The sequence below is a fragment of the Streptomyces noursei genome (assembly GCF_016917755.1).
Classification (GTDB): Bacteria; Actinomycetota; Actinomycetes; order Streptomycetales; family Streptomycetaceae; genus Streptomyces; species Streptomyces yunnanensis.
The window spans coordinates 9,079,773-9,136,136 of the sequence record NZ_CP070326.1 but is presented as its reverse complement, the minus strand read 5'-3'; the positions used below and the strand labels follow the sequence as shown (position 1 = coordinate 9,136,136).

General features: G+C 73.6%; 51 protein-coding genes (2 of these 51 running past the window's edge). 25 read left to right on the top strand and 26 right to left on the bottom strand.

From position 1 onward, the window contains the following. Together JNO44_RS39765 and JNO44_RS39760 are read left to right on the top strand one after the other, a co-directional pair. On the top strand, positions 1–313 hold the end of the coding sequence (locus tag JNO44_RS39765; RefSeq protein WP_205368836.1) for a winged helix-turn-helix transcriptional regulator. It extends 332 nt beyond the left edge of the window; 313 of the gene's 645 nt are visible here — the last part of the coding sequence; its start codon lies off the left edge, out of view; its stop codon occupies positions 311–313. Positions 314–1,095: 782 nt separating this feature from the next. Continuing rightward, complete coding sequence (locus JNO44_RS39760) at positions 1,096–2,169, top strand: glycosyl hydrolase family 18 protein (protein ID WP_205368835.1); 1,074 nt, start codon at positions 1,096–1,098, stop codon at positions 2,167–2,169. Here the strand turns inward: JNO44_RS39760 and JNO44_RS39755 are convergent. Next, complete coding sequence (locus tag JNO44_RS39755; RefSeq protein WP_205368834.1) at positions 2,107–3,003, bottom strand: helix-turn-helix transcriptional regulator; 897 nt, start codon at positions 3,001–3,003, stop codon at positions 2,107–2,109. The genes JNO44_RS39760 and JNO44_RS39755 overlap by 63 nt on opposite strands. 211 nt (positions 3,004–3,214) lie before the next feature. On the opposite strand from JNO44_RS39755, the gene JNO44_RS39750 reads away from it, so the two are divergent. Genes JNO44_RS39750 through JNO44_RS39740 form a run of 3 tightly spaced genes read left to right on the top strand, consistent with a single transcriptional unit; the run spans position 3,215 to position 6,626 of the window. Next, positions 3,215–4,213, top strand: a complete 999-nt coding sequence (locus JNO44_RS39750) for an NADPH:quinone oxidoreductase family protein (RefSeq protein ID WP_205368833.1) — start codon at positions 3,215–3,217, stop codon at positions 4,211–4,213. Beyond that, positions 4,210–5,484, top strand: coding sequence for an acyl-CoA dehydrogenase family protein (locus JNO44_RS39745; RefSeq protein ID WP_205368832.1), 1,275 nt, complete (start codon positions 4,210–4,212; stop codon positions 5,482–5,484). The genes JNO44_RS39750 and JNO44_RS39745 overlap by 4 nt, the downstream gene beginning before the upstream one ends. After that, positions 5,481–6,626, top strand: coding sequence for an acyl-CoA dehydrogenase family protein (locus JNO44_RS39740; RefSeq protein WP_205368831.1), 1,146 nt, complete (start codon positions 5,481–5,483; stop codon positions 6,624–6,626). The genes JNO44_RS39745 and JNO44_RS39740 overlap by 4 nt, the downstream gene beginning before the upstream one ends. A 35-nt stretch (positions 6,627–6,661) precedes the next feature. Here JNO44_RS39740 and JNO44_RS39735 read toward each other — a convergent pair whose 3' ends face one another. Then, the gene (locus JNO44_RS39735) at positions 6,662–7,414 is read right to left on the bottom strand and encodes a hypothetical protein (protein ID WP_205368830.1); all 753 of its coding nucleotides are present in this window, start codon (positions 7,412–7,414) and stop codon (positions 6,662–6,664) included. Between the two features lie 280 nt (positions 7,415–7,694). On the opposite strand from JNO44_RS39735, the gene JNO44_RS39730 reads away from it, so the two are divergent. Then, the gene (locus JNO44_RS39730) at positions 7,695–9,047 is read left to right on the top strand and encodes a hypothetical protein (RefSeq protein ID WP_205368829.1); all 1,353 of its coding nucleotides are present in this window, start codon (positions 7,695–7,697) and stop codon (positions 9,045–9,047) included. Between the two features lie 37 nt (positions 9,048–9,084). Here JNO44_RS39730 and JNO44_RS39725 read toward each other — a convergent pair whose 3' ends face one another. After that, the gene (locus JNO44_RS39725) at positions 9,085–9,615 is read right to left on the bottom strand and encodes a cell wall hydrolase (protein ID WP_205368828.1); all 531 of its coding nucleotides are present in this window, start codon (positions 9,613–9,615) and stop codon (positions 9,085–9,087) included. A gap of 188 nt (positions 9,616–9,803) precedes the next feature. On the opposite strand from JNO44_RS39725, the gene JNO44_RS39720 reads away from it, so the two are divergent. The 7 genes from JNO44_RS39720 to JNO44_RS39690 all read left to right on the top strand — a co-directional run bounded on the left by JNO44_RS39720 (position 9,804) and on the right by JNO44_RS39690 (position 16,891). After that, entirely contained in the window at positions 9,804–11,033 is a 1,230-nt protein-coding gene (locus tag JNO44_RS39720; RefSeq protein WP_205368827.1) for a S1 family peptidase, read from the top strand. A 137-nt stretch (positions 11,034–11,170) separates the two neighbouring features. After that, positions 11,171–12,766, top strand: a complete 1,596-nt coding sequence (locus JNO44_RS39715) for an ABC transporter substrate-binding protein (RefSeq protein WP_205368826.1) — start codon at positions 11,171–11,173, stop codon at positions 12,764–12,766. Positions 12,767–12,804: 38 nt separating this feature from the next. Beyond that, positions 12,805–13,761: an ABC transporter permease gene (locus JNO44_RS39710; RefSeq protein WP_420882773.1), complete on the top strand. Its 957-nt coding sequence runs from the start codon at positions 12,805–12,807 to the stop codon at positions 13,759–13,761. Then, positions 13,754–14,623 carry an ABC transporter permease gene (locus JNO44_RS39705; protein ID WP_205368825.1) on the top strand — a complete coding sequence of 290 codons (870 nt, stop codon included), beginning with the start codon at positions 13,754–13,756 and terminating at the stop codon, positions 14,621–14,623. The genes JNO44_RS39710 and JNO44_RS39705 overlap by 8 nt, the downstream gene beginning before the upstream one ends. After that, a complete protein-coding gene (locus JNO44_RS39700) occupies positions 14,620–15,702 on the top strand; it encodes an ABC transporter ATP-binding protein (protein WP_420882724.1) in 1,083 nt (360 codons plus the stop codon). The genes JNO44_RS39705 and JNO44_RS39700 overlap by 4 nt, the downstream gene beginning before the upstream one ends. Further along, positions 15,686–16,366 (top strand): ABC transporter ATP-binding protein, encoded by a 681-nt coding sequence (locus JNO44_RS39695; protein ID WP_205368824.1) that lies wholly within the window; start codon positions 15,686–15,688, stop codon positions 16,364–16,366. Before JNO44_RS39700 ends, JNO44_RS39695 begins: the two co-directional genes overlap by 17 nt. Positions 16,367–16,429: 63 nt before the next feature. Then, positions 16,430–16,891, top strand: a complete 462-nt coding sequence (locus JNO44_RS39690) for an acyl-CoA thioesterase (protein WP_205368823.1) — start codon at positions 16,430–16,432, stop codon at positions 16,889–16,891. Positions 16,892–17,095: 204 nt separating this feature from the next. Here the strand turns inward: JNO44_RS39690 and JNO44_RS39685 are convergent, their stop codons facing one another. Continuing rightward, entirely contained in the window at positions 17,096–17,893 is a 798-nt protein-coding gene (locus JNO44_RS39685; RefSeq protein WP_039630630.1) for a DeoR/GlpR family DNA-binding transcription regulator, read from the bottom strand. Positions 17,894–18,183: 290 nt separating this feature from the next. On the opposite strand from JNO44_RS39685, the gene JNO44_RS39680 reads away from it, so the two are divergent. The 5 genes from JNO44_RS39680 to JNO44_RS39660 are packed head-to-tail and all read left to right on the top strand — an operon-like array spanning position 18,184 to position 24,305. Next, positions 18,184–19,491, top strand: a complete 1,308-nt coding sequence (locus JNO44_RS39680) for an MFS transporter (protein ID WP_205368822.1) — start codon at positions 18,184–18,186, stop codon at positions 19,489–19,491. 13 nt (positions 19,492–19,504) lie between these two features. Continuing rightward, entirely contained in the window at positions 19,505–21,088 is a 1,584-nt protein-coding gene (locus JNO44_RS39675) for an FGGY-family carbohydrate kinase (protein WP_205368821.1), read from the top strand. Then, positions 21,081–22,610: an FGGY-family carbohydrate kinase gene (locus JNO44_RS39670; RefSeq protein ID WP_205368820.1), complete on the top strand. Its 1,530-nt coding sequence runs from the start codon at positions 21,081–21,083 to the stop codon at positions 22,608–22,610. The genes JNO44_RS39675 and JNO44_RS39670 overlap by 8 nt, the downstream gene beginning before the upstream one ends. Beyond that, positions 22,607–23,233: a histidine phosphatase family protein gene (locus tag JNO44_RS39665; RefSeq protein ID WP_039630625.1), complete on the top strand. Its 627-nt coding sequence runs from the start codon at positions 22,607–22,609 to the stop codon at positions 23,231–23,233. The genes JNO44_RS39670 and JNO44_RS39665 overlap by 4 nt, the downstream gene beginning before the upstream one ends. A 46-nt stretch (positions 23,234–23,279) precedes the next feature. Then, complete coding sequence (locus JNO44_RS39660) at positions 23,280–24,305, top strand: 2-hydroxyacid dehydrogenase (protein ID WP_205368819.1); 1,026 nt, start codon at positions 23,280–23,282, stop codon at positions 24,303–24,305. Positions 24,306–24,374: 69 nt separating this feature from the next. Here the strand turns inward: JNO44_RS39660 and lysX are convergent, their stop codons facing one another. Both lysX and JNO44_RS39650 read right to left on the bottom strand, forming a co-directional pair. Then, positions 24,375–27,689, bottom strand: coding sequence for a bifunctional lysylphosphatidylglycerol synthetase/lysine--tRNA ligase LysX (gene lysX, locus JNO44_RS39655; protein ID WP_205368818.1), 3,315 nt, complete (start codon positions 27,687–27,689; stop codon positions 24,375–24,377). 160 nt (positions 27,690–27,849) lie between these two features. Next, positions 27,850–28,671, bottom strand: coding sequence for an Ig-like domain-containing protein (locus JNO44_RS39650; RefSeq protein ID WP_205368817.1), 822 nt, complete (start codon positions 28,669–28,671; stop codon positions 27,850–27,852). Positions 28,672–29,010: 339 nt separating this feature from the next. Here JNO44_RS39650 and JNO44_RS39645 point away from each other — a divergent pair, with 339 nt between their 5' ends. Next, entirely contained in the window at positions 29,011–29,205 is a 195-nt protein-coding gene (locus tag JNO44_RS39645; RefSeq protein WP_073448852.1) for a hypothetical protein, read from the top strand. 396 nt (positions 29,206–29,601) lie between these two features. Here the strand turns inward: JNO44_RS39645 and JNO44_RS39640 are convergent, their stop codons facing one another. From JNO44_RS39640 to JNO44_RS39615, 6 genes are all read right to left on the bottom strand, one after another. After that, the gene (locus JNO44_RS39640; protein ID WP_240168038.1) at positions 29,602–30,822 is read right to left on the bottom strand and encodes a phosphodiester glycosidase family protein; all 1,221 of its coding nucleotides are present in this window, start codon (positions 30,820–30,822) and stop codon (positions 29,602–29,604) included. Positions 30,823–31,042: 220 nt separating this feature from the next. Beyond that, positions 31,043–31,777 carry an N-acetylmuramoyl-L-alanine amidase gene (locus tag JNO44_RS39635; protein ID WP_205368815.1) on the bottom strand — a complete coding sequence of 245 codons (735 nt, stop codon included), beginning with the start codon at positions 31,775–31,777 and terminating at the stop codon, positions 31,043–31,045. 277 nt (positions 31,778–32,054) lie between these two features. Then, a complete protein-coding gene (locus tag JNO44_RS39630; protein ID WP_205368814.1) occupies positions 32,055–33,470 on the bottom strand; it encodes a family 2B encapsulin nanocompartment shell protein in 1,416 nt (471 codons plus the stop codon). 143 nt (positions 33,471–33,613) lie between these two features. Next, positions 33,614–35,026 (bottom strand): family 2B encapsulin nanocompartment shell protein, encoded by a 1,413-nt coding sequence (locus JNO44_RS39625; protein WP_205368813.1) that lies wholly within the window; start codon positions 35,024–35,026, stop codon positions 33,614–33,616. 210 nt (positions 35,027–35,236) lie between these two features. Next, the gene (gene xylB, locus JNO44_RS39620) at positions 35,237–36,667 is read right to left on the bottom strand and encodes a xylulokinase (RefSeq protein WP_205368812.1); all 1,431 of its coding nucleotides are present in this window, start codon (positions 36,665–36,667) and stop codon (positions 35,237–35,239) included. Between the two features lie 153 nt (positions 36,668–36,820). After that, on the bottom strand, positions 36,821–37,789 hold the full coding sequence (locus JNO44_RS39615) for an acetylxylan esterase (protein WP_205368811.1): 969 nt from the start codon (positions 37,787–37,789) through the stop codon (positions 36,821–36,823). Positions 37,790–37,978: 189 nt separating this feature from the next. Between JNO44_RS39615 and JNO44_RS39610 the strand changes: the two genes are divergently transcribed. Then, positions 37,979–38,827: a hypothetical protein gene (locus tag JNO44_RS39610; RefSeq protein WP_205368810.1), complete on the top strand. Its 849-nt coding sequence runs from the start codon at positions 37,979–37,981 to the stop codon at positions 38,825–38,827. A gap of 40 nt (positions 38,828–38,867) precedes the next feature. Here JNO44_RS39610 and JNO44_RS39605 read toward each other — a convergent pair whose 3' ends face one another. From JNO44_RS39605 to JNO44_RS39575, 7 genes are all read right to left on the bottom strand, one after another. Beyond that, a complete protein-coding gene (locus tag JNO44_RS39605; RefSeq protein WP_205368809.1) occupies positions 38,868–39,713 on the bottom strand; it encodes an amino acid ABC transporter ATP-binding protein in 846 nt (281 codons plus the stop codon). Positions 39,714–39,771: 58 nt separating this feature from the next. Then, positions 39,772–40,563, bottom strand: coding sequence for an amino acid ABC transporter permease (locus JNO44_RS39600; protein WP_205368808.1), 792 nt, complete (start codon positions 40,561–40,563; stop codon positions 39,772–39,774). Further along, on the bottom strand, positions 40,563–41,342 hold the full coding sequence (locus tag JNO44_RS39595; RefSeq protein ID WP_240167874.1) for a transporter substrate-binding domain-containing protein: 780 nt from the start codon (positions 41,340–41,342) through the stop codon (positions 40,563–40,565). Before JNO44_RS39595 ends, JNO44_RS39600 begins: the two co-directional genes overlap by 1 nt. Before the next feature lie 308 nt (positions 41,343–41,650). Further along, positions 41,651–42,577: a homocysteine S-methyltransferase gene (gene mmuM / locus JNO44_RS39590; protein WP_205368806.1), complete on the bottom strand. Its 927-nt coding sequence runs from the start codon at positions 42,575–42,577 to the stop codon at positions 41,651–41,653. 26 nt (positions 42,578–42,603) lie between these two features. Next, positions 42,604–43,476, bottom strand: coding sequence for a YceI family protein (locus JNO44_RS39585; protein WP_205368805.1), 873 nt, complete (start codon positions 43,474–43,476; stop codon positions 42,604–42,606). Between the two features lie 175 nt (positions 43,477–43,651). Further along, complete coding sequence (locus tag JNO44_RS39580; RefSeq protein ID WP_420882723.1) at positions 43,652–45,076, bottom strand: SWF or SNF family helicase; 1,425 nt, start codon at positions 45,074–45,076, stop codon at positions 43,652–43,654. Beyond that, positions 45,073–48,168 (bottom strand): DEAD/DEAH box helicase, encoded by a 3,096-nt coding sequence (locus JNO44_RS39575; protein ID WP_205368804.1) that lies wholly within the window; start codon positions 48,166–48,168, stop codon positions 45,073–45,075. The genes JNO44_RS39580 and JNO44_RS39575 overlap by 4 nt, the downstream gene beginning before the upstream one ends. Before the next feature lie 148 nt (positions 48,169–48,316). Between JNO44_RS39575 and JNO44_RS39570 the strand changes: the two genes are divergently transcribed. After that, positions 48,317–48,499 carry a hypothetical protein gene (locus JNO44_RS39570; protein WP_039630600.1) on the top strand — a complete coding sequence of 61 codons (183 nt, stop codon included), beginning with the start codon at positions 48,317–48,319 and terminating at the stop codon, positions 48,497–48,499. A gap of 53 nt (positions 48,500–48,552) precedes the next feature. Here JNO44_RS39570 and JNO44_RS39565 read toward each other — a convergent pair whose 3' ends face one another. Both JNO44_RS39565 and JNO44_RS39560 read right to left on the bottom strand, forming a co-directional pair. Further along, entirely contained in the window at positions 48,553–49,350 is a 798-nt protein-coding gene (locus tag JNO44_RS39565) for a hypothetical protein (RefSeq protein WP_205368803.1), read from the bottom strand. A gap of 136 nt (positions 49,351–49,486) precedes the next feature. Beyond that, entirely contained in the window at positions 49,487–49,807 is a 321-nt protein-coding gene (locus tag JNO44_RS39560) for a hypothetical protein (RefSeq protein WP_240167873.1), read from the bottom strand. A 93-nt stretch (positions 49,808–49,900) separates the two neighbouring features. On the opposite strand from JNO44_RS39560, the gene JNO44_RS39555 reads away from it, so the two are divergent. After that, positions 49,901–50,818, top strand: coding sequence for an oxygenase MpaB family protein (locus JNO44_RS39555; protein WP_205368802.1), 918 nt, complete (start codon positions 49,901–49,903; stop codon positions 50,816–50,818). A gap of 52 nt (positions 50,819–50,870) precedes the next feature. On the opposite strand, the gene JNO44_RS39550 is transcribed toward JNO44_RS39555, so the two are convergent. Both JNO44_RS39550 and JNO44_RS39545 read right to left on the bottom strand, forming a co-directional pair. Continuing rightward, positions 50,871–51,491: a class I SAM-dependent methyltransferase gene (locus JNO44_RS39550; protein ID WP_205368801.1), complete on the bottom strand. Its 621-nt coding sequence runs from the start codon at positions 51,489–51,491 to the stop codon at positions 50,871–50,873. Then, positions 51,488–52,984, bottom strand: coding sequence for a purine-cytosine permease family protein (locus JNO44_RS39545; RefSeq protein ID WP_205368800.1), 1,497 nt, complete (start codon positions 52,982–52,984; stop codon positions 51,488–51,490). Before JNO44_RS39545 ends, JNO44_RS39550 begins: the two co-directional genes overlap by 4 nt. 259 nt (positions 52,985–53,243) lie before the next feature. On the opposite strand from JNO44_RS39545, the gene JNO44_RS39540 reads away from it, so the two are divergent. Then, positions 53,244–53,858 carry a GTP-binding protein gene (locus JNO44_RS39540; protein WP_205368799.1) on the top strand — a complete coding sequence of 205 codons (615 nt, stop codon included), beginning with the start codon at positions 53,244–53,246 and terminating at the stop codon, positions 53,856–53,858. Between the two features lie 45 nt (positions 53,859–53,903). On the opposite strand, the gene JNO44_RS39535 is transcribed toward JNO44_RS39540, so the two are convergent. Further along, positions 53,904–54,332: a PPOX class F420-dependent oxidoreductase gene (locus JNO44_RS39535; RefSeq protein ID WP_205368798.1), complete on the bottom strand. Its 429-nt coding sequence runs from the start codon at positions 54,330–54,332 to the stop codon at positions 53,904–53,906. 166 nt (positions 54,333–54,498) lie between these two features. On the opposite strand from JNO44_RS39535, the gene JNO44_RS39530 reads away from it, so the two are divergent. Together JNO44_RS39530 and JNO44_RS39525 are read left to right on the top strand one after the other, a co-directional pair. Beyond that, positions 54,499–54,906: a roadblock/LC7 domain-containing protein gene (locus JNO44_RS39530; RefSeq protein WP_039630588.1), complete on the top strand. Its 408-nt coding sequence runs from the start codon at positions 54,499–54,501 to the stop codon at positions 54,904–54,906. 83 nt (positions 54,907–54,989) lie between these two features. Beyond that, positions 54,990–55,892: a DUF6397 family protein gene (locus JNO44_RS39525; protein ID WP_240167872.1), complete on the top strand. Its 903-nt coding sequence runs from the start codon at positions 54,990–54,992 to the stop codon at positions 55,890–55,892. A gap of 72 nt (positions 55,893–55,964) precedes the next feature. Here the strand turns inward: JNO44_RS39525 and JNO44_RS39520 are convergent, their stop codons facing one another. Then, positions 55,965–56,210 carry a hypothetical protein gene (locus JNO44_RS39520; RefSeq protein ID WP_205368797.1) on the bottom strand — a complete coding sequence of 82 codons (246 nt, stop codon included), beginning with the start codon at positions 56,208–56,210 and terminating at the stop codon, positions 55,965–55,967. Positions 56,211–56,254: 44 nt separating this feature from the next. After that, positions 56,255–56,364, bottom strand: partial view of an acyl-CoA thioesterase gene (locus JNO44_RS39515; protein WP_205368796.1) — the 3' end only. It continues 760 nt past the right edge of the window; 110 of the gene's 870 nt are visible here — the last part of the coding sequence; its start codon lies beyond the right edge, outside the window; its stop codon occupies positions 56,255–56,257.

Here is a 56,364-nt window from a genome sequence, read left to right as displayed (position 1 = left end):
CGCGGTCCGCGCCCACTGGTCCGCGGTCCCGCTGATGGCCCGGCTCGCCCGGCACTACCCCGGCGACACGGTCCGCGTCATCGACATCGCCCTGGACGAGGGCGCCTTCCACATCGTCCTCGACCCGGACGGCCCGGCCGCCGCCCGCTACGCCGACGGCCCCGCCACCCACCCCGACACCGTCCTGCGCATGGACGCCGCCACCTGCGTCGCCCTGGCCCAGGACCGCCTCACCCTCGCCGAGGCCCTCGCGGCCGGCCGGATCGAGGAGACCCGTCCCGGCGAACGCACCCCGGCCCCGACCACGACCTGAACGACGACCGACCGCCCTCGCGGCCGGCGACCGCCCCGCGTCGCCGGCCGCCGTCCTTGCCGCGGCCCCCCGCCCGTGTCACCGTCCGTCCGGTGAACACCCACCGGACACCGCCACCCGCGCCCTCCGGAACGGGCCGCTGGCACACCCACGACGTCACCCTCCACCCGGACCGGGTCGTCAAACGCTTCCGCGCCGCCGAAGGGCCCGGCCCCTATGAGCGCGAACGGCGCGCGCTGACCCTGCTCGGCAGCAACGCCCCGGGCGGCGCCCCGGCCCTGCTGAGCGCCCGCGCCCCGGCGCACGCCGGCGAACCGCCCACCCTGGTGATGTCCCGGCTGCCCGGCACCCCCTTGCGTGGAAACCCCCCTGATCGAACGGCAGTTGGCCGCCTGGGCGCAGACCGTCCGCACCCTCCACGCCGCGCTCCCGCCCGACGAGCTGGCCCGGCTCCCCCTGCGCCACGGCCACCAACGGGACACCGTCGCGCGGGTGCGCGCCTGGTACGCGACGCCGCCGCAACGGGGACTCGCCCCGACCGTCCGGGCGGCGATCCGGGCCGGCCGAAGCCACCCGCCTCCGGGACTGCCGCACCCTGCTCGCCCTGGTCTGGCTCTTCCTGCTCGCGCACGACGACCCGGCGCACCCGCGGAACCCGCCCGGCACCGCGGAACGGCAGGCCCGGCGGCTGTGCCGGCGGCTCGACGGCACGGGGTAGCCGCCATCCCGCCGTTCGGCCGCGTCGAGGAGTGCCGGGGGCCGGATCGGGCGAGGCTCGGGACATGACGTGGACGTGGCGGGTGCGGAAGCGGGCCGGCGGAGTGCTGTTGCTGGCCCTGGTGTTGGTGGCGGGGGCGGTGCTGCCGTCCGGGGCGGCTCCCGCGCCCCGGACACGGGAGCGCGGGATGTCGGCGTGGCTGCCGTTCTGGGGTGACGTCGAGGGGGCCTACCGGGACGCGCTGGCGCACGCCGGGCAGCTGCACACGGTCAGCCCCTTCTGGTACGAGGCGACGTCCGAGCGCGCGGTCACCGGCCGGCCCGGCGCGGTCCGCCCGGACATGGTGGCGGGGCTGCACCGGGCCGGCATCGCGGTGGTGCCCACGGTGACCGAGACGCCGGACGCCACGGCGATGGAGGCACTGCTGCACGACCCGGCGCGGCGCCGGACCCATGTCGACGCGCTGGTGGCGACGGTGGCGCGCCAGGGGTACGACGGCATCGACCTGGACTACGAGACGATGGCTGTGACCGGCGACGCGGCGGCTCGGGCGCGGGTGCGCAGTGGCTACGTCACGCTCGTCGGCGAGCTCTGCGCCCGGCTGCACGGCAGCGGCAAGGCGTGCGTGGTGACGGTGATGCCACGGACCCGCGGCGCTGGCGCGGCCTTCGATTACCGGAAGCTGGGCGCGCTCGCCGACACCGTGCGGTACATGGGCTACGACCTGCACTGGTCCATGGGGGAGCCGGGACCGCTGTCCTCGAAGGAGTGGTACGCGGAGATCCTGCGCCAGGCCACCGCCGAGGTGCCCCGGGACCGGATCGAGCTGGCGTTCCCCGGATACGGCTGGGACTGGGTGCCGGGCAGCGGCCGGCGCGCCACGCACGTGACCTGGCACGAGGCCGAGGCGCTGCGGAAGCGGGTGGGCGCCCCGTACACCTTCGACGAGGTCTCCGGCACCCCGCACTTCCGCTACGCGCGTGGCGGCGAGCGGCACGAGGTCTGGTACCAGGACGCGCGGGGCGTCCGGGCGCAGCTGCCGCTGCTGGCGGAGTACGGGGTGCGGGGCCGGGGCCTATGGGCGCTGGGGTTCGAGGACCCGGACGTCTGGGCCGCGTTCCGCGGCGAGCAGTCGTAGCGCGGCCTCGGAGGGCGAGCCCGCGGGGGCGGAGAACATCAGGACGCCCTGGCCGGAGCCGTCGGGGGTCTGCATCATCTCGAAGTCCAGGGCCAGTTCGCCCACCAGCGGATGGCGGAAGTGCTTGGTGCCGAAGGTGCAGTTGTTGACCACGTGGCGCGACCACAGACCGCTGAACTCGGTGCTCTTCATGGACAACTCGCCGATCAGCTCGGCCAGTTGCTGGTCGTCGGGGCGCTGCCCGGCGGCCACCCGCAGGGAGGCGACCGCGCGCCGGGTCTCCTCCTCACGTTGGGGGTAGAGCTCGCGGGTGTGCGGGTCGAGGAAGAGCAGCCGCTGGGTGTTGGGCCGGTCCGGCGGACGGGACGGGCTGTCGAAGTCCAGATGGCCGGCGATCAGGGCGTGCCCGAGGCGGTTCCACGCCAGCACCTCGAAGCGCGGCCCGAGGGCGAGGGCCGGCACGCCCTCCACGGCGGCGAGCAGCTGCCGCACGCCGGGGCGGGCGGTGTCGGGGCGGACCGCCGGGCGGCGCCGGTTCGGCGTCGGGCGGGCGAGCTGCCGCAGATGGGCGCGCTCGTCGGGGGTCAGCCGCAGCGCCCGGGCCAGGGCGTCCAGCACGCCCTCCGAGGCGTTGTGGCTCTGGCCCTGTTCGAGGCGGGTGTAGTAGGCGACGCTGACGCCGGCGAGCTGGGCGAGCTCCTCGCGCCGCAGCCCGGGGACCCGGCGGCGCGCCCCGTAGGAGACCAGGCCGACGTCCTCCGGCTGCAGCCGGGCGCGGCGGGTGCGCAGGAAGTCCCCCAGCGCGGAGGGGCCGGTGGCGGCGGATGCGTCCATGCCCGCCAGTGTGCGTCACGCGGTGGCCGGGCCGCCTGTCCCTGTCAGGGGCAGGCTGCCGGCCGGGGCCCGCCCGGGCCCGCCGGATCACCCGCGACGGGGCCGGCCGGAACTGTTCCCTGGACGTTACCGACTGCTTAGTATGCCCGTGGCGAGGGCCGGATCCGGCCCTCGCATCGGCCGTACGACTTCAGGTCTGTGGAGGCATCACGTGAAGGCATGGCGCGTGCACGCGAACGGGGAGCCGCGAGCGGTGATGCGGCTGGAGGAGGTACCGGACCCGCAGCCCGGCCCCGGCCAGCTGCTGCTGCGGGTGCGGGCCGCCAACGTCAACTTCCCCGACGCGCTGCTGTGCCGGGGCCAGTACCAGGTCCGGCCGCCGCTCCCGTTCACCCCCGGCGTGGAGATCTGCGGCGAGGTGCTGGCGGTGGGCGACGGCGCGACCGGCGAGGTCGGCGCGCGGGTGCTGGCCCAGCCGGCACTGCCCGGCGGCGGCTTCGCGGAGCTCGCCGTCGCCGACGCCGCGGCGGTCCGGCCGGCCCCCGAGGCACTGGACGACGCCGAGGCCGCCGCACTGCACATCGGCTACCAGACCGGCTGGTTCGGACTGCACCGCCGGGCCCGGCTCCAGGCGGGCGAGACGCTGCTGGTGCACGCCGCGGCCGGCGGCGTCGGCAGCGCCGCGGTCCAGCTCGGCCGGGCCGCCGGCGCCCGGGTCATCGGCGTCGTGGGCGGCCCCGAAAAGGCCCGCACCGCCGGCGAGTTGGGCTGCGACCTGGTCCTCGACCGGCGATCCGACGACCTCGTCGCGGCGGTGAAGGAGGCCACCGGCGGACGGGGCGCGGACGTGGTCTACGACCCGGTGGGCGGCGACGCGTACGCCAAGTCCACCAAGTGCATCGCCTTCGAGGGCCGGATCCTCGTCGTCGGCTTCGCCAGCGGCGCCATCCCCACCCCGGCCCTCAACCACGCCCTGGTCAAGAACTACGCGATCCTGGGCCTGCACTGGGGCCTGTACAACACCAAGGACCCGGCCGCCGTCGACGCCTGCCACGAGGAGCTGACCGAGCTCGCCGCCCAGGGGGCGATCAAGCCCCTGATCGGCGACCGGGTCCCCTTGGCGGGGGCCGCCGACGCCGTCCAACGGGTCGCCGACGGGGACTCCGTCGGCCGCCTCGTGGTGGTTCCCGGAACGGAGGAGAACCGATGACCGACGCCGCCGACCTGCGCCGGCGCACCGCCGAACTGCTCGCCACCCACCCGCCCACCCGTCGCCCAGCACCGCCCTTGGCCGAGGGCCCTGCGGGCCCGCATCTTTGGTCCGACACCGACCGGCTGGACTTCCTGCGCGCCCGCTTCGACGCCGGGCTCGCCTGGGTGCACTTCCCCGAGGGCCTGGGCGGCCTGGACGCCCCGCGCTCCCTTCAGGCCGTCGTGGACGCCGAACTCGCCGCCGCCGGCGCCCCGGACAACGACCCCGGCCGGATCGGCATCGGCCTGGGCATGGCCGCCCCGACGATCCTCCGCTACGGCACCGAGGAGCAGAAACAGCGCTTCCTGCGGCCCCTGTGGACCGGCGAGGAGGTGTGGTGCCAACTGTTCAGCGAGCCCGGCGCCGGCTCCGACCTGGCCGCGCTGGCCACCCGCGCCGTCCGGGACGACAACGGCAACTGGGTGGTGGACGGGCAGAAGGTCTGGACCTCCAGCGCCCATCTGGCGCGCTGGGCGATCCTGGTCGCCCGCACCGACCCCGCCGTGCCCAAGCACCAGGGGCTGACGTACTTCGTCTGCGACATGACCGACCCCGGCGTCGAGGTGCGCCCGCTGCGCCAGATCACCGGCGAGGCGGAGTTCAACGAGGTCTTCCTCAGCGGCGTGCGGATCCCCGACGCCCAGCGCCTCGGCGCCGTCGGCGACGGCTGGCAGGTCGCCCGCACCACCCTGATGAACGAACGGGTCGCCATCGGCGGCGCCCGCAGCGCCCGCGAGGGTGGGATGATCGGCGTGGCCGCGGCGGCTTGGCGCGACCGCCCCGAGCTGCGCACCCACGACCTGCACCGGCGGCTGCTGACCCTCTGGGTGGAGGCCGAGGTCGCCCGCCTCACCGGCGAACGGCTGCGCCAGCAACTCTCCCGCACGCTCAACTCCGTTCGAGCGGGAGGCACCCCCACGGGCCAGCCCGGCCCCGAGGGCAGCGGCATGAAACTGGCCTTCGCCCGGCTCGCCCAGCAGATCAGCGGCTGGGAGGTGGAGTTCCTCGGCGAGGACGGACTCACCTACGACGACTGGACGTTGCGCCGCCCCGAGGGCGTCGACTTCACCGGCCGTGAGGCCGGCTACCGCTATCTGCGTGCCAAGGGGAACTCCATCGAGGGAGGCACCTCCGAAGTGCTGCTCAACATCGTCGCCGAGCGCGTCCTGGGCCTGCCGCCCGAGCCGCGCACCGACAAGGACGTCGCGTGGAAGGACCTCCCCCGATGACCCCCACGACCCCCGCCGCCGAACCCGACCTCCTCTACTCCGAGGACGAGGACGCCCTGCGCGCCGCCGTACGGGCCCTGCTCGCCGACCGCTGCGGTCCGGCCACCGTGCTCGCCGCCCTGGAGACCGGCCGGCCCTACGACCCGGAGCTGTGGCGGTCCCTGACCTCCGAGATCGGCGCCGCCGGACTGCTGGTCCCCGAGAAGTTCGGCGGACAGGGCGCGGGCCCCCGGGAGGCCGCCGTCGTCCTGGAGGAACTGGGCCGCGCGGTGGCGCCGGTGCCCTATCTGACCAGCGCGGTCCTCGCGGTCACCGCGCTGCTGGGCTGCGACACCGACCGGACCGAGGTCGCCGGCCCGCTGGCCGACCTCGCCGAGGGCCGCACCGTCGGGGCGCTCGCCGTCCCGCTGCCGACCGCGCCCGGCGGGACCGGCCCGGCCACCGTACGGGCGGACGCCGACGGCGCGCTCACCGGGCGGGTCACCTCGGTCGCGGACGCCGCCGGCGCCGGACTGCTGCTCGTCCCGGCCGAGGGCCCGGACGGCCCGGCGCTCTACGCGGTGGACACCGCGGCGGACGGCGTGTGCACCGAGCCGGTCACCCCGCTCGACCTGACCCGGCCGCTGGCCCACGTGGTCTTCGAGGGCGCCCCCGGCCGCCCGCTGGCCCGCGGGGAGCGGGCCCGTGCCGCCGTGGAGCGCGCGCTGCGCACCGGCGCCGGACTGCTCGCCTCGGAGCAGCTCGGTCTCGCCGAGTGGTGCCTGACCGAAACCGTGCGGTACACCGGCGAGCGCACCCAGTTCGGCCGCCCGATCGGCTCGTTCCAGGCGCTCAAGCACCGGATGGCCGCGCTGTGGTTGGACGTCGCCTCGGCCCGGGCCGCGGCCCGCAACGCCGCCGACGCGCTGGCCGGCGACGGCCCGGACGCGCCGGTGGCGGTCGCGGTGGCCCAGGCGTACTGCGCGCCGGTGGCGGTGCGCGCCGCGGAGGAGTGCATCCAGCTGCACGCCGGCATCGGGATGACCTGGGAGCACCCCGCCCACCTCTACCTCAAGCGCGCCAAGACCGACGAACTCGCCCTCGGCACGCCGGGGCGCCACCGGGACGCGCTGGCCACCCTGGTGGACCTGGCCGCGCCCTAGGCCAGGTCCGCGAAGTCCCGCCTGCTGTCGTCCCGTCAGTTCGTGACGGCGAACGGTCGGCTGAAGGCGTGCGCCGTGCCGTTGCCGGTGGTCACCTCCAGGGCGTAGGCCGGGCCGGGCGGCACCTCGGGCAGGGTCACCAGGACCTCGCCGGCCCGGCCGGCACCGGCCCGTGGGGAGACCAGCGCCAGCCGCTGTATCCGACCGGGGCCGGCCGCCGCGTTCAACCAGACGTCCACCTCGGTGCCGGTGGTGTTGGTCCAGGCGACCGGGAAGCTGCCGTTGACCCGCAGGCTCGTCTGGTCGGCGGGCGCGGTGACCTGGATCCGCCCGGCCGGGGGCCGCCCGGTGCCGGGCGCCGCCGCGTCCGGCGGGGAATCGGCGGGGCGGGCCCGTGCCGGGCCCGGCACGGCGGCCGCGGCGTCGGCGTCCGGGGCCTGCTGGTCATCCGGAGCCTGCCGGTTCTCCGGAACCCCCGGGTCCGCTGGATCCTCCGGGCCCGCCGGATCGTCCGAGCCGGCGCGATCCACCGGCCCGTCGCGATCCACCGGCCCCTCCCGGTCCTCCGAGACGGCGGGGTCCTCGGGGACGTCCGGCCCGCGGTGGGTGACGGCGGCGCGGCCGGTGGTCGCGGTGCGCGCGGCGACCGCGGGGGAGACGGTGGGGGCGGTGGGGCGGGCGGAGCCCACATGGTGCGCGGGGGCCAGTTCGAGGACCAGCGTGCAGCCGACCGCGGTGGCGGCGACCGCGATGGCGAGGGAGTTGGCCGCCTCGGCGACCTTGCCCATCGCGTCCTCCTTTCCTCGGGGAGGGACGAGTCGTTCCTCGGGTCCTTGCGCCGGCGCTGCCGCGGGGCGCGCCCGGGCGTCGTCGGGGAGGGACGAGCCGGAACATCCCCGGCGACCTTGATCATCAAAGGCCCGCGCCCGGCGACCACCTGCTTGGACAGCTCCGGCGCGACAGCTCGGCGGCGCGGCGGGATACTGCCCGCCGCACCCCGACGGTGAGTAAAAAATCCGTAAACCGGCGAGGGTGTCTTGAAAGTGCCGTTCAGGTAGCGTCGGAGCCATGAAGACCGCAACCCGCCGTGTGCTGATCGGACCGGTGCTCCTGCTGCTGGCGGCCCTCCTCGCGATGGTCACCGTGGCCGCGCCCGGCGCGCATGCCGCGGGTGGGCTGGACGAGGCGGCCGCCGCCCTGCGGAAGGGGCCGGTCTACGTCGACCCCCGGGCCACAGGCCAGTTTTCGGCCAGCGAGGCGGACGCCCTCGCCAAGAAGATCAAGGACTCCGGCAAGCCGGTCTTCGTCGCCGTCCTGCCCCGGACCTCCGACTACCAGCCGTCCACCCTGCTCCGGGACCTGCGGACCAAGGTCGGCATCAGCGGGGTCTACGCCGTCGAGTTCGGCGACGGCTTCAACGCCGGCGCCGACCCCCGGGTGATGTCGCGCACCGCGGTCCAGAATCTCGTCGGCGCCGTCAAGCGCTCGCAGTACCCGACCGTCTCCGCGCGCCTCAACAGCTTCGTCGACACCGCGGCCACCGAGGCCCACGGCCACGCCCCGGCCTCCTGGGGCGGCACCGGCAGCGGCGGGATCGACACCGGCACCGTGGTCGGCCTCGGCGCGCTGATCGTCATCGGGGGCGGCGGCGCGTACGCCATCGCCCGCCGCAACCGCCGCAAGCGGGCCGAGGAGGAGCGCGCCGCCCTCGAAGACCTGCGGATCGTGGTCGACGAGGACATCACCGCCTTCGGCGAGGAATTGGACCGACTGGACTTCAACCCCGCCGAGCCCGGCGCCGACGACGCGATGCGCGCCGACTACTCCCGCGCCCTGGACGCCTACGAGGACGCCAAGTCGGCGATGGCCGCGGCCGAGCACCCCGGCGACGTCCAGGCGGTGACCAAGGAACTGGAGGAGGGCCGCTTCGCGCTCGCCGCGCTCGCCGCGCGCCGTGAGGGCCGGCCGCTGCCCGAGCGCCGGCTGCCCTGCTTCTTCGACCCCCGGCACGGTCCCTCGGTCACCGACGCGACCTGGGCCCCGCCCGGTGGCGCCGAGCGCACCGTCCCGGTCTGCGCCGCCGACAAGAGCCGCCTGGACGACGGCCGGGAGCCGCTGGCCCGCACGGTCCGCACCCCACAGGGCGACCGCCCGTACTGGGACGCGGGTCCCGCCTACGCCCCCTGGGCCGGCGGCTACTTCGGCGGCGGGCTGCTCCCCGGCCTGCTCATCGGCACCACCCTCGGCCACCTCATGATGACCGGCCCCGCCTACGGCGCCGACCTCGGCGGCCACCAGGGGGCGGAGGGCGGCGAGGTCACCGGCGCCGACTTCGACCCCGGCGACTTCGGCGGCGGCTTCGGCGGCGGTGGGGACTTCGGGGGTGGCGGCGACGGCGGCTTCGGCGGCGGCGACTTCTGACCGGCCCGGTTCCGACCGGTCCGGCCGGTCCGGTCCGCTACCCCTCCCGGAAGCCGTCCGGCACCACCCGCTTCGCGCCCAGGAAGCGGGCGTACCGCGCCCGGGCCGCGAAGTCGGCGTAGCCCCACACCGCCGGTCGGCCCACCTCCCGGCACAGGTGCAGCACCTGATCCGGTCCCACGTGGACGCCGACGTGCGCACCGTATCCCTCCGGCCGCCCGGCGAGCGGACCGGCGTCGAAGAGCACCAGGTCCAGCGGCCCCGGCGGAGCGGCCCGCCGGGTCGCCGCGCGGTCCGCCCACAGCTCGGCCGAGCGCAGCGGCGGCACCCGCAGTCCGAAGTGGGCCAGCACGGCATAGGCGTAGCGCTGGCAGTTGGCGCCGCCGGCGAGGTCCGGGGGTGCTGCCGTACCCGCCGCAGGTCCGGCCGGGTGTGACGGGCATTCAGGTGTCCCGGCTCCCGGATGGCGGGCGGCCGAGTAGGCGACGTTGCGCAGCGCCCCGGGCAGCGCGTCGAACGCAACGGGGCCGCGGACGTTGGGGACTTGGGGACCGGCGGCGGAGCTCATCGGTCCATGATGCCGTCGCTCTCCCCGTGCCGGCCGGCGCGGCGTCGAGGAGGCTCGTTGCGGCACTGTCGTCACCCTCTCGCCCGCCCTCGCGGCGGACGGCGGGGCGTGGCGGCGGGGCCCGGGGCTGATCCCAGCACCCGCCCAAGTCCGGGCCGACGTGTACTCGACACCACGAGGAGACCCCGATGCAACGGCGCATTCCCAAGGCCGCCCTGTGGGGCGCGGCCGCGACCGCCCTGGTGGCGGCCGTCACCCCGAACGGCCCGGCGCGGGCCCTGCCGCAGTCCGACCCCAGCCCGCAGCCCGCGCAACGCAGCATGCTCGACGCGATGCGCCGGGACCTCGGGCTGTCCCCGTCCCAGGCCCGGACCCGGCTCGCGCAGGAGGCCGAGGCGCAGCACACCGCCCTCGCGGTGCGCCGGGCGCTGGCCGCGTCGCCCGCCGGGATGTGGTTCGACAAGGCACTCGGCCGGCTCGTCGTCGCCGTGACCGGACCCGCCGACGCCCAACGGGTGCGGTCCCTGGGGGCGGTGCCCAAGAGCGTCCGGCACAGCCGGGCGACGCTCCAGGGCGTGGTGCGGCAGATCGCCGACCGGGCCGGCCGGGGCATCCCGGGCGTCACCGGCTGGGGCATCGACGAGCGCGCCAACGGGGTGGTGGTGCGGGTCGACCGCGCGACGCGCACCACCCGCACCGCCGGCTTCGAGAGCACCGCGCGGCAGATCGCCGTCCGCTCGCGGGTCCCGGTCACCGTCGAGCGCAGCGACCAGGCGCCGCGCCAGCAGAGCGGCGGCACGGTCATCGGCGGCGACCGCTGGATGCCGGGCACCGACGGCATCTGCTCCATCGGTTTCTCGGTGACCGGACCTCACCACTTCCAGGGCTTCGTGACCGCCGGTCACTGCACGCTGAAGGCCAACCAGCCCGCGTACGGCAAGGACGGCAGCCGCATCGGCACCTCCAACCACGGCGGGAAGCACAGCGTCAACGGCTACGCGGGCGACTTCGGCCTGGTGACGGTGGACCAGCCGGGCTGGAAGGTGAGCCCCGAGGTGCGGGGGCAGGGCGGCAGCCCGGTCACCGTCACCGGCTCCCAGGAGGGCATCGTCGGGATGTCGATCTGCCACTCCGGCCAGACCAGCGGCTGGCACTGCGGCGAGATCACCCGCACCGACCAGACCGTGGACTACGGCAGCACCGTCATCTCCGGGCTGTCCTTCACCAACGCCTGCTCGGCGGCCGGGGATTCGGGCGGTTCCTACGTCAGCCAGCCCGGTGCCCCGAGGGCGGTGGGCGTGCACTCCGGCGGCGGCGCCGCGACCTGCGACGTCGGCGGGGACACCGTCACCATCTTCCAGCCGATCGACGGGCCGCTGCGCAAGTGGGACCTGAAGCTGGTGACCGGCACCCCGTGACCTCCGGCCCGTGTGCGCTTAGCGCACCAGGGCCACCTCGGACCGGTTCATGACCACACCTTTACGTACTGTTTAATGGCAACCGCACAAATGCGAGCGGTTCGCAACAACAGTCGATCTTCAAGAGGGGTGTGGGCATGACGTCCCGGTCCATACGGCGAGTGGCCGCCACGGCGCTGGCGGCCACGATGGCGCTCACCGCGGCGGCCTGCGCCGCCCCGAACGAGGGCCGGGGCAGCACCAAGCCCACCGACACCGCCGTCGTCGGCATCGCCTACGAACCCGAGACGCTCAGCCCGCTCCTTGGCTACGGCAAGGACGGCAACTCCAAGATCTTCGACGGGCTGCTCACCCACGACGCCGAGATGCGCCTCAAGCCCGCACTGGCCGCCGCGCTCCCCGACGTCACCGACGGCGGCAGGACCTACACCTTCACCCTCCGCCCGGGCGTGAAGTTCAGCGACGGCACGCCCTTCACCGCCGACGACGTGGTCTTCACCTACGCCACCATCCTCGACGAGAAGACCAACAACGCCTCCAAGGCCGAGCTGGACGCCCTCGACACCGTGGAGAAGAAGGACGACCGGACCGTCGTCTTCCACCTGAAGTACCCCTACGCGCCGTTCGCCGAGCGCACCGTCCTGCCCATCGCCCCCCGACACCTCGCCGGCAAGCAGGACGTCAACACCGGCCCCTTCACCACCCACCCGGTCGGCACCGGCCCCTACGTCCTCACCACGTGGTCCAAGGGCGAGAAGCTCACCTTCACCGCCAACCCCCACTACTGGGGCGGCGCGCCGAAGGTCAAGCACCTCACCATGGCGATCATCAAGGACGACGACATCCGCGCCACCCGGCTGCGCTCCGGCGACCTCGACGGCGCCATCCTGCCGCCCGAACTCGCCGCCACCTTCAAGTCCGACACCGGCCGCCGCACCCTCGCCGCCAAGACCTTCGACTACCGCAACGTCACCCTGCCCAGCGCCAACCCGGTCACCGGCGACCGCGCCGTGCGCCGGGCACTGGACCTCGCCGTCGACCGCCAGGCCATGGTCAAGGGCATCCTCAGCGGCGCCGGCAAGCCCGCCTACGGACCAGTGCCCACCGACAGCCCCTGGTTCGCCAAGGGCACCGAGCGCCCGCACGACCTGGGCAAGGCCCAGCAGATCCTCGACGAGGCCGGCTGGAAGAAGGGCCCCGACGGCGTCCGCGCCAAGGACGGACAACGCGCCTCCTTCACCCTCTGGTACCTCTCCGGCGACAAGCTCCGCCAGGAGCACGCACTCGCCTTCGCCTCCGACGCCAAGAAGGCCGGCATCGAGGCCAAGGTCGAGTCCGGCACCTGGGAGGCCATCGAGCCCAATATGAAGCAGGACGCCGTCCTCGCCGGCGGCGGCAGCCCCGCCGACCCCGATTTCGACCAGTACCTGCTGCTGCACTCCTCGCTCGCCGGCGACGGCTTCAACAACATGTCCCGGTACGCCAACAAGACCGTCGACGACCAACTCGTCGCCGCCCGCCGCACCGACGACCACCGGACCCGCAAGACCGCCTACGACACCATCCAGCGCCAACTGGCCGAGGACCCCGCCTACATCTTCCTCACCCACGTCGACCACCTCTACGTCGTCGACGACCGCTGGAAGGACCTCACCACCCAGGTCGAACCGCACGACCACGGACTGGCCTCCGGCCCCTGGTGGAACGCAGAGGACTGGCAGCCCGCGAAGTGACCGCCCTGTCCACGCTGCCCTGGGGGCCGATGGCGCGGATGACGGCACGGCGGGCCCTGACCGCCGTGCCGGTCCTGCTCGCCGTCACCCTCGGGGTGTTCGCGATCGCCGCCGCCTCGCCCTTCGACCCGGTGCGCGCCTACGCCGGCACCGCCGGACTCACCGCCTCCCAGGAGAACCTCGACCAGCTCCGGCACAACCTCGGCGTCGACCGGCCCCTGCTGACCCGCTGGTGGGACTGGCTCACCAGCGCCCTCACCGGCGACCTCGGCGACTCCGCGAGCCTGCGCGCCCCGGTCTGCCAGGTCATCGGCGAACGCCTCGGCTGGTCGGTACTGCTGTGCGCACTGGCCTTCGCCCTCGCCGTGACCCTCGGCACCCTCCTCGGCGTGCTGGCCGCCAGGCGCCGCGGCGGCGCCCTCGACCGCGCCGTCACCTCCACCGCCTACGTCCTGGAAGCCGCCCCGCCGTACTGGCTCGGACTGCTCGCCGTCTGGCTGGGCGCCCTCAAACTCGGGATGCTGCCGGCCGGCGGCCTCACCGACACCGGCACCGACCTCGTCACCGCCGGCCAGATCGCCCGCCACCTCGCCCTGCCGGCACTGGTGCTCGCCGCCTCCCAACTGCCGTGGTTCGTCCTCTACGTCCGTCAGGGCGTCGGCGACGCGCTGACGGAGGACCCCGTGCGCGGCGCCCGGGCCCGCGGCCTGCGGGAACGCACCGTACTGCTCCACCACGCGCTGCGCTCCGGTCTGCTGCCCGTCCTGACCCTGATCGGCTCCCGGGTACCCGAACTCATCACCGGCGCCCTGCTGGTGGAGACCGTCTTCAGCTGGCCGGGCATCGCCGCCGCCACCGTCCAGGCCGCCACCAGCGTGGACTTCCCGCTGCTGGCCGCGCTCACGGTGCTGGCCACCGCCGCCGTCCTCGCCGGCAACCTGCTGTCCGACCTGCTCTACGGGCTGGCCGACCCGAGGGTGGGATTCGATGGCTAGCACCACCACCGGCGCGCGCGGCCGGCGCGGCGGCGCTCCGCGACGCGCCCTCCGACTCCGCGCCGGCGCCGCGATCCTGGCCGTCGTCGTCCTCGCCGTCGTCCTCGTCCCCCTGCTGTTCCCCCTGGACCGGCAGGCCGTGGACCTGGCCGCCAAACTCCAACCACCGTCCGCCGCCCACCCGTTCGGCACCGACGAGGTCGGCCGCGATCTGCTGCTCCGCTGCGTCTACGGACTGCGCGTCTCGCTGCTGGTCGGAGTGGTCGCAGCCCTGGTCGCCACGGTCCTCGGCACCGCCGTCGGCGCCCTCGCCGGGGCACTCGGCGGCTGGGCCGACCGCACCGTGATGCGCCTGGTCGACCTCTTCTCCTCCGTGCCGCACCTGCTGCTCGGCATCTTCATCGTCGCCATGTTCCGGCCCGGCGTCTGGCCGGTGATCATCTCGGTGGCGCTGACACACTGGCTGTCCACCGCCCGGATCGTCCGCGCCGAAGTGCTCTCGCTGCGCTCCCGGCCCTACCTCGACGCCGCGCTCACCGGCGGCGCCTCCCGCTGGCGGGTGACCCTCCGCCACCTCCTGCCGGGCGTCCTGCCGCAGGCCGGACTCGCCGCCGTCCTGATGGTCCCGCACGCCATCTGGCACGAGTCCGCGCTGTCCTTCCTCGGCCTGGGGCTGCCCGCCCACGAGGCGAGCCTGGGCATCATGGCCAACGCCGCCCGCAGCTCCCTGCTGGCCGGCGACTGGTGGCCCACCCTCTTCCCCGGACTGTTCATCATCGTCCCCACCCTCGCCGTCGCGGGCCTGGCCGGCGCCTGGCGGGAGCGGCTCAACCCGCGCCGCCGATCGGAGCTGACGCTGTGACCGCCCACCGGACCCCCGACCCGCGCCCGGCCCCGAACCCCGCCCCGACCACCGGCACGCCCCCCGAGGGGACCGACGAGGAGCCCGGAGCCGCCACCGCCCCGCCCCGCCTCGCCGTGCGCGGACTGACCGTCCGCTTCCGGATGCCCGGCGGCCGGTCCGTCGCCGCGGTCACCGACGCCGACTTCGACCTGGCGCCCGGCGAGTGCCTGGTCCTCGTCGGCGAGAGCGGCTGCGGCAAGTCCGTCCTGGCCTCCGCACTGCTCGGCCTGCTGCCCGGCAACGCCGAGGCCACCGGCACCGCACTGCTGACCGACGCCCACGGCGCTACCGAACTGCTCGCCGCCCCCGAGACCGAACTGGCCCGGTCGGTACGCGGCCGACGGATCGGACTGATCCCGCAGAGCCCCGCCGCCCACCTCACCCCCGTCCGCACCGTGCGCTCCCAACTGGAGGAAACCGTACGGGAGTTGACCGGGGTGCGGCGCGGCGCAGGGCTGCGGGCGGCCGCGGAGCGCGCCGCCGCACGCGCCGCCTTCCCGGCCGGCCACCTCGACCGCCACCCGCACCAGCTCTCCGGCGGCCTCGCCCAGCGCGCCGCCACCGCCCTCGCCCTGGCCGGCGACGCCCCCCTGCTCCTCGCCGACGAACCCACCACCGGCCTCGACCGCGACCTGGTGGACCGCACCGTCGACGAACTCCGCCGACACGCCGAGGCCGGCCGCGCACTGCTGATGATCACCCACGACCTGGCGGCGGCCGAACGGATCGCGGACCGGGTCGCCGTGATGTACGCCGGACGGATCGTCGAACTCGCCGACGCCCGGCGGTTCTTCGGCACCCCGGGACCCCGCCACCCCTACGCCCGCGGCCTGCTGGACGCGCTGCCCGGCCGGGCCTTCACCCCCATCCCCGGCATGCCGCCCGAACTCGGCGACCTGCCGGCCGGCTGCGCCTTCGCCGCCCGCTGCGACCGCGCCACCATGACCTGCGCGACGCTCCCCGCGCCACGCGACGGCGTCGCCTGCCACCACCCGGTGCCGCCGGAGAGGGAGCCCGACCGTGCTCGAACTGCGTGACATCACCGCCGGATACGACCGCGGCGCCCCCGTCGTCCGCGGCGTGTCGCTGACCCTCGCCCCCGGCGAAGCGGTCGGCCTGCTCGGCCCCAGCGGCTGCGGCAAATCCACCCTGGCCCGGGTCGCCGCCCTGCTGCACCGGCCGGACGCCGGCACCGTCGTCCTGGACGGCACCCCCGCCCGGGGCTGGCGCCACCGCGCCCCGCGCGAGCAGCGCACCGCCTTCGGCGTCCTCTTCCAACAGCCCCGGCTCTCCGCCGACCCCCGCCTGCGGCTCGCCGACGCGATCGCCGAGCCGCTGCGCGCCACCGGCCGCAAGGACCAGATCCCCACCCGCCTCCGGGAGTTGGCGCCGCTCGTCGGCCTCGGCGACGACCTGCTCGCCCGCCGCCCGCACGAGGTCAGCGACGGCCAGTTGCAACGCGCCTGCCTGGCCCGCGCCCTGGTGCTCCGCCCCCGCTGGCTGATCTGCGACGAGATGACCGCGATGCTGGACGCCTCCACCACCGCCGCGCTCGTCGCCGTCGTCGAGTCCTACCGCCGGGAGAGCGGCGCCGGCGTCCTCGCCGTCGGCCACGACCGCACGCTGCTGGAGCGCTGGTGCGACCGCACCGTCGGCTGGGCGGAGCTGGGCGCCGCCACCGGAATGCCGGACGTGGCCTGAACGTTGCCCCTACGATGGTCCGGCGCGTGACGGACGGGACAGACGGGAAAGTCAGGAGCGATCGTGACCGAAGTGGCGCATGTGGCGACAGAGGGCGGCGCGGACGAGCCCTTCACCGTGCCGATCACCGTCCGCGGCTACGAGACCGACACCCAGGGCCACCTCAACCAGAGCGTCTACCTCCAGTACGCCGAGCACGCCCGCTGGTCCGTCCTCCAGGCCGGCGGCATCCCGCAGACCGCGCTGCTGGCCCGCGGCATCGGCCCGGTCACCCTCGAAACCACCATCCGCTACCTGCGGGAACTCCGCGCCGGCGACGAGGTCGCGGTCAGCTGCCGGTTCGTCTGGGGCGAGCGGAAGACCTTCGTGATCGAGCAGACCGTGCGCAAGGCCGACGGCACGGTCGCCGCCGAGATCACCGCGACCTGCGGCATCCTCGACCTCACCGAACGCCGACTCCTCAAGGACCCCCGAGCCGCCCTGCGGGAACTGGCCACCGACCCCGGGGTGCTGGGGCTGGGGTAGCCCCTGGGGGACGGGCGAACAGATCCCGTAGGGGGAGCGAACGCCCCCTGTGGGGCCACAACGGGCAGGCGGGGGCGGGGTATTCCGGGCCCGGTCCGGCACCGGCCACCCCGGGGCGCGGCGGGAGCCGGCTCCCTCAGGGGACCCGAGGGCGCCCGGGAACGCCCCGCCCAGGCGGATTCCGGAGGCGGCCGACGTCGCGGCTCAGCCCTCGCCCGCCGTCCCGCGCGTCGGCACCACCGTCACCTCCGTGCCGGCCGCCCGCACCGCCCGCACCTCCTCCGCCGACAACCCGTCGTCGGTGATCAGCAGGTCGAAGTCGGCCAGCGGCGCCAGCGCGTACAACCCGTCCTTGCGGAACTTGGTGTGGTCGGCGACCAGCACCCGGCGCGCCGCGCTCTCCATCATGGCCCGCTTGACCAGCACCGTCTCCGGCGAGGTGTGATAGCAGCGGCCCTTGGCGACCGCCGTCGTCGACAGGAACAGCACATCCGCCCGATACGCCCGCACCGCGTCCGCGGTGTGCAGCCCCATGAAGGCGTCGTACGCCGGGAAGTACGCCCCGCCCAGCGTGATCAGCGAGATGCCCGGCTCCTGGGCCAGCGTGGTGATCGCCGGCAGCGAATTGGTGAGCACCGTCAGCGGGGCGTGCTCGGGCGTCTGGTGCGCCAGCATCAGACACGTGGTGCTGTCGTCCAGCAGCACCGTCTGCCCGGGCACCAACAGCGCCGCCGCGGCCCGCGCCAGCGACCGCTTGGTCGCCGCCATCGTCGCCATCCGCTCCGCGACCGTGCCGTGGAACTGCGCCGACGGCAGCCCCGTCGCCCCGCCCCGCACCTTCCGCAACCAGCCCTGCGCCTGCAGCGCGTCCAGGTCCCGATGCGCGGTCATCAGACTGATCCCGAACTCCGCGGCCAGCTCCGAGGTCCGCACGAAACCCCGCGCGACCACCGACTCCCGGATCCGGCGCCGCCGTTCCTCCTGGGCCTCGACCCGGTCCATCGCCCCGTTCCCTCCGCTTCGTGCCACCGTCACCCGCGTGAACGCGCCGCGTGATGTTCACACGAAGGTAACGCGGCGCGCCGGGAGCACCTGCCCGCCGCATGCGGTTCCGCCCCGACGCACCACGGCCGCGCCCCACCACGATGGGAAGATTCCGGCCACCCTTGACGCCCCTTTTGCGCGAGCGATTGCATCACCGCGTCGTCCACCGGCCCCGCGGATCCCGCCACCCCCGTCCGCCGGCCCGGACCCGCCCGCATCCGTCCCGCCGCAGAAGAAGGGGAGCTTCGATGACGAACCCTCCGCTGCCCGCGCACCGCGCGCTCCTGACCCGCCTGGGCATACCGCCCACCCTCGCCTGGGGGTACCTCGGGCTGCTCCTCTTCATGATCGGCGACGGCGTCGAGTCCGGATACCTCTCGCCGTACCTCATCGACCGCGGCATCCCGGAGTCCCGGGTCGCCCTGCTCTTCACCGTCTACGGCATCGCCGCGGGCATCGCCGCCTGGCTCTCCGGCGTCCTCTCCGACCTGTGGGGACCCCGGCGCGTGATGGGAACCGGCCTGGCCGTCTGGGCCGCCTTCCAAGTGCTCTTCCTCGCCGCCGCCCTCCCGCTCACCAGCTACCCCCTGATGCTCCTCGGCTACGGCCTGCGCGGCCTGGGCTACCCGCTCTTCGCCTACGGCTTCCTCGTCTGGATCGCCGGAGTGGCCCCCCGCGCCCGACTCGGCACCGCCATGGGCTGGTTCTGGTTCGCCTTCACCGGCGGACTGCCCACGCTCGGCTCCCTGGTCGCCAGCGGCCTGATCCCGCGCATCGGCGCCTACGCCACGCTGTGGGCCGCGCTGGCCCTCGTCGCCGCCGGCGGACTGATCGCACTGCTCCTGGTCCGCGACGAGCACGGCGCCCGCCGCCCACGGACCGCGGGGGAGGGGCCGCTGGCCACCCTCGTCGGCAGCGTCACCATCCTCTGGCGCAACCCCCGGGTCGGCGCCGGCTCCCTCGTCCGGGTCGTCAACACCGCCTCGCAGTTCGGCTTCTTCGTCATCCTGCCGGTCCACTTCACCAGGACGGTGGGCTTCACCCTCACCCAATGGCTGCACCTGCTCAGCGCCATGTTCGCCACCAACATCTTCGCCAACCTGCTGTTCGGCGCCGTCGGCGACCGCATCGGCTGGCGCCGCACCATCGCCTGGTGCGGCGGCGCCGGCTGCACCCTGAGCACCCTGCTGCTGTTCTACGTCCCCACCACCGCCGGACCGAACTTCCCGCTCGCCCTCCTGGTCGCCGCGTTCTACGGAGCTACTCTGGCGGGATACGTACCGATATCAGCGTTGATGCCCTCGCTGGAACCGCGACACAAGGGACAGGCACTGGCGGCCCTCAACCTCGGCGCCGGCGCCAGCACCTTCGTCGGACCCGCCGTCGTCGCGGCCTTCGTCGGGCCGCTCGGCGTCGAAGGGGTGGTCTGGATCTTCGCGGGGATGTACGCGGTGAGCTGCGCCCTCACCCTCCTCCTGAAACTGCCGGACGGACCGGAAGCGGCAGCCACCGGCCCGGACACCGCCGCGCCGCACCCCACCCCGGCCTCGGCGTGAAAGGACCCCGCTGATGTCCGTACTGACCATCGACGCCGGCACCACCGTCATCAAGTCCGTCGTCTTAGACGACCAGGGCAACGAGATCGCCGTCTCCCGCGTCGCCACCGAAGTCCTCCGCCCCCACCCCGGCTGGGCCGAACAGGACATGGACGCCGTCTGGCAGGCCGTCGTCCGCACCGTCCGCGACGTGCTCACCGACCTCACCGACCCCGTCTGGCTGGTCTCCTTCACCGCCCAGGGCGACGGCGCCTGGCTGATCGACGACCACGGCCGCCCCACCGGCCCCGCCATCCTGTGGTCCGACGGCCGCGCCGGCGACCTGCTCACCACCTGGCAACGCGACGGCCTCCTCGAAGCCGCCTTCCGCCGCAACGGCTCACTGACCTGCGCCGGCATGCCCAACGCGCTCTTCGCCTGGCTCGCCGCCCACGACCCCGACCGGCTCGCCCGCTCCACCACCTCACTCACCGCCGCCGGCTGGCTCTTCCTCCGCCTCACCGGCGTCCGCGCCACCGACGAATCCGACGCCTCCGCACCCTTCCTCGACCACACCACCGGCGACTACGACCCCGCCATCGTCGAACTCTTCGGCCTCACCGACCACGCCCGACTGCTCCCCACCGTCCTCGGCGAGGACCAGCGGATCGCCGAACTCACCACCGACGCCGCCGCCCAACTCGGCCTGCCCGCCGGCCTGCCCGTCGTCATGGCCCCCTACGACATCGCCGCCACCGCCCGCGGCGTCGGCGTGGTCAACCCCGGCCAGGCATGCAGCATCCTCGGCACCACCCTGTGCACCGAAATCGTCCGCACCGGCATCGACACCACCGGCGAACCCTCCGGCGTCAACATCGCCTACCGCGGCCGGGAACGCGTCCTGCGCGCCTTCCCCACCCTCAACGGCGCCGAAGTCCTTGGCTGGGCCGCCCGCCTGCTGCACCTACCGGGGCCACCCGAACTCTCCCGCCTCGCCTTCGAATCCGAACCCGGCGCCCGCGGACTGATGTTCCTGCCCTACCTCTCACCGGCCGGCGAACGCGCCCCGTTCCTCGACCCCGCCGCCCGCGGCTCCTTCTGGGGCCTGTCCCTCGACCACACCCCCGCCGACCTCGCCCGCGCCGTCTTCGACGGCCTCTCCCTCGTCCTGCGCGACTGCCTGACCGCCGCCCGCACCGACATCACCGAACTGCGCCTGTGCGGCGGCGGCGCCAACAGCGACGCCTGGTGCGCACTGATCGCCGACGCCACCGGCGTGCCCACCGCCCGCTCCGGCGACACCGAAATCGGCGCCAAGGGCGCCTTCCTCACCGGCCTGGTCCGCACCGGAGCCGAAAGCAGCATGCACCGCGCCGCCGACACGTACGTCCACATGCAGCGCAGCTGGCACCCCGACCCCGAGCGCGCCGCCTTCTACGCCGCGCTCCACGACGACTTCCTCACCTGGCGCGGCCTCGCCCGCACCGCCGGCTGGCGCACCACCGCCACCTGGCGCCCCACCCCCGCCGCACCCCGCACCACCACCCCCACCCCCCGTCGCACCGACCCCACGCACCACCCCGCCGAGAACCCCGCCCCAGGAGGCATCCGTGTCTGACCCGCACGCCCCCGGACCCACCGGCCCAGGACCCGCCCCCCACGGCGACCCCGACGCCATCTGGCTCGGCCTCGACCTCGGCACCCAGAGCGCCCGCTGCCTCGCCGTCGACGGCACCGGCACCCTCCTCGCCACCGCCGCCCGCCCGCTCACCAGCAAGCGCACCGGCAACCGCCACGAACAAGACCCCCACCAGTGGTGGACCGCGCTCGCCGATGCCTGCCGCGAGGCCCTCGCCGGCCTCGACACCCACCGGATCCGCGGACTGGCCATCGACGGCACCTCCGGCACCCTCCTCCTCACCGACACCCACGGCACCCCCCGCACCCCCGCCCTCATGTACGACGACGGCCGCGCCACCGACCAGGCCGAAGCCGTCAACACCGCCGGCGCACCGACCTGGCAGGACCTCGGCTACCGCAGCATGCCGCCCTCCTGGGCCCTGCCCAAACTCCGCTGGCTCCTCGACCACGACCCCGCCCTCGCCACCGGCACCCGCCTCCTCCACCAGGTCGACCTCATCACCTGGAAACTCGCCGGCCGCCAACTCCCCAGCGACACCAGCCACGCCCTCAAAACCGGCTACCACCTCATCGACGAACGCTGGCCCCACGAGGTCATGGACACCCTCGGCATCCCCACCGACCTCCTGCCCGACGTCGTCCGCCCCGGCACCGTCCTCGGCACCGTCGGCCCCGAAGCCGCCGACGCCACCGGCATCCCCACCGGAACCACCATCGTCGCCGGCATGACCGACGGCTGCGCCGCCCAGATCGGCGCCGGCGCCCTCACCCCCGGCGCCTGGAACGCCGTCCTCGGCACCACCCTCGTCCTCAAAGGCAGCAGCGACCACCTCATCCGCGACCCCGCCGGCGTCGTCTACTGCCACCGCGGACCCGACGACACCTGGCTGCCCGGCGGCGCCTCCAGCAGCGGCGCCGGCGTCATCTCCCAGTACTTCCACGGCGAGAACCTCGACGTCCTCACCGACCAGGCCGCCGCCCTCGACCCCGACGCCGTCGCCTACCCCCTCGTCTCCACCGGCGGCGAACGCTTCCCCTTCCGCGCCCCCGAAGCCGAACCCTTCATCCTCGGCGACGTCCCCACCCGCGCCACCGAGTTCCACGCCTACCTCCTCGGCGTCGCCTGCCTCGAACGCCTCTGCTTCGACTACCTCGACCACCTCGGCGCCCCCACCGACGGCCCCCTCACCTTCACCGGCGGCGGCGCCCGCAACACCTACTGGTGCCGCCTGCGCGCCGAAGTCCTCGGCCGCACCGTCCACCTCCCCGAACACGCCGAAGGCGCCCTCGGCATGGCCGTCCTCGCCGCCACCTCGTCCGGCGCCACCCTCACCGAGGCCGCCGCCGCCATGGTCCGCCCCGGCACCGAGATCCGCCCCGCCCCCGACCGCACCACCCGCCACCTCCCCACCTACCACCGCTTCGTCACCGAACTCACCCACCGCGGCTGGCTCGACCCCGCAGTAGCCGACCACGCCCTCAGGAGGGCCGCCAAGTGACCGACTTCCTCCTCGTCCGCCACGGCGAGACCGTCTGGCACGCGGAGAACCGCTACGCCGGCCGCTCCGACGTCCCGCTCACCGACCGCGGCCGCGAACAGGCCCAGACCCTCGCCCACTGGGCCGCCACCGCCGACCTCACCGCCATCTGGACCTCCCCCCTCTCCCGCGCCCGCCTCACCGCCGCCCCCGCCGCCGACGCCTGCGGCCTCACCCCCCACATCGACGAACGGCTCTACGAACTCGACTTCGGCCAAGGCGAGGGCCTGACCCGCGACGACATGCGGCACCGCTTCCCCCGCAGCCTGGCCGCCTTCCTCGCCGACCCCGCCGAGCACCACCTACCCGGCGGCGAACACCCCCGCCACGCCGCGGAACGCGCCGCAGCCTGCCTCGCCGAACTCGCCCACGACCAGCCGCACGGCCGCATCCTGATCGTCGCCCACTCCACCCTCATCCGCGTCCTGCTCTGCCACCTCCTCGGCATCCCCCTCGCCGAATACCGCCGCACCTTCCCCCAACTCCACAACGGCGCACTCACCGAAATCCGCATCACCGGCGGTCACACCGCCCTCCTCCGCCTCAACGCCCCCGCCCTCACCGCCGCCCCCGCCCTGCCCTGACCAGCCACCACCACCCACCCACCGCACCCCAGGAGAAACACCCCCCATGACCACCACCGTCCTCGCCGCCGGCAACCACTTCATCCGCCCCGGCCTCTTCAGCGCGGCCGTACGCAAGGCCGCCGGGGACACCCCACTGGAGATACGCGAGATCCAGTTCGGCTGGCCGCACACCCCCTTCGGCCCCGTCGCCGAGGTCCACGAGGCATCCGGCACCGAGGACGACATGATCGAAGCACTCCGCGGCATCGAGATCTGCGTCACCGAACACGGCCCGCTCACCGAACGCATCCTCGCCAACTGCCCCGACCTCAAGCTCTTCTGCACCAGCCGCGGCGGCCCGGTCAACGCCAACCTCGAAGCCGCCACCCGCCACGGCGTCGCCGTCTGCAACGCCCCCGGCCGCAACGCCACCGCCACCGCCGAACACACCCTCACCCTGCTGCTGGCCGCCGCCCGCGGCGTCGGCGACACCCACACCGACCTGCGCCACGGCATCTGGCGCGGCGACTACTACGACTACGACAACTGCGGCATCGAGATCGACGGCACCACCATCGGCCTGATCGGCTTCGGCGCCATCGGCAGCCGCGTCGCCAAGGTCCTGCACGCCATGGGCGCCCACGTCCTCGTCCACGACCCCTACGTCCGCCCCCAGGCACTCGCCGGCCTCGCCGAGCAGGCCACCCTCGACGAACTCCTCACCCGCTCCCGCATCGTCTCCCTGCACGCCCGGGTCACCCCCGAGACCACCGGCATGATCGGCCGCGCCCAGATCGCCGCGATGCCCCGCGGCTCGGTCCTCGTCAACTGCGCCCGCGGCGCGCTCCTCGACTACGACGCGGTCTGCGACGCCCTGGAGACCGGACACCTCGCCGGCGCCGGCTTCGACGTCTTCCCCGAAGAACCCGTCCCGGCCGGCTCCCGCCTGCTCACCGCCCCCGGCGTCGTCCTCACCCCGCACATCGCCGGCGGCAGCCAGCAGGTCGCCCACAAGGCCGCGCACATCGTCGCCGCCGAGGTCGGCCGCTACCTCCGCGGCGAACCGCTCCACCACCAGGCCAACGCCTAGGACCATACGAAAGCGCCGGCCGGGCTGGAAGAAGATCCAGCCCGGCCGGCGCTCGGGAACCCCGCGCGATCAGCGCTTCCGCACCAGCGGGAACGGCAACGTCTCGCGGATCGACAGACCGGTCAGGAACATCACCAACCGGTCCACACCGATACCCAGACCACCGGTCGGCGGCATCGCGTACTCCAGAGCCTGGAGGAAGTCCTCGTCCAGCTCCATCGCCTCCGGGTCACCACCGGCCGCCAACAGCGACTGCGCGGTCAACCGCCGCCGCTGCTCGACCGGGTCGGTCAGCTCCGAGTAGGCGGTGCCCAGCTCGGTGCCGAACGCCACCAGGTCCCAGCGCTCCGCGACCCGCGGATCGACCCGGTGCTGACGGGTCAACGGCGAGACATCGGTCGGGAAGTCCTTGTAGAAGGTCGGCAGCGTGGTCTTCTCCTCGACCAGCCGCTCGTACATCTCCAACACGACGTCGCCCCGGCCCATCTCCGGCTTGACCGGCACCGACGCCGCCTGGCACAGCCGCCGCAGCACATCCGGATCGGTGTCCGCGTCGACCTCCTCGCCCAGCGCCTCGGAAATCGCCCCGTACACCGTCTTCACCGGCCAGATGCCCGAGATGTCGTGCTCGACCAGCCGCCCGTTCTTGTCCGCCTTCCGCGCGGTCGCGGTGCCGAACGCGGCGATCGCCGCACCCTGGATCAACTCCCGGGTCAGGTTCAGCATCACGTCGTAGTCGGCGAACGCCTGGTACGCCTCCAACATCGTGAACTCGGGGTTGTGCTTGTACGAGATGCCCTCGTTGCGGAACGTCCGCCCCATCTCGAAGACCTTCTCCATACCGCCCACGCAGAGCCGCTTGAGATACAGCTCCGGCGCGATCCGCAGATACAGGTCCAGGTCGTAGGCGTTGATGTGGGTGTGGAACGGACGCGCGTTCGCACCACCGTGGATCTGCTGCAGCATCGGCGTCTCGACCTCCAGGTAACCCCGGTCGATCAGCCCCTGCCGCAGCGCCTGCACCGCCGTGCTGCGCGCCCGCACCGTCTCCCGCGCACCCGGCGACACCACCAGGTCCACGTACCGCTGACGGACCCGGGCCTCCGGGTCGGACAGCCCACGCCGCTTGTCCGGCAGCGGACGCAGACACTTGGCGGTCAACCGCCACTGCGTCACGAACACCGTCAGCTCACCGCGGTCACTGGTACCGACCTCGCCCTCGGCCTCCACATGGTCACCGAGGTCCACATCCGCACCGAAGCGCTCCAGCAGGTCCTCGCCCGAGTCCCGGGTCACCGCGATCTGCAGATCGCCCGACCAGTCCCGCAGCACCGCGAACAGCACACCACCGTGGTCACGGGTCAGCAGCACCCGCCCGGCCACCGTCACGGTCTTGCCGGTACGCGTCCCGGCCGCCAGCTCCCGGTGCTCCTCACGGACCTGGCCCAGCGTGTGCGTCCGCTGCACGCCCACCGGATACGGGTCGGTCCCCGCCTCCCGCAGCCGCTCCAGCTTCCGGTGCCGCACCCGCACCTGCTCCGGCAGCGCGGCCAGCTCCCGCTCCCGCTGCTCCTCCGCGGTGGCCGGCTCGGCCTGCACCAGGCCCAGCTCGTCCAGCGACGGCAGACCCGCGGTACTCGCCGGAGCCAGCACCCGCGTCTTGTGCCCCTTGCCCCACAGCTTGCCCAGGCTCGGCACCGCCACGAAGCCCTCGGCGATACCCGACGCCATACCGATCCGCGCCAGCGCACCGGCGTCCGCGTAGCACAGGAACCGCGGGTACCACTCCGGCAGGTACTTCGAGTTCGAGCGGTACAGCGCCTCCAGCTGCCACCAGCGGGAGAAGAACAACAGCAGCCGGCGCCAGAACTTCAGCACCGGACCGGCACCGATCCGGGCACCCTCCTCGAAGGCGGACCGGAACACCGCGAAGTTCAGCGAGATCCGCCGCACCCCGATCGACCCGGCCTGCGCGCACAGCTGCGCGACCATGAACTCCATCACGCCGTTCGGCGCACTGCGGTCCCGTCGCATCACGTCCAGCGAGATGCCGTCCTTGCCCCACGGCACGAACGACAGCAGCGCGATCATGTTGCCGTCCGCGTCGAACGCCTCGGCCAGCAGGCAGTCGCCGTCCTGCTCGTCACCGAGCCGGTCCAGCGCCATCGAGAAGCCACGCTCGGTCTCGGTGTCCCGCCACGCGTCCGCGCGGTGGATGACCTCCTGCATCTCGGTGTCCGTCAACTCCGCGTGGCGCCGGACCCGGAACGTCGCCCCGGCCCGCTCCACACGGTTGACGGCCTGACGCGTGACCCGCATGTCCCGGCCGTCCAGATCGAACTGCGCCACATGCAGGATCGCCTCGTCACCGAGCTGCAACGCACCCAGCCCGGCCCGCGCGAACGCCTTCGCGCCGTCCTCGCTCGCGCCCATCACGGCCGGCTGCCAGCCGTACCGACCGGCGACGTCCAGCCACGCGTCGATCGCCGGACCCCACGCCTCCCGGTCACCGACCGGGTCACCACTGGCCAGACAGACGCCGGCCTCGACACGGTAGGTGACCGCCGCCTTGCCGCTCGGCGAGAAGACCACGGCCTTGTCGCGACGGGTCGCGAAGTAGCCGAGCGAGTCCTGACTGCCGTACTTCGACAGCAGCGCCCGGATCCGGTCCTCCTCGTCGCCGTGCAGCGCCGCTTCCATCCGCTGCGATCGGAACAGCGCGGCGGCGGCGTTGAGCAGCGCCAGCGCGCCCAGCAGCCCGAGCAGGGTGCCGATCCAGTGCGGCGGGTACCCCTCGACGATCCGGCCGCCGACCAGCCCACCGCACACCCGGTTGGCCGCCCACAGCAGACGGTTGCCACCGCCGCTCTCCAGCGAACCGGGCGCCAACGACACCAGGCCCCAGCCGATCAGCACCGCGACCACGAGCCCGCCGGCGAGCACCAGCGCGGCCCGCAGGAACGCGCCGCGCCGAGTGATCGCGTAGAACTCACGGTGCGAGACGAGCAGCAGCACCAGCGCCCCGGCGCACAGCACCAGGGAGAAGCTGAACTCCCAGTACCCGGCCGCCAGGAACAGCGCGTCGGCGAGGACGTTCAGCACCATGTACGCGACGACGAACCACAGGGCCACCCGTTTCCGCGCGGTCATCGCCGCGGCCAGGAGGAAGAGGAACGCGGCGTAGGCGAAGTTCGGCGTCACCGGGATGGTGAGCGTGTCCAGCCAGTAGATCGTCGAATGGAGGGTGCGCCGAAGGGGCCCGATCAGCGCCGTCAGGGCACAGAAAAGCCCCAGCAAGCTGAAGAGGATGGCGAAGCCATTGGGGACGCGGCGCCGGAAGCGCCGCCACCCCGTGAGTTGATCCTGGTCCTGCACGGTGCTCATTCCGTCACATTAGGCTCTGAAAAGGGGTCGACAGCCCGACACGAGGCGCTCGCTCCGCCTCCGGTCCACTGCCACTGCGACCGGCCGACCATCCAGTCTCCGGTCCCGCCCCTCGGTTGTCTGTCCCTCGCAGGGAGGGTTCGGTGACCGCCACAAGGGGTCACCCACCTGGACCTTGCCATAAAGCCGGCGTAGGTCCGAGTCCGGGTGTGATGTACGCGTCAGAATCGAGGTCCGACCGGACGGGCGCACTGCGCCCCACGGTGAACCGCAACCCGTAATCCTTGGTGAAGAAGCGCCCGTCACCGGAGTCCACACCGTTCAGCTCGGCCCGTACGGTGACCTTGGTGCCCGGCTTCCACTCGTGCGCCGGCCGCCAGACGATCCGGTCCTTGCCGCCGTGCGTGGGCTCCCATGACCAGGCCCCCTCGCTTCGATTGTCGGTGATCACCGACAATCGCCGCTCCACCACCCCCCGGTCCCGTATGGGGAAGGCGAACGTCAGCCGGATCGGATCGTCGACGCCGACCACCCCGCCGCGCGGCCGGGGGCTGAACGACACCCGGTTCCGCTTGGCCACCTTCCCGGTGGTCAGCGACTCCTTGGCCTCGGTGGTGGCGCCATCGTCGCTCTTGGTCCGGGCGAGCACGGAGTACTTGGTTTCCGGCGCGGCCTTGGCCCGCGACGTCCACACCGTCCCGCCCTGGCTGAACCCGCCGACCAGCTGCCGGCCCCGGGGATCGGTCACCGTCACCGCGGTCAGCACCCCGCCGTCCGCACTGACCCGCAGCTGATCGCCGGCCTGCACCGTGGGGTTCCCGCTCGCCGACCCCAGCCCCACCTTCACCGGCCGCTCCTGCGACGCCGACGCCCGGGCCGCGTCGCACGCCGCGAGCGTCCCGACACCGAGCACCGGCATCAGCGCCAAGGCGATACACAACGACCGAGACGGCCGGAACGGCCGGGCGGGGCTCAGGCTCATGGGCGGACTTTCCGTCGGTGGTGTGGAGGCGGCGGCGATGTCGGCCGCTAAGACGGTCAATCGCAACACTCCGTTGCGGGGGGTGAAGTGATCCATGCCACTTCTTTACCGGTGGCTGAAACTCCCCTCGAACGTGTCGCTCGCGTGGAGAAGTCGAGGCCCCGAGCGGCGACCCGGCCGGCGCGCTCCCGCCCCGCCGCCGCCCCTCATGCTCCCCTCGTGACCCGCAGTGATCACCTGTTTGGAGCACCCTGCCGCGAACCGGACATACCCTGAAATGCGCCAAACTGGCCACCGCTTGCCGCCCGTTCGGGCGGTGGTCGAGGAGGTGTTGTGTCCATGGCTGTCTCCATCTCGGTGATCCTCTTGCTGGTCATCCTGGTCGTGATCTTTCTGCGCAGCGGAAAGCTGAAGATCTCGCACGCCATCGTGTGTGGACTGCTCGGCTTCTACCTGGCGGGCAGCAGCCTCGCCCCCGACATCCACCACGGTCTCGCCGGCGCCGCCGAGGTCGTCAGCAGCGTCCGCCCGTGACTCCGCGACCCTGCCGCACCCCTCACCTCACCCTGGGTAGGCAATCCCAAACCCTGGGTAGACAACACGGGAATGAATAACTCTCCGTAATCGTTGCCGAACAAGGAAGAGGCACAGGCACCCGGCCCGGCCCCCGAACCCCACCAACACCCCCCAAGGCCGACCCGCACACCCCAAGCACGACACCGACGCCGCCCAAGGCCGACGCCGCCCAAGGGCCACGACGCCCCAAGACCCCGACCGGGGCCCACGCCCGCCCCGCCCAGTGCCCCGCGCCACCGCCCCAGCGCCGCGCCACCGCCCTCGGCGCCGCGGAACCGTCGCCCATCGGTCGCCCCGAGGTCGCCCCGGTCGCTCGCCGGTCGCCCGTCGCGGACCCCCGAGCTCGCTCGCGGGTCACTCGTCGGCGAAGACCCCCACGGCGTTGGCCACCGGGCGTTCCCGCTCGACCGTCGGGTGGTTGCGCACCTGCGCCTCGCCGTCCGCGTCCTGGGTGACGAACGTCGAGGAACCGCCGCCGTCCAGGTCCACGGCGTCCCGCGCGCCCAGCCCCGCCATCAGCCCGGCCAGCTCCCGTACGGTGAGGCCCGTCTGGTGCCGGCCCTGCTCCCCGTCCAGCGCCATCAGAAGCAGGGTGCGGCCACGGTCGGCGATGCCGGCGGAGGTGCGCATCGTGACCGCCACGGTGTCCAGACCGGGCGCCGGGCGTCCGGCTCGCAGCACCGGGAAGCCGCCCACCGCGCAGTGCAGCCGGCCCGGCAGCCGCCCGACGAGCCGGTGGCTGATCCGGACCCGCTCGCCGATGTGCAGCGCGCGCAGGTGTCGCGCGCCCTGCTCGCGGCCGACCAGCACCACCGATCCCGGTTCGATCGCCCCGGCGCCCGGCCGGTCGGCGGTCTCCACGACGCGTCCGCCGCGGATCGTGACCTCGGCGGCGTCGGTGTCGCAGCCCGCCGCGCGGTCGGTGTCGGTGCCGCAAACCGCGCGCTCCCGGGACACCTCGCCCCAGCGGGCGGTGTACGCGCCGATGCCGCCCTCCGGCAGGGCGTACTGGTTCAGACCGCGCAGCGGCCAGGAGCCCGTGTGGCTGCGGACGGTGCCGCGCAGCGTCAGGCGGTCCAGTCGGGCCCGGTGGTCGTAGCCGACGCCGAGCACGTCGTTGGTGGTGGCGCCCGGTGGCAGCGTCGGGCCGAACCGCTGGCCGTCCGGCACCGCGCCCTTCAGCTGTCGTCCGGACGACACCGCGGGTCCCACCGAGGAGCCGGTGACCTCCACCCCGGGGTGCTGGGCCTCGCTGATGTCGAAGAAGTCGCCGTTGACCGCGGCGAGCGCGTCGCGGTCGTCGGCGAGTTCGGACACCGGGGCCCGTGCGGCGACCGCCGACGGGTGGAGCAGGTCCACCGAGACCGCGGGGTCGGAGAGGTCGACGGTCAGCAGGTGGCCGTGGACGATGCCGCGGGGGAGGGTCTTCCTGAACTCGGTGTAGGTCACCCCGCGGGCCAGTCGCACCGGGGCCGTCCGTGTGAACCCGCCGGCGGCGGCTGCCCGGGGCGCGACCGCCGCCCCGCCACCGGCCAGGACGCCCCAGGCGACCGCGATGGTCGCCACCGTCCGGATCCTGTCAAACCGCCGTTTCACAACAGCCCCCTGACGTCGTGTCAACTGTCCCAGGTGGTGGCAGCGCTCACTATGGCCCGCGGATGGCGGGATTCCGAACATCCGCGGAACGGTGCCGTGTCGCCCGGTACGGGCGGCGGCGTGGTTGCCGGGAGGGAGTCGGGGCCCGGTCCGGCGGGGCGGCGTGTGTGACGGGACGCCGAATTTCGAGGGCGGGGCGTCACATGTCGAGCAGGTCCTCCCAGTAGGTGTCGCTCTTGTGGCCCCAGTCCCCCTTGTGTCCGCCCCAGTCCCCCTTGTGCCCCCAGTCCCCCGTGCGGTCCCAGAAGGACACCTCTTTGACCAGGTCCATGTAGTGCGCCCAGTCCCAGTACTGGCCCGGGTCGGTGTGGTCGGTGCCCGGGACCTCGACGTGCCCGATGATGTGCCTGCGGTCCTTGGGGATGCCGTAGCGGTCGCAGATGGCGGCGGTGAGCAGCGCGGAGTGGGTGTAGAGGGTTTCCGTGAACCACTTCGGATCGTCGATCCAGCCCTCGTGCTCGATGCCGATGCTGCGGGTGTTGTAGTCCCAGTTGCCGGCGTGCCAGGCGACGTTCCGTTCGCGGACGCACTGGGCGGTGTAGCCGTCCGAGGAGCGGACGACGTAGTGCGCGGCGGCCTTGTGTGCGGGGTCCTGGAAGAGCCGGAGGGTGTCCGGGAAGGTCTCCTGCGTCACATGGATCACGACGGTGTCGATCGGGTACTGCGTCGGGCGGTTCGCGGCGGTGTAGTTGGCCGGGTTGGCCGGCGTCCAGTGGACGGGCGGGTAGTCGGCGGTCCGTGTGCGCCGTGTGCGCCGTTTGCGCGGCGATGCGGCGCCGGCCCGGGTGAGGGGGGTGAGGGCGGCGGCCGCGGCGAACGCGGCGGCGCCGGTGAGCAGTCGGCGACGGGCCGGGAAGTGCTGGTCGGGTTCCATGCGAACTCCTGACAAGGACCGAGGGGTGGTCGCGTACATGTCACGCACGGCCGGTGCGTTCATCATGCGCAACAGCACGCGCCCTGCCAAGGGAATGGCCGTTGTGTCAATGGCTTGACCAAAGAAGGCCAACCATGGATCAAAAGCGCGCAACGCCCCCTGATCGGACCGCATGCGCGTCACCCGGGTGCCGTGCCGCGGCCGTATTCTGACGGAGAGTCAGGCCGTGGTGGGCGCCCCGGGTGACGGGATGTCCGATCCGATCGCTTCCGGTCGCTCAGTGTCCGATCTCGACGTCCTCCAGGATGCCCAGTGCGTCCGGCACCAGCACCGCCGCCGAGTAGTAGGCGCTGACCAGGTAATTGATGACGGCCTGATCGTTGATGCCCATGAACCGCACCGACAGGCCCGGCCGGTACTCGTCCGGGATGCCGGTCTGGTGGAGCCCGACCACGCCCTGGTTCTCCTCGCCGACCCGCATGGCGAGGATCGAGCTGGTCTGGTCCGGGTTGATCGGGATCTTGTTGCAGGGCAGCAGCGGGATGCCGCGCCAGGCGCGCACCGCCGTCCCGTCGATCTCCGCGGTCGCCGGGTAGATCCCGCGGGCGTTCCACTCCCGGCCGATGGCCGCGATGGTCCGCGGGTGCGCCAGCAGGAACTGCGTCTTGCGGCGCCGGGAGATCAGCTCGTCCAGGTCGTCGGGGGTGGGCGGGCCGCTGCGGGTGTGGATGCGCTGCTTGAGGTCGGCGTTGTGCAGCAGCCCGAACTCGCGGTTGTTGACCATCTCGTTTTCCTGGCGCTCGCGCAGCGCCTCGACCGTCAGTCGCAGCTGCTGGTCCAGCTGGTTCATCGGGTCGTTGTAGAGGTCGGCGACCCGCGAGTGGATCTTCAACACGGTCTGCGCGACGCTGAGTTCGTACTCGCGGGGCGACCGCTCGTAGTCCACGAAGGTGCCCGGCAGTGCGGGCTCGCCGACGTGTCCCGCGGCCAGCTCGATGGCAGCCTCGCCGTGCTTGTTCTGTGCCGGGACGAGCGCCGTGCGGAAGCTCTCGATGTGTTCGCGCAGCGCCGCCGAACGGCCCAGTACCTCCTCGTAATCGGCGCGGGAGAGGGTGAGGACGGTGCCTCGGGTGGCCGCGCGAAGGGTGAACTCCCATGCGGCGTCGGGGGCCAGCAGCGCCGCGTCGCCGGCCGCGTCACCGCCGGCGAGCACCGCGGTCACCGTCTCGTCGCCGTACTTGCCGGCGCCGATCCGTTCGAACTTGCCGTGGGCGATCAGGATGACCTGGTCGGTCGGCGTGTCCCGCTCGACGAGCACGTCACCGGGGGCGACCTCCCGCTGGGCGAAGCGCCCGGCCAACTCCTGGAGGGTGGGGTCGTCGGCGAAGCCGCGCAGTGGCGCCAGCTCGCGCAACTCCTGGGGAATGACCCGGACTTCGGCGCCCTCGGTGATGAACTCCACCGCGCCGTCGCCGAGGGTGTGGGTCAGGCGCCGGTTGACGCGGTACGTACCGCCGGAGACCTGCACCCAGGGCAGGATCCGCAGCAGCCACCGCGAGGAGATGCCCTGCATCTGCGGCGGGGTCTTGGTCGTGGTCGCCAGATTGCGGGCGGCCGCGGTGTCCAGGCTGGACCGGAGCTGCTCGGCGCCGTCGGTCTGCGGGCCGGACGTGGGATCCACGGATGTGGTCATGGTGGGAGGTCACCTGTTCCGATCGGTGCGTAGGAATTCGGTGCTCAGAATTCCGGGAAATGCGCGGGAAGGAAGGGAGAAGGGGGCGGCGGGAGGCGCTACCGGTCCGCGCGGTGCGGTAGTCGCCGCCGCGGGAATTCCGCTCAGTGCCCGATTTCCACGTCTTCCAGGACGCCCAGCGCATCGGGTACGAGAATTGCCGTCGAATAGTAGGCGCTGACGAGGTAGTTCACGACAGCCTTGTCGTCGATTCCCATGAAACGCACCGAAAGGCTCGGCTCGTATTCGTCGGGAATTCCGCTGCGGTGCAGTCCGACCACGCCCTGCTTGTCCTCACCGGTGCGCATCAGCAGCACCGAGCTGGTGCCCTCCTTCGTCACCGGGATCTTGTTGCAGGGGAAGATCGGCACCCCGCGCCAGGACGGCAGCGAGTGGCCCATGAAGTCCACCGCGTCCGGGTAGAGACCGCGGGCGCTGCACTCCCGGCCGATCGCGGCGATCGCCTTGGGGTGGGCCAGCAGGAAGCCCGGGTCCTTCCAGACCGTGGCGAGGAGTTCGTCCAGGTCGTCGGGGGTGGGCGGGCCGCTGCGGGTGGGGATGCGCTGCTTGAGGTCGGCGTTGTGCAGCAGCCCGAACTCGGGGTTGTTGATCATCTCGTGCTCCTGGCGCTCGCGCAGCGCCTGCACCGTGAGCTTGAGCTGTTCCTCGACCTGGTTCATCGGGTCGCTGTAGAGGTCGCCGACCCGGGTGTGGGTGCGCAGGACGGTCTGCGCGACGCTGAGTTCGTACTCCCGCGGCGATCGGTCGTAGTCGACGAAGGTGCTGGGCAGGGCGGGTTCGCCATGGTGGCCGGAGGTGAGGGCGATGGCGGATTCGCCGCTGGCGTTGGCCGGCCGGGCGGCACCGTCGGGGCCCGCCGCGAGGTGGTCGCGCAGGGCCGGGGAGCGGCCGATGACCTCCTGGGCGTCCTGGCGTGCCAGGGCCATCACCGTCACCCGGGTCACCGCCCGGTAGCTGAACTCCCATTGCCCGTCGGCGCTGTTCAGCGGGGCGTCGCCGAGGTGGTCGCCGCCGGCCAGCGCTTCCAGGACGGTCTCGTCGCCGTATTTGCCGGTGCCGATCCGGTCGACCCGGCCGTGCGCGATCAGCACCACCCGGTCGTGCGGGGCGCCGGAGCGGGCGATCATCTCGCCGGGGGCGTACTCGTGCTGAGTGAACCTTTGGGCGAGCTCGGAGAGCACCGCGGGGTCGGTGAACTCCCACAGCGTGGGCAGTTCGCGCAGTTCCTCGGGGATGATCGCGACCGAGCCGCCGTCGATGTCGAAGTCGATCCGCCCGTCGCCGACGGTGTGGGTCAGGCGCCGGTTGACGCGGTACGTGCCGCCGGAGACCTGCACCCAGGGCAGCAGCCGCAGCAGCCAGCGGGAGGTGATGCCCTGCATCTGCGGCGCGGTCTTGGTGGTCGTCGCCAGATTCCGCGCGGCGGAGGTACTCAGGCTGGAATTCTGGCTCTCTTCGGTGCTTCCGGACAGCGTCTCGCCGGCAATCGTCACCATGTCACCTATCTCGTCGAGGCTGCGGCGCGGAACACCGGGGAGAACCTGAGAAATGTCCCGGCAGCTCGCCGCCGCCTCGAAGATAGTGGCGCTGTTTTTATCCGCACAATCGCTCGATGGGGTGGCATGGAAAATAGTTTCCGTGGAAAGGGTTTAGATCTTTCGGTGTTGGGCAAAGTGTGCCGGGGCGATTCTCGACGGCGGGTGCGGTCAGCCGCCGAGCAGCGCCGCGCCGTCGGTCAGCGTGTCCGTCAGCCGCTCCCAGGCGGCGTCGTCCCGCTCCCGCGCCGGGTACTCCGCGCCCCGGGCCGTGCCCCAACGGCGCGCCACCGCCGCCGGATCCTCGCCCAGCAGCAGCCCGGCAGCCTGGGCCGCCGCTCCCAGCGCGGCCAGTTCGCCCGCCTCGGGCACCACCACCGGGCGGCCCGACAGCCGCCGCACGGTCTCCCGCCAGGCGCGGCCCCGGGCCCCGCCGCCGATCAGCAGCAGCGGGGTACCGGGCGCGGTCTCCGGACCCGACACCTGGTCCAGCGCCCGCAGCAGCGTGAACACCGCGCCGTCGTAGGCGGCTTGGAGCAGTTGGCCGGCCGTGGTGTCGTGGCGCAGGCCGTGCAGCAGGCCGGTGGCGCGCGGGAGGTTCGGCGTCCGCTCGCCGTCCAGGAAGGGCAGCAGCACGGCGTCGCCGCCCGGCTCGACGGCCTCCCGGTCGCGGCCGAGCAGCGCCGCCACCCGGTCCACGGCGAGCGTGCAGTTGAGCGTGCAGGCCAGCGGCAGCCAGTCGCCGCGGGCGTCGGCGAAGCCGGCGACGGTGCCGGTCGGGTCGGCGGGCCGGCGGGTGGTCACCGCGTAGACCGTGCCGGAGGTGCCCAGGCTCAGCACCGGCTGACCGGGACGCAGGCCCAGGCCGAGCGCCGCCGCCATGTTGTCGCCCGTCCCGGCGGCCACCAACGCGCCGTGCGGCAGGGGGAGTTCGTCGGTCCGCACGGTGCCCGCCGCCTCGCCGGGGAGCGCGACCCGCGGCAGCATCGAGGGGGCCAGTCCGACCCGGTCCAGGACCTCCGGGTCGTACGCCTCCGTGGACCCCGCCCACCAGCCGGTGCCCGAGGCGTCGCCGCGGTCGGTGACCGCCTGGCCCGTCAGTCGCTGGACGAGGTAGTCGTGCGGCAGCCGGACGGCGGCGGTGGCGGCCGCCGCGGCCGGCTCGTGGGCACACAGCCAGGCCCACTTGGCGACCGTGAACGCCGGGCCGGGCACGCTTCCGGTCCGCTCCGCCCACGCCTCGGGGCCGCCGCCCTCAGCGATCAGCCGCGCGCTCTCCCGGGCGGGCCGGACGTCGTTCCACAGCAGCGCCGGGCGGACCGGCTCCCCGGCCGCGTCCAGGGTGACCAGCCCGTGTTGCTGGCCGGCGACGGAGATCGCGGACGCCTGCCGCGCGGCGGGTCCGCACTGGGCCAGCGCCTCGCCCAGCGCCCGCCACCACTGCCGGGGGTCGCTCTCCTTGCCGGGGCCGCCGCCGACCGTGTGCGGTGCCTGGCCCCGGGCCAGCACCTCGCCGGTCTCCGCGTCCACGACCAGCGCCTTGGTGGACTGCGTGGAGCTGTCCACCCCGACGACCAGCGGTCCGGCCGACTGTGCGCCCATCGAGCACTCTCCCTCGGCGGCCGGTGGTCCAGGCCCTGCCCCGGGGCTCCCGGCCGCTCTGGACCCCGGTGCGCAGCCGCATCGTAATCCGCGTGCCGCGGGTCGCGGGTGGCCTGTGGACGACACGCGCGGGCCGTCGCCGGCCGGTGCGGATCAGCCGCCGAACAGCTCGCGCAGGAAGCGGATCTCCGCGGTCCGCTGGGCGCCCCCGCCGCTCTCGTGCGCGTTGAACCGCCACACCTCCAGCCGCTTGTCGCCCGCGTAGTGGTGGTGGGCGGCGAACCCGGTGGACGGCGGGACGATCTCGTCGCGCAGCGCGGTGCCGAAGAGCGCCGGGGCGGTGGCGCGGGCCGCGAAGTTCAGGCCGTCGAAGTGGTCGAGGGTGTGCAGCGCGGTGTCGATGTCGTCGCGCCGGCCGGCGAAGTAGCGGGCCAGTTCGCCGTACGGCCCCTGGTCGGTGACGTCCAGGGCGCGCCGGATGTGGGTCAGGAACGGCGCGTCGATCAGTGCGCCCGCCAGCCCCGGGACGAGCCCGGTCATGGCCAGCGCGAGGGCGCCGCCCTGGCTGTGGCCGGCGACCACGATCCGCTCGGCGTCCACCGCGGGGTGCCCGCGGGCCGTGTCCACCGCCCGTACGGCGTCGGTGAACAGTCGTCGGTAGTAGTAGGAGTCGGGGTCGAGCAGGCCCTGGGTCAGCTTGCCCGGTACGCCCGGGTGTGTGGCGCCCACCGGGTCGGGGGTGTCGCCGGGCCGGTCGGGGCCGCTCTGGCCGCGGGAGTCCATGACCAGTGTGGCGTAGCCGGCGGCCGGCCACAGCAGCCAGTCGTGCGGCAGCAGCCGGCCGCCGCCGTAGCCGAGGTACTGCACCACGCACGGCAGCGGTCCGGTGGCCGTCCGCGGGCGCAGGAACCAGCCGCGGATCCGGTGCCCGCCGAAACCGGCGAACTCCACGTCGTCGGTGTGCAACTGGGTCAGGCCGCTGTCTGCCGCGGTGAACCGGGGGGCGAGGTCATGGGCCCGGGCCTCGTCCACCGTGCGTCGCCAGAACGCGTCGAAGCCGGGCGGCTCGGGCAGGGGAGGGCGGTAGCGGCGCAGTTCGTCCAGGGGAAGGTCGGTGAACATGGAGCACCTCCGGGCAGTGAGGCGTACACGTCGGGCAGGTTAGGGTCTGTCCGGGCGATCAGGATCGGGAGCGTCCGTCCCGGGCCGTGGTGCGTCAACGGCGCCCACGGGGTGGATGTTTCACCCCGGAACGGTCCAGATCGGTCACCGCGTCCTTGTCTCCACACCAAAGAAGCGATCACTTCCGCCATGAGCTTTCCCCCGCCCCCGCCGTCCAACCAGCCGCCGCACCAGCCGCCCCAGGGCGACCCGGGTGGTTTCGGCCCGCCCGGAGGCGGCTACGGGGCGGGCGGGCAGCAGCCGGGGCCGGGCGGTTACGGTCCGGGCGGCTACGGGCCGTCGGTGCCGCCGGCCGGCCCGCCGCCCGCCGGCCCGTACGGCGCGCCCGCCGGTGGCTACGGGCCGCCCGGCCCCGGTGGCTGGCAGCAGCCGCCCGCGCCGCCCTCGGGCGGCGGCAACGGCACCACCATCGCGCTGATCATCGGCGCCGGTGTGCTCGTCGTGGCGCTCGTCATCGGCGGCGTCATATGGGCCAACAGCGATGGCGGCGGCGGCAATCAGGCCCGGCCGGGCGCCAGCACCTCGGCGAGCGCCAGCCCGTCGGCCTCCGACTCCGCCTCCCCGACCCCGTCCGACTCGGCGACCCCCAGCGGCCCGGAGACCTCCGCGTCCGCGCCCACCGGCCGTACCGCCCCCTTCTACACCCTCAAGACCGGCGACTGCTTCGACATCCCGCCGGGCGGGAACGGCGGCAACAACCTGTCGGCCCCCTGCACCGGGCCGCACGACGCCGAGGTCGTCTTCGTGTACACCCTCCCCGCCGGTCTGACCTCCGAGAGCGAGATCAAGGACAAGGCGTCCTCGCTGTGCTCGATCCAGCTCCCCGACAAGGCGTCCAAGCAGCCCGCCGGGACGGCCGAGGGCACCTATGTGCAGTTCCCCAACACCAAGGGCTACAAGCTGGGCATCAAGTCCGTGGTGTGCAGCCTGACCGGCAACCGCAGCAACACCAAGAAGCTCACCAAGCCGTTGGCCTGAGCCGGTCCGGAGCACCGGGCGGCCGGGACGGGCGGTGGGGTCAGGTCCGCCGCCCGGTGGTCGGCCCCGTGCCGTCCGTCCCGTCCGCCGCGTCCGTGCCGCCCGTCCCGTCCACCTCGGCTGCCGCCGGGTCCAGGACGCGCGAGAGGAACGCCCGGGTCCGCTCGTGCCGGGGTGCGCCCACCACCTGCCTCGGGGTGCCCTCCTCGACGACCAGCCCGCCGTCCATGAAGACCACCCGGTCGGCGACCTCCCGGGCGAATCCCATCTCGTGCGTGACGACCAGCATCGTCATCCCGTCCCGGGCCAGCGCCCGCATCACCGCCAGCACATCGCCGACGAGTTCCGGGTCGAGGGCCGAGGTCGGCTCGTCGAAGAGCATCAGCTCCGGGTCCATCGCCAGCGCCCGGGCGATGGCCACCCGCTGCTGCTGGCCGCCCGACAACTGCGCCGGGTAGGCGGCCTCCTTGTCGCCCAGGCCGACCCGCGCCAGCTGGTCGCGGGCGATCCGCGCGGCCGTCGGCCGGTCGCGGCGCAGCACCCGGCGCTGGGCGATGGTCAGATTCTCCAGCGCGGTCAGGTGCGGGAAGAGGTTGAAGGACTGGAACACCATCCCGATCCGGCGCCGCACCCGGTCGATGTCCACCTCCGGGTCGGTGACCTCGGTGCCGGCGACGGTGACCCGGCCGGCGGTCGGCTCCTCCAGCAGGTTCACACAGCGCAGCAGCGTCGACTTCCCGGAACCGGACGGTCCGATGACGCACACCACCTCGCCCCGCGCGACCGAGAAGTCGATCCCGCGCAGCACCTCCAGCGCGCCGAACGCCTTGCGCAGCCCGCGCACCTCGATGGCGTTCTCGCCGTTGCCGTCCCCGCCGCCGGTCATCCCGCCCCCTGCCCGCCGTGGCGCCGCTTCTTCCGTTCCCGCCCGTACACGCGCGCCGTCACCGGGCCTTCGCCGTGCGGGCCTCCAACCGCCGGACCAACTGGCCCAGCGGCAGGGTGATCACCAGGTACAGCAGCCCCGCGACCAGCACCGGGGTGAGGCTCTTGTGCTCGTTCAGCGCGTCCCGCCCGAAGTTGGCCAGCTCGAACTGGGAGAGCGACAGGCCCAGCAGGTACACCAGCGAGGAGTCCTTCGTCAGCAGGATCAGCTCGTTGGCCAGCGGCGGCAGCACGATCCGGAACGCCTGCGGCACGACGATCGAGACCATCGCCCGGCCCTGCGACATGCCCAGCGAACGCGCCGCCTCCGTCTGCCCCTTGGGCACGGCCCGGATACCGGCCCGGATCGTCTCCGCCATGTAGGCCGCGCCCACCAGCCCCAGCGACAGCATCACCGTGACGCCCTGGTCGAGGGCGACCTGGAAGGCCAGCGGCACCCCGAAGCCGAGCGCGATGAACACCAGCAGGGCGGGGATCCCGCGGAAGAACTCGATGTAGGTCACCGCCAGCCAGCGGTACGGCGGCACCGAGGAGAGCCGCATCAGGGCGAGGACCAGCCCGAGCGCGAGCCCGAAGCCGAAACCGAGCAGGGTGTAGCGCACGGTGTTGACCAGCGCGGTGGTGACGATGTCGGGGAACAGCGCCGTGGCGACGGAGACGTCGAAGAACGCCGATCCCAGCCGGCGCCAGTCGGCGGCCAGGGCGAGGGCCGCCAGCGCGGCCACCAGCACGCCGTACTGCGCGCCGCGGACCAGCCGCGCCCGGCGGCGCCTGGACAGGGGCCGGGGCATCAGCCGAACCACTTCCGGTGGATCCGGTCGTAGCTCCCGTCCTTCTCCGCCCGCGCGAGGACCTCGTTGATGCGCTTCCGCAGCGCGTCGTTGCCCTTCCGCACGCCGAAGCCGTAGTGCTCGCCGGTGTCGAACTCCGCCGCCACGTGGGTGTCCGGGTTGTGCTTCGCGTAGTCGAGGAGCACGCCGTTGTCGTTGATCCCGGCGTCGACCTGCCCGGATCCGACCGCGGTCAGCAGCAGGCCGACGTCCTCGAACTCAACCAGTTCGACGCCTTTTCCGTGTGCCTTGGCGTAGAGCGCGCCGGTGGTGGCCTTCTGGTAGCCGAGCTTCCTGCCCTTCAGGTCCTCGATCCTCTTCACCGAGGTTCCGCGCTTCACCAGGAGTGCCTGGGTGGCGTTGAAATACGGGTCGGAGAAGTCCATGACCTTCGCGCGGGCGGGGGTGATGGTCATGCCCGCGGCGGCGAGGTCGCAGGTGCGGATGGCGAAGTCCTGGCCGGTCTCGATGCCTTCGAAGGGGGTGTTGATGATCTGCTGGGTGACGTGCAGGTCCTTGGCCACCAGGTCCACCAGGTCCACGTCGAACCCGACGACCTTGCCGTCGCGCTTGACCTGGAAGGGGGCGTAGGGGAGGTGGGTGCAGGTCAGGAGCGCTCCGGGGCGGACCAGTTCCGGGCCCCGGCCCTGCTGTCCGACGGGCGTGGTGCTGGTGCATCCCGCCAGGAGGGCGGTGGCCGCGGCGGCGGCCAGAACGGGCAACGCGGAGCGAGCGGTCACAGGTCCTCCAAGAGTGCCGTGACGGTCAACCGGGCCGGAAGTGTGGCGAGTTGGCTGCATCCTGCCATCGGCCGGGACTTCTGTCGCCGGTGCGTCCGTTGCGGCCGGGTAACGGCCCTGGCCTGTCAGGGCGGCGATCGCTCAGCGCAGGGTCCAGAGCCAGCCGAGCGGGGTGAGGCCCAGGGTCCTGGCCACCGACCGGGAGGCGTGGTTGGTGACGCCGGTGCTGTAGGAGAGCACCTGGCCACTCCATGGCGCGAGGCTAGCCGGGGCGCCGACGGCCCGCCGCCCGTTTTCCCGCGGCCCGGTCAGTGGCCCAGTGCCGCTGCCAGCTCGGCGATGGCGTCCGGGCCCACCCGGCAGCAACCGCCGATCAGCCGGGCGCCGTCCGCGACCCAGCCGGCCACCCGGTCCGCGTGGAAGGTCGGGCTGCCGCGCCAGCCCCGGGCCGTGGCGTCCCAGCTCTCCCCGCTGTTGGGATAGACCACCACCGGTTTGCCGGTGACCCGGGCCGCGAGCGCCACCGCCCGGTCGGCGTCGTCCGGCGCGCAGCAGTTCACCCCGACCGCGATCACCTCGTCCGCGTCCGCCGCGCAGGCGAACGCCTCGGCCAGCGGCTGCCCGGCGCGGGTGCGGTCGCCGGCGATGCTGTACGACAGGTAGGCCGGGACGCCGAGGCCGCGGACCGCGCGCAGCAGCGCCCGCGCCTCGTCCGCGTCCGGCACCGTCTCCAGGGCGAGCACGTCGGGCCGGGCGGCGGCCAGGACCTCCAGGCGCGGCCGGTGGAACCGCACCAGGTCCTCCACGGACAGCCCGTACCGGCCGCGGTATTCGGAGCCGTCCGCGAGCATCGCGCCGTACGGGCCCGCCGACGCGGCGACGTAGAGCGGCCCGGTGACACCGGCGGCGCGCGCCCGCGCCGCAGCCTCGCGGGCCAGTTCGACGCTGCGGCGCAGCAGCCCGGCGGCTTCCTCCGGGCCGGTGCCGCGCCGGGCGAACCCCTCGAACGTGGCCTGGTAGCTGGAGGTGATGGCCACCTGGGCGCCCGCCTGGTAGTAGGCCAGGTGGGCCCGCACCACGGCTTCCGGTTCCTCGGCGAGCAGCCGGGCCGACCACAGGGCGTCGCTCAGATCGTGGCCGTCCGCTTCCAGTTGGTTGGACAGCCCGCCATCGAGGACGACCGGTCCGGCGGCGAGCGCCTCGGTGAACGGTGGCTGGGGCGACGGGCCGGCCATGGGGAACCCCCTCTTCCGTGCGGCTGTTACTCGGGCCGGACCGCCTGGATGTCCAGCTCGATCCGGATCGTAGCGCCGATCGCGGCGATGCCCCTGGCCAGCATCTTGCGCCAGTCCAGGGTGAAGTCCTCGCGGTGCAGCTCGGTGACGGCCTGGCACGCGGTGCGGGTCTCGCCCATGATGCCGGTGCCGATGCCCAGGTAGCGGGTGTCCAACTGGACGGTGCGGCTGACGCCGTGCAGATGGAGCACGCCCTGCACCGCCCACCGGCTGCCTCCCTTGTGGACGAACCGGTCGCCGGTGAACTGGAGGTGGGGGAAGCGGGCCACGTCCAGGAACTCCGCCGACCGCAGGTGGTCGTCGCGCATCCGCACGCCGGTGTCGATGCTCGCCGCGTCGATGGTCACCTCGACCCGGGAGTCCTGCATCCGCTCGCCGATCCACAGCCCGCCCTCGAAGCGGTTGAACCGGCCGTGGATCTCGGCGAGTCCGATGTGCCGGGCGGTGAACCGGATGGCGCTGTGGTCGGGGTCGAGCCGCCACTGGCCGGCTTCGGGCAGCGGCAGTGCCGGCGCCAGTTCCAGCGTGATCGGGCGGGGCGCGGTCCGCTCGCCCGCCGTCACCTGGGCCTCGCAACGGACCGGCCGGAAGCCGTCGGAGGTCACCAGGAGCCGGTAGCCGCCGGGCGGCAGGGTGACGGTCAGCCGGCCGTTGGGGTCCGTCCGGCCGGCCATCGCTTCCCGGCCGCCCGCGTCCCGCACCGAGATCTCCGCCCCGGCCATCGGCAGTCCGACGGGATCGTCGACGCACAGGTCCAGCGCGCCCGCCCCGCGGGGGAGGGTCGGCTGGCGGCTGTGCGGCGTGCGGTCGCGCAGGCGGCGGAGGAAGGCGAGCGGCATGGCAGGACGGGCCTAACGGTCGGATCGGTCGACGGGCGGACATACGCGAGCGCAGGCTGCCGAAAACTGGCGTACGGGGACGCAAGCGGGCAGGGTCGCGGAATGAATCGCACGAAATGGGTGCGGATTCGGTTCCATCCTGTCATTGGTGTCGACTCGAATTGACCATCAGGTGTCAAGGGCTGACCAAAGGTGATGTTTCTCGCACCGTGGTGCGATTCCCCTCCGTGTGCCCGTCCGGTACGTCGGCCGCGAGGGCGGCCAGCGCCGCCGCCGGATCGTCCGCGACCGGACCGGCCGGCGCCCACCGGCTGCCCTCCTTGCGGAACGGCCACCAGCGTCCGTCGCGCCCGTAGCGGAGCTGGGTGCCGCCGCCCACGACGGTCCAGCGGTTCCCGGTGGCCCGTAGCCGCGGCCGGGACGCCTCGTCCTCCCAGGCGGCCACCAGTCGGTCCCGCAACCGGGACAGCACCTCGGGCGCCGGCGTCCACTCCTCCTCCAGGACCGCCAGCCCGGCCGGACCGCCCAACCGCCAGGCCCGTACGGCCAGATCCAGGCCCCGCGCATCACGCCCCGAACCGTCCGCCAGGCGTGCCGTGACGGCCGCGCCGGGCCCGGCCGCCGCCAGCCGCACCGCGTCCTGCGCGGGCGTCAAAGCGGGCGCCGGCGGGTTGTCGGCGTACCCGGGCGACAGCGCCTCCGACAGCAGCTGCCGGGCGCGCGCCGCCGCGTCCCCGATCAGGAACTCCAGCGCGTCCGGCGCCACCCCGGGGGGCGGCGCGGCGCCACCGCCGAGCGTCGGCGCCGGACCGGGGACCGCGACCGGGGAGGGGAGCGGCGGCAGCGGCGGGAGGACGTCCCGCGCCGCGTACGCCTCGATGGCGGGGACGCCGACCGCGTCCCCGCCGTCGGGACCGGCCGGTCCGGTCGCCGCCCCGCCCCGGGAGGCGCTGCGCCGCTGGAGTTCGTCCAGGAGTTCCTCCTCGCCCCGCCCGCGCAACAGCAGCAGCACGCACGGGTCCTGGTCCAGCAGCCGCGCCACCTGGTAGCACAGCGCCGCCGAATGCGCACAGTGGTCCCATGCCTCGCAGCCGCACTCCGGCTCCAGATCGCCGATTCCCGGCAGGAGTTCGACCCCGGCCGCCGCCGCGTCCTCCACCAGGGCCGGCGGCATGTCGCGGTCCAGTAGTGCCGCGAGGTGCCCGGACCGGTCCGCGACGACGTCCAGCAGTCGGTCCCAGTCCGCCGGGGACAGCTGCTGGAGCAGCACGTCGGAGCGGTACCGGGTGTGGTCGCGGTCCTCGATGACGGCGGTGATCCGGCCCGGCCGCACGGAGACCGCGCCGACCGCCCCGGCGCGCGCGTGCCGTCGGCCCAGCTTCAGCTGTGCCCCGTCCAACGCGGTGTCCTCCAGGGCCTTGAGCCATGCCTGTCCCCACCAGGTCCGCGCGAAGCCCTGCCCGCGTGCCACCGGCAGCGCCGCGTACGTCCGCTCCGGCCCCGCCCCGTCGGCCCCGCTCCCGTACACCGCGTCCCCACCCTTCATGTCCTCGTACACCGACCCGTCCTTCCCTCTGTGCTCCTCGTATGCGTCCGTCATCGCTCGCTCCCGCGTAGGGCGACCAGGTCCGCCAGCTCGGCATCGGTGAGTTCGGTCAGCGCCGCCTCGCCGGAACCCAGGACCGCGTCCGCCAACTGCTGTTTACGGGAGAGCAGCGCGGCGATCCGGTCCTCGACCGTGCCCTCGGTGACCATCCGGTGGACCTGCACAGGCTGGGTCTGCCCGATCCGATACGCCCGGTCGGTGGCCTGCGCCTCGACCGCCGGGTTCCACCAGCGGTCGAAGTGCACGACATGTGACGCCCGGGTGAGGTTCAGGCCGGTCCCCGCCGCCTTCAAGGACAGCAGGAACACCGGCACCGCCCCGTCCTGGAAGCGCCGCACCAGCTCCTCCCGTCGGGCCACCGGTGTTCCGCCGTGCAGTAGTTGGGCCGGCACTCCGCGCGCCGCCAGGTGTTCCGCCAGCAGCCGCGCCATCTGGACGTACTGCGTGAACACCAGGACGCTCGCGCCCTCGGCGAGCAGGGTGTCGAGAAGTTCGTCGAGCAGCTCGGCCTTCCCCGACCGCCCGGCGAACCGCGCGGTCCCGGCGTCCGGTCCGCCCGGCGGCTCCTTGAGGTAGTGCCCGGGGTGGTTGCAGATCTGCTTGAGCGCGGTCAGCAACTTCACCACCAGGCCGCGGCGCGCGAGGCCGGCCGACCCGGCGATCTCGCCGAGCCCCTCGCGCACCACCGCCTCGTACAGCCCGACCTGTTCCGCGGTGAGCGCCACCGCCCGGTCGGTCTCCGTCTTGGGCGGCAGCTCCGGCGCGATCCCCGGGTCGGACTTGCGCCGGCGCAGCAGGAAGGGCCGCACCAGCCGGGCCAGCCGCTCGGCCGCCGCGACGGCCTCCGGGGAACCCGCCGCGCCGCCCTCGATCACCTGCGCGTGCCGCCTGCGGAACCGGGCCAGCGGCCCCAGCAACCCCGGCGTCGTCCAGTCCAGGATCGCCCACAGCTCCGACAGGTTGTTCTCCACCGGCGTGCCGGTCAATGCCACCCGGGCCGTGGCAGGGAGGGCGCGCAGCGCCCTGGCAGTGGCCGAGAAGGGATTCTTGACGTGCTGCGCCTCGTCGGCGACGACCAGTCCCCAGCCGACCTCCGCCAGTCTGGCGGTGTCCCGTCGCATCGTCCCGTAGGTGGTGAGGACGAACTCCCCGTCGGCCAGGTCCGCCAGGCTGCGCCGCCCCGCATGGAAACGGCGCACCGGCGTCCCCGGCGCGAACCGCTCGATCTCCCGCTGCCAGTTGCCCATGAGGGAGGTGGGGCAGATGACGAGCGTGGGTCCGGCCGACTCCGGATCGGCCTGCCGGTGCAGGTGCAGGGCGATCAACGTGATGGTCTTGCCCAGGCCCATGTCGTCGGCCAGACAGCCGCCGAGGCCGAGCGAGGTCATCCGGTGCAGCCAATCCAGGCCGCGCACCTGGTAGTCGCGCAGGGTCGCGGCGAGCCCCGGGGGCTGGCCGACCGCCGGGTCTCCGGCGCGTTCCGGGTCGGCCAGCCGGTCGCGCAACCGGGCGAGCCAGCCGGACGCCTGGACCTCCACCCGGTGCCCGTCCTCGTCCTCCGTGCTGCCGGTGAGCGCGGCACCCAGGGCGTCCAACGGGGCGACCGTGTGGTCCTTGCGGTCCCGGGCGGCGCGCACCGCCTCCGGGTCCACCAGGACCCACCGGCCGCGCAGCCGTACCAGGGGGCGGCGCGCCTCGGCGAGCCGGTCCAGCTCCGTCCGGTCGATCTCCTGGTCACCGATGGCGAACCGCCAACTGAAGGAGAGCAGCGCCTCGGCGGAGACCAGTGACGGCGTCCCGCCGGCCCCGGGCCCGTACGCGACGGCGTCCGGCCCGTCGGGCGGCCCCACCACGGCCCGCGTGGTCAGCGTCCGGGCGAACTCCTCCGGCCAGTGGACCCGGACCCCGGCGGCGGCCAGCGCACCGGAGGCCGGGCCCAGCAACTCGGCGACCTCCTCGTCCGCCAGCTCCAACGCGTCCGGCACCGCAGCGGACAGCAGCGGGGTCAGCGCCGCCCAGGCGGCGGCCGCCCGGCGCAGCGTCAGCAGGGTCTCCGCCCGTGCCTGCGGGCCGAACGCCCGCCCCGCCGGTGCCGTGCCGGTCCACACCTCGGCGGCGTCGGCGACGACCGTGGGATCGGCCGCGCTGTGGACCTGCACGACGGCGGCGAACGTGACGTCAGGACCGGCGCCGGGTGCCCGGTCCGCGTCGGGTCCGGCCGGATGCTGCGGGCCCGTTGGACGCCCGCGATCCGGCTCCGCCGCATCCGGGCGCCACGGTTCCGTGTCCGGCGCCTCCGTGAGGGCCGGGCCCGCCCCGTGCACCTCCACGCGCAGCGAGATCCGCACCCCCGCGTCGTGCCCGGCCGCGACCTCCGCGGCCCACGCGCGCTGTTCCGGGATGTGCTGCGGGGCGGGCGCGGCGAAGGCCGGTCCGCCGGCGGCCAGTTCGGCCGCGGGGGTACGGGGCAGTCCGTCGGCGACCGCGTCCAGGAAGGCGCGCACCTGGCGCTCGGGTTCCGGCAGCAGCACCGGGGCGGTCCCCGGGAGCGGGGCGGCGTGGGCGTACGGGGGCATGGCGGCGGCCAGGTCGCGCAGCTGCGTCACGTCCTCCGGGTCGAGCGGGCCGGCCCGCCAGGCATCGTGGTCGGTGGGGCTCAGACCGGGCAGCAGCCGGCCGCGGGCCGCGAGCCGGAGCGCCAGCAGGGCGGCGGTGCCCCAGAAGGCCGCCGCCGGGTGGGTGTGCCGGCCGCCGCGTATCCGGGTGAGGACGGGGAGCGCCGCGGCCACCGGCAGCACCAGGGCCGGCACGGCGCACACGGTGACGCCGCAGTCTCCACCGCTGCTGTTCTCCGCGTCGCCGTCCTCCGGCCCGTTGGGCAGGGCGACGGTCAGCTGCTCCAGTGCCGGCCGGTCCGCGCCGGCCCCACCGGGCGCGGTGTCGGCGAACGCGCCCCAGTCGGGTTCGCCGTCCGGGCGCCAGAAGGCGACGCGTCCCAGCCGGGGCGGATCGGACGGCAGAAAGACTGCCGCGCAGGGGGCGAGATCGGAGAGCAGGGCGGGTGTGACCGAGGGGAGGGAAGCCACCGGACCGGTACTCCTCAAATTTGACTACTGGAGCGTGGAGCGCCCGAGGGTACAGCACGATCCGCCCGTCGAGGGAACCTCCGGCGGCGAATCGGCGTTCAATGGAATACGACAGAGCGCGGCACGCGCCGCGGAAAGGGCGTGAAGGATGTCCACACAGGCGAAGGTCGCGATCGGCGGCGTCGCGGTGGGAGTGATCCTGCTGTGGCTGCTGCCGTTCTGGGCGGCCGTCTTGGTCATGGTCGGGATCCCGGCCGTCGCGTATCTGACGCTCGACCCCTCCCAGCGGCGCCGGCTGCGCCGGGTCGGCCACAAGCAGCTCGGCCGCTGAGCCGGCGGTGCCGGCCGGCGCGCCCCCGAGGGCGGCCCGGCCGGCCGCGGCCGTCAGAGAGGGCGGGCCGCCAGGCCGTCCAACGAGGCCAGCAGCCCGGGCAGTTCCGGTCCCCGCCCCACCGGGTGCACCTGCCCCGGCTCGTCGTCGAGCAGGACGAAGGCGATGTCGTCGGTGCGCGCCACCAAACTCCACCCGGGCCCGTCGACCCGCAGCGTACGGGCCTCGCCGGCGGCGAACGACGACCGCACCCGCCCCGGCGGCGGGGGATCGACGAGATAGCCGCGGGCCTCCGCCAGCACCCGTCGCACGCCCCGGTGCCGCTCCTCGCCGGGCGCCGCGAAGGAGACCTCATCGTCCTCCACCTGCGCCCGCCAGGACGCCCACTGCAGCGCTATCTCGTCCGCGCCCAGCCGCCGCTGGGCGGGCCCCCAGTCGCCGGCGTCCGGCGGCGCCAGCGGCGCGCGGTCGCCCTCCTGCGGCTCGGGGTCGTGCGGCTGCGGTATCCCGGGGGTGGCGACCGCCAGGGCCAGCGGCCACCCCGGAAGCGCCACGACGATGCTCTCCTCGCCCGGCGACAGGTCGTACTCCATGCCGCAGTCCCAGGCCGCGATCGCGCAGGCCACCAACGACACGTCCTCGGTGGCCACGGTCCAGCGCGCCCCCGTGCCGTCCTGGCCGAGGACCAGGCCGTAGCCCTCCGCGTACGGTTCGAGGCCGAGTCCCGCGCACACCTCGGGGTAGTCGTCGCCGAGCACGCTGGGGAACTGCGCGGGCGTCAGCAGCACCGCCGTCAGCACGAACAACTGGTCGCCCAACTGGTCGTCGTCGGCGCTCTCGGTCGTCGGCACGCCGCGCCTCCCTTCCATAACCGGTCCGCACTTCGCCGCGCACCCTAATTGGCCGGGCCCGGCCTTGTCACCAGCCGTACGCTGCGACGATGCGATCCTGTGACGTGGGCCGCGGGATCGCCGGGGCCACGGCCCGTCAGGGCAGCGGCAGCCCGAGGAGCTCATGGGCGACCTCCTGCGGCGACCGCCCGCGCTCCCGGGCCAGCGCCAGTACGGCCCGGCAGGCGAGTTCGTTGATGCCGAAGGCCAGCGCCTCGGGCGACACCCACTCCGCCGCCTGGGCCCCCCGTTCCTCGTCGCCCTCGGCACCCGCCGCCACATAGCAGGCCGCCGCCTCGAAGATGTTGTGCGGACGCCCCGTCGGCCGGCCGCCGCGGTGGAACACCGCCGGACGTCTGCCGCCGGCCCGTCTGCCGAGGTGGAGCACCCCGGCCATGTCGCGTATGAATCCGGTCATCCCGACCCCCGGCCCCTCGCCCTTACACCGTCGTAGAAGTGTGCCCGCAGCCCTTACTGTGGGAACTTCGGCCGAGGAAGGGACGGACAACAGGTGCGGCGCTACGACTGGTTGAGGGAGATCCGACGGCTCGATCCGGAGCGCGACTTCCTGCGGATCCATCGCATCACCTACGCCCACGAGTTCCCCTGGGACATCACCAGGGCGCTGGAACTGGCGCTCTACCGCACCTACGCGGTGCCGAGCATCGGGCGGCTGCTCGCCGAGACCGCCGAGCTGACGGAGCGCGCGCAGAAGCGCTACGACGACACGGCCCTCCTCCTGGACACCGTCATGGAACACGGCTTCGACAGCGGCGACGGCCGGACCGCGATCCGCCGGATCAACCAGATGCACCACAGCTACGACATCTCCGACGAGGACATGCGTTACGTCCTGTGCACCTTCGTGGTGGTGCCGATCCGTTGGATCGACCAGTACGGCTGGCGGCGGCTGAGCGAACACGAGAAGCGCGCGATGGCCGCGTACTACGGCACCCTCGGCCGCCATATGGGAATCCGCGACATCCCGCAGACCTACCAGGAGTTCGAGGTCTTCCTGGACGCCTACGAGGAGGCGCACTTCGGCTGGGACCCCGGTGCCCGTCGGGTGGCCGACGCGTCCTTGGACCTGATGGCGGGCTGGTACGGCCCGCTCGCCCCGGTGGTGCGCAGTGCGAGCATGGCCCTCCTGGACGACACGCTGCTGGACGCCTTCCGCTTCGACCGGCCCCGGCCCGCGGTGCGGACGGCGGTGCACACCGCCCTGAAGCTGCGGGCCCGGGCCGTGCGACTGCTCCCGCCGCGCCGCGCCCCGCACTACGGCCGTCAGAACCCGGAGATCAAGGGCTACCCCGACGGCTACCGGGTCGCCGAGCTGGGGACCTTCCCGTCGTCCCGCCGGCTGGGCAGCTGCCCCGTCCACCCGGTGGGCGACGACGCACGCGTCCAGGAGGACCCGGCGGCGTCCTAGCTGGTGTCCGTCCCCTACCGATCTGTCGGACCGGCCCGCGGTGTGCGGTCCGTCAGGGTGCCTCACCCTGACGGACCGCCAGCGCCAGATAGCGGGCGTCCTCGTCGACGTACCGGACGAGGTCCCAGCCGCTGCCGGCCAGGAGGGGACGCAGGTTGGGTTCGGCCCGGAGGTCGCCGGGGGTGAGCGGGTGTCCCTTGCGCGCCGCGAGGGCCGCCCGCCCTACGGGGTGGAAGAGCGCGAGCCGGCCACCGGGGCGCACCACCCTGGCCAGTTCGGCCAGCCCGGCCGCGGAGTCGGACAGATGGGAGACCAACCCGGCGGCGAACACGGCGTCCAGCGCGGCCGACGGGAGCGGAAGCCGGGTCACGTCGGCGAGCAGCAGGCCCGCACAGTCGTCGCGCCCGGCTCGCACGGCGGCCGTCAGCATCTCCGGGGTGAGGTCGGCGCCCAGCACCGTCCCGCGCGCTCCCACGGCCGCTCTGAGGGCCGGCAGGGCGCGTCCGGTGCCGCAGCCGGCGTCCAGCACCCGTTGGCCCTCCCGCAGGCCCAGTGCGGCGACGCCGGCGGCGTAGGCGGGGCCGTCGTCGGGGAACTTGGCGTCCCAACCGGCGGCGCGGGCACCGAAGAACGCGCGGACGTCGTGCGGGCGCGTGGTGGGCAGGCTGGTCATCGGTCTCCTTCGGGAGCGGTGGGGCGGTGGGCCAGTGGCGCGGTGACGGCATAGAGGATGCCCGCGACGAACAGGGCGGCCACCACCCCGAGGTTCATGGCGCCCAGCGTGCCGTGCGCGGCGCGGTCGGTGAGCAGGAACCCCACGGCCCGGGCGATGTTGGGATCGGCGGAGGTGATCAGGCCGAGCCCGACGACGGTGGCGACGGCCAGCGAGAGGACCGCCGGCCACCCTATGGCCGGCGCCGCGGACGGCTCGGAACCGGAGCGGCGGTCGCGCCACCGCTGGACCAGGAAGACGGATGTCCACGCCGCCATCGCCACCCCGACCACGGACAGGAACGCCTGGAACGTGGCGAAGAAACTGGGCGAGACGAACAGCACGTACCAGCCGCCGACGGTCATCAACGCCCCGTCCACCAGCACCGCGAGATGCCGTCGGACGGGCACTCCGAGGGCCAGCAGCGACATTCCCGAGCTGTAGATGTCCATGATCGCCCCGGACGCGAACCCCCCGATGGCGGTCAGCAGATACGGCACCAGGAACCACGTCGGCAGCGCGGCCGCGAGCGCGCCCACGGGATCGGCGGCGGCCGCCGCGGCGAGCCTCGGATCGCCGGCGTTCAGCAGCACCCCGAAGACCAGCAGCGCCACCGGGGCCAGCACCCCGCCCAGCGCCGTCCAGCCGGTGATCGCCCGGGCGCTGCTGCCACGGGGCAGGTAACGGCTGTAATCCGCCCCGCAGTTGACCCACCCCAGCCCCAGGAGGGTCATCGCGAAGACCACGCCCCCGATGGCCGTGCCGAGCCCGCCGGGACGCCCCGCAAGGAGGGCCGAAGGGTGGATCCGGTCGGCCATCAGCACCAGGTAGGCCGCGGTCATCACGGTGATGGCGGCGGTCAGGTACTTCTGCACCTTCATGATCAGCGCGTGTCCGTAGATGCCCACGACCACCACCGAGACGGCGGTCACGGCGAAGCACAGCGCCTGGGCCCCGGTGGTCGGCGTGCGCCCGTCGGCCCGGGCGAAGACCGCCGGCGAGACGCGCGCCAGGATGGCGGCGCCGCCCAGGGAGGAGAGCGCTACCAGGACGGTCTCCCAGCCGACGTTGGAGACGTAACTGAACACGGTGGGGAGCTTGTTGCCCTGCCGGCCGAAAGCGGCCCGTCCGATGGCCATGGTGGGCTCGCCGGTCCGCGCCCCGGCCACCGATACCAGGCCCACCAGGAGGAACGACAGCACATAGCCGAGCGTCCCGGTGACCACCGCCTGCCAGGCATTGAGGCCGAGCCCCGTCACGTAGATCCCGTAGGCGATGGAGAGCAGGGACAGCCCGGAGGCGGCCCACGGCCAGAACAGGGAGCGGGGCGTGCCGTGCCGTTCGGCGTCCGGCACCGGGTTGATGCCGTTGCGCTCCACGGCCGCTGCCGAGGTGTTGGCCCCGGCGGACACGGCGCGTCGCCCGGATGACTGCGGTGCCCACTGCTGCGTCATGCGCACATGATCCCCCAAGGCCGGCGCTCCCGGGGAACGTGTGTGCGGCGACGGGAACGACGGCACGGCATGGCCGGAAACCACATCATGCCCCGATGCCCGGGCGGCTTTCCCGAATTCGAGAAAATCCCGATCAGCGGGCGGTACGGTCCTCGCCATGGATTTCCGGACGGCACCCGGTGCCGCCCCGGTGCCATCGCTGTGCCCTGGATCCGCACACCCGCGCCTGGCGGGAACCGCACCCTGAAGGAGACGGCCGATGAACGCCGTACAAGGGACCCCGGAGGACGTAGTTCCTCGCCCTGCCCCCGGATTGGCCCTGAAGGTCTTAGTCGCGGGCGGTTTCGGGGCGGGCAAGACGACCCTGGTGGGCGCGGTCAGCGAGATCCGTCCGCTGCGTACCGAGGAGCGCCTCAGCGAGGTGGGTCAGGCGTTCGACGACATCGGGGGAGTGGCGGCCAAGACCACCACCACGGTGGCGATGGACTTCGGCCGCATCACCATCAGGTCGGGGCTCGCCCTGTACCTCTTCGGCACGCCGGGACAGGACCGCTTCTGGTTCCTGTGGGACGACCTGTCGGAGGGCGCGCTGGGAGCCGTGGTGCTGGCCGACACCAGGCGGCTGCCGGACTGCTTCCCGGCCGTCGACTACTTCGAGCGCCGCGGCCTGCCGTTCGTGGTGGCCGTCAACTGCTTCCCCGGTGCCGGGTCCTACGGGGCCGACGAGGTCTCCCGCGCCCTGGACCTCAACCGCGGCACACCCGTCGTGCTCTGCGACGCCCGGGACCGCGACTCGGGCAAGGAGGTGCTGGTCCGGCTGGTCGAGCACGCCGGACGGTTGCACTCCGCACGGCAGTTGGACTCGGTGGGCTGACCGGCCCGGGGCGCGGAAGGCCGAACCGTCCGCGCCCCGCGCCCCTCAGTCCGCGACCCCGGTGAGCGCGACCACCTTGTCGATCCGCACCCGCACCAGCAGTTCACCCGGGACGCCGTTGCGGGCGCCGTACGCCTCCGCCCGCTCCTCGCCCATGTAGCGGGCCGCGATCCGGGTCGCCCAGTGCCGGACGTCCGACAGCTCCTCGCTGAGCTCCGCCGTCCCCTGCACCACCACGAACGCGAACGGTGGCCGATCGTCGTCGACGCACAGTGCCACCCTGCCGTCACGGGCGAGATTGCGCCCCTTGACCGTCTCCTTGCCGGTGTTGAACACCAGCTCCTCGCCGTCCACGAGGAACCACACCGGTGAGATGTGCGGAGCGCCGTCGGCCCGCACGGTCGACAATTTTCCGGTCCGGGTGCCCTCGGAAAGGAACGCCCGCCACTCATCCTTCGTCATTGTGTGTGCCATGCCGCCATCCTCGCCGCCGACCGAACGCGGAAGGCACGGGGCACGCCGGGTGCGGAGCCGCTTGCCGACACGGCGGAGGTGGGACAGGCTGGCACGGCGGCCCGCCGACGGGCCGCGAACTGCCGTCCGGCCACACCTGCGGACGGGGATACGGGGAGGAACGGGCATGGCACTGAGCAGCGGACTCGATTGGCTGCTGGACGACCTGACCAAACGGGTGGAGCAGGTACGGCACGCGCTGGTGCTGTCCAACGACGGGCTGGTGACCGGCGCGAGCCAGGGGCTGGAGCAGGAGGACGCCGAGCACCTGGCGGCGGTCGCCTCCGGACTGCACAGCCTGGCGAAGGGATCGGCGCTCCACTTCGGGGTCGGGCGGGTGCGCCAGACCATGGTCGAGTTCGACGACGGGGTGTTGTTCGTGACGGCCGCGGGGGACGGCAGCTGTCTGTGCGTGCTGGCCGGCGCCGACTCCGACATGGGGCAGATCGCCTACGAGATGACGCTGTTGGTCAACCGCGTCGGGGAGCACCTGGGCGTCGCGGTGCGCCGGCCGGAGAGTTATCCACAGGTCTGAATCGAGCGTTGACGCGCTGTCACCGCCCGCGGCTATGGTCGTAACCGTCAGTGATCGACGAACGAGTCGCAGGGGGAAGCACCATGACGATGACAGTGATGTGCGACGGGCGGCAGACGCTCTCGATGGCGCGGGCCGCCCAGGAACTGGAGCTGCGGACCGGCGAGTTCGAACTCGCCACACAGCTCGGAGAGGTACGGACGGTACCGGCCGCGCCCGACCGCCGGCCGGGAAGCGCCGGGCCGCCCGCCCGGCACCGGGTGCCGGCGGCGGAGGTCGCCCGGCTCCAGGCCGAGCCGGGATTCCCCGAGACGCTTCGCGCACGCCTGCGCGCGGTCACCACCAATGAGGCCGCGGCGCTGATGGGCATCGGCCCCGGCCGGGCCCTGCGGCTCACCCGGGCCGGATGCGTGGGCCCCGTCCGCTTCTATGTGAACCGCTTCGGCGCGGTGGTCTGGCTCTATCTCGCCTCGGAGATCACCGAGTTCGCCGACCGCGAGCCGGAGTTGCTGCAGGGCAACACCCCCGTCGCGATGCGCGTGATGCTCACCAGCGGACAGGACTGGCGGGCCCGCCAGTGGCGCAGTCGCCGGGTCGCCCAGCTGATGGGGCGGACCGACGATCCGTGGCAGTCGGCCGCGGTGATCGCCGCGGTGCTGCCGCCGGAAGAGCTCGCCTCGGTGGCCGAGGACCCGTTGGAGCGCGCCCTGCTGCGCCGGCTGCGGCCCGTCCTCGCCTCCATGATCACGGCGACCCCGGCGGCCCGGGAATCCTTCGAACGGGTCCTGACGGCCGAGGAGTTCGACGAGGTCCTGTGGTACCGGGTCAATCTCTCCCGGGCCCTGGAGACGGCTCGCCGCGAGGATCCCGGCCGGGTCCGTCCATCGGGCACCGTCCGAGCCGGCCGGCCGCCGACCCGGGGGACGGGCCCGGGGAACAGCCCGACCTGGGGGCCGGACCCCAGAAGCCTCTCCGTACGGGCGTAGCGCCGCGGCGCGGTGGGGCCACGACGGACGGGACGGGCGAGGCGGGTGGCGGAACGGCGGGGCCGCCCGGCGTCAGCCCTGCGGCTCCCCGGCATCCCCGCGGTCGGCCACCACGGCCCGCGCGATGATGGACAGGGTCAGCGTCCGCCCCTCGCCGACGACGAGCCAGCCCTTGTCCAACAGGGATTGCAGCAACGGGCGGGCCTCGTCGCCGAGCTCGTCCGCCACGTCGTCGTCGGAGGGCGGCACGCCGGCCCGGAGGCGGAGGGCGACATGGTGGACGACGGTCTTCTCCGCCGCGGTGAGGGTGAAGTCCATGAGGCGAGCGTAAGGCGGTGCGGCCGCTGCCGCCCACGCGCCCCTCAGTCACCGAGCGGGCGGAACAGCCCCTCCTGCACCACGGAGACCAACAGGCGGCCGGCGCGGTCGTAGATGCGACCGCGGGCCAGGCCCCGGCCGCCGGTGGCGATCG

Excerpts from the sequence above, each read along its gene's own strand:
- JNO44_RS39600 (WP_205368808.1), bottom strand. The coding sequence starts at position 40,563 with ATGCCCCGGCCCCTGTCCAGGCGCCGCCGGGCGCGGCTGGTCCGCGGC.
- JNO44_RS39730 (WP_205368829.1), top strand. The coding sequence starts at position 7,695 with ATGAAGACCGCAACCCGCCGTGTGCTGATCGGACCGGTGCTCCTGCTG.
- JNO44_RS39630 (WP_205368814.1), bottom strand. The coding sequence starts at position 33,470 with ATGACCACATCCGTGGATCCCACGTCCGGCCCGCAGACCGACGGCGCC.
- JNO44_RS39650 (WP_205368817.1), bottom strand. The coding sequence starts at position 28,671 with ATGAGCCTGAGCCCCGCCCGGCCGTTCCGGCCGTCTCGGTCGTTGTGT.
- JNO44_RS39625 (WP_205368813.1), bottom strand. The coding sequence starts at position 35,026 with ATGGTGACGATTGCCGGCGAGACGCTGTCCGGAAGCACCGAAGAGAGC.
- JNO44_RS39525 (WP_240167872.1), top strand. The coding sequence starts at position 54,990 with ATGACGATGACAGTGATGTGCGACGGGCGGCAGACGCTCTCGATGGCG.
- JNO44_RS39760 (WP_205368835.1), top strand. The coding sequence starts at position 1,096 with ATGACGTGGACGTGGCGGGTGCGGAAGCGGGCCGGCGGAGTGCTGTTG.
- JNO44_RS39635 (WP_205368815.1), bottom strand. The coding sequence starts at position 31,777 with ATGGAACCCGACCAGCACTTCCCGGCCCGTCGCCGACTGCTCACCGGC.
- JNO44_RS39560 (WP_240167873.1), bottom strand. The coding sequence starts at position 49,807 with ATGACCGGATTCATACGCGACATGGCCGGGGTGCTCCACCTCGGCAGA.
- JNO44_RS39545 (WP_205368800.1), bottom strand. The coding sequence starts at position 52,984 with ATGACGCAGCAGTGGGCACCGCAGTCATCCGGGCGACGCGCCGTGTCC.
- JNO44_RS39585 (WP_205368805.1), bottom strand. The coding sequence starts at position 43,476 with ATGCCGCTCGCCTTCCTCCGCCGCCTGCGCGACCGCACGCCGCACAGC.
- JNO44_RS39530 (WP_039630588.1), top strand. The coding sequence starts at position 54,499 with ATGGCACTGAGCAGCGGACTCGATTGGCTGCTGGACGACCTGACCAAA.
- JNO44_RS39710 (WP_420882773.1), top strand. The coding sequence starts at position 12,805 with ATGACGGCACGGCGGGCCCTGACCGCCGTGCCGGTCCTGCTCGCCGTC.
- JNO44_RS39580 (WP_420882723.1), bottom strand. The coding sequence starts at position 45,076 with ATGACGGACGCATACGAGGAGCACAGAGGGAAGGACGGGTCGGTGTAC.
- JNO44_RS39685 (WP_039630630.1), bottom strand. The coding sequence starts at position 17,893 with ATGGACCGGGTCGAGGCCCAGGAGGAACGGCGGCGCCGGATCCGGGAG.
- JNO44_RS39645 (WP_073448852.1), top strand. The coding sequence starts at position 29,011 with ATGGCTGTCTCCATCTCGGTGATCCTCTTGCTGGTCATCCTGGTCGTG.
- JNO44_RS39725 (WP_205368828.1), bottom strand. The coding sequence starts at position 9,615 with ATGAGCTCCGCCGCCGGTCCCCAAGTCCCCAACGTCCGCGGCCCCGTT.
- JNO44_RS39615 (WP_205368811.1), bottom strand. The coding sequence starts at position 37,789 with ATGTTCACCGACCTTCCCCTGGACGAACTGCGCCGCTACCGCCCTCCC.
- JNO44_RS39535 (WP_205368798.1), bottom strand. The coding sequence starts at position 54,332 with ATGGCACACACAATGACGAAGGATGAGTGGCGGGCGTTCCTTTCCGAG.
- JNO44_RS39610 (WP_205368810.1), top strand. The coding sequence starts at position 37,979 with ATGAGCTTTCCCCCGCCCCCGCCGTCCAACCAGCCGCCGCACCAGCCG.
- JNO44_RS39540 (WP_205368799.1), top strand. The coding sequence starts at position 53,244 with ATGAACGCCGTACAAGGGACCCCGGAGGACGTAGTTCCTCGCCCTGCC.
- JNO44_RS39720 (WP_205368827.1), top strand. The coding sequence starts at position 9,804 with ATGCAACGGCGCATTCCCAAGGCCGCCCTGTGGGGCGCGGCCGCGACC.
- JNO44_RS39605 (WP_205368809.1), bottom strand. The coding sequence starts at position 39,713 with ATGACCGGCGGCGGGGACGGCAACGGCGAGAACGCCATCGAGGTGCGC.
- JNO44_RS39520 (WP_205368797.1), bottom strand. The coding sequence starts at position 56,210 with ATGGACTTCACCCTCACCGCGGCGGAGAAGACCGTCGTCCACCATGTC.
- JNO44_RS39735 (WP_205368830.1), bottom strand. The coding sequence starts at position 7,414 with ATGGGCAAGGTCGCCGAGGCGGCCAACTCCCTCGCCATCGCGGTCGCC.
- JNO44_RS39570 (WP_039630600.1), top strand. The coding sequence starts at position 48,317 with ATGTCCACACAGGCGAAGGTCGCGATCGGCGGCGTCGCGGTGGGAGTG.
- JNO44_RS39745 (WP_205368832.1), top strand. The coding sequence starts at position 4,210 with ATGACCGACGCCGCCGACCTGCGCCGGCGCACCGCCGAACTGCTCGCC.
- JNO44_RS39755 (WP_205368834.1), bottom strand. The coding sequence starts at position 3,003 with ATGGACGCATCCGCCGCCACCGGCCCCTCCGCGCTGGGGGACTTCCTG.
- JNO44_RS39675 (WP_205368821.1), top strand. The coding sequence starts at position 19,505 with ATGTCCGTACTGACCATCGACGCCGGCACCACCGTCATCAAGTCCGTC.
- xylB (WP_205368812.1), bottom strand. The coding sequence starts at position 36,667 with ATGGGCGCACAGTCGGCCGGACCGCTGGTCGTCGGGGTGGACAGCTCC.
- JNO44_RS39550 (WP_205368801.1), bottom strand. The coding sequence starts at position 51,491 with ATGACCAGCCTGCCCACCACGCGCCCGCACGACGTCCGCGCGTTCTTC.
- JNO44_RS39740 (WP_205368831.1), top strand. The coding sequence starts at position 5,481 with ATGACCCCCACGACCCCCGCCGCCGAACCCGACCTCCTCTACTCCGAG.
- JNO44_RS39680 (WP_205368822.1), top strand. The coding sequence starts at position 18,184 with ATGACGAACCCTCCGCTGCCCGCGCACCGCGCGCTCCTGACCCGCCTG.
- JNO44_RS39715 (WP_205368826.1), top strand. The coding sequence starts at position 11,171 with ATGACGTCCCGGTCCATACGGCGAGTGGCCGCCACGGCGCTGGCGGCC.
- JNO44_RS39705 (WP_205368825.1), top strand. The coding sequence starts at position 13,754 with ATGGCTAGCACCACCACCGGCGCGCGCGGCCGGCGCGGCGGCGCTCCG.
- mmuM (WP_205368806.1), bottom strand. The coding sequence starts at position 42,577 with ATGGCCGGCCCGTCGCCCCAGCCACCGTTCACCGAGGCGCTCGCCGCC.
- lysX (WP_205368818.1), bottom strand. The coding sequence starts at position 27,689 with ATGAGCACCGTGCAGGACCAGGATCAACTCACGGGGTGGCGGCGCTTC.
- JNO44_RS39660 (WP_205368819.1), top strand. The coding sequence starts at position 23,280 with ATGACCACCACCGTCCTCGCCGCCGGCAACCACTTCATCCGCCCCGGC.